This window comes from Streptomyces sp. NPDC085524 (genome assembly GCF_044541755.1).
GTDB lineage: Bacteria > Actinomycetota > Actinomycetes > Streptomycetales > Streptomycetaceae > Streptomyces.
This window is the reverse complement of record NZ_JBITTH010000010.1, coordinates 1-55,248: the sequence shown is the minus strand read 5'-3', so window position 1 is coordinate 55,248 and position 55,248 is coordinate 1. Positions and strand designations below refer to the sequence as shown.

Sequence of the window (55,248 nt, the reverse complement as noted above, 5' to 3'; positions counted from 1 at the left end):
CGCCGGGCAGGCCCTCGGCCACCCCGTGGTGCTGGGCGGCGACACCGAACCCGAGCCGTCCATGCGGCGGTTGCTGCGCAGCCACGGGGCCCGCCTCGAACTCGTCGACCGTCCGGCGGCCGAAGGCGGCTGGCAGGCCGCCCGGATCGCCCGGCTGCACGAGGTGCTGGCCCGGATCCCGGACGCCTACTGGCCCGACTGATGCAGCCCGCGCTGCCGGAGCCGGCGTCCCCCTCGAACCCCCGGCCGGGGGCCCGTTCAGAGCGAGCACGCGTTGACGGCGTCGGTCCCCGGCGCGGGCCTCGGTACCGTACGGCTCGGCGGCGGGAGCGTGCCGCCCGGGCCCGTCCACGCGGTCATCGCGTCGAACGCCGTCCGCAGGCACGGCGACATCGGCCGCACGAGGTCCTTGAACGGCCCGGCGAGCCCGTCGGCGTGCGAACCGCCGGTGATCCGGTAGTAGCGGTGCAGACCGCCGCGCCCGGAGTCCTCGACCATCCTCGCGTAGACGTCACCGCTCCTGCTGATCGGCAGGAGGGCGTCGAGCGTGCCCTGGACGGTGATGAGCGGCCGGCCGATCCGCCCCGTCAGGGACAGCCGTTCGACCGTCCTGTGCACGCGCTGCGGCCGGTCGGCGTAGACGTAGTCGGTGTCGCAGCCCTTTTCCAGGCCCGGCTTGCAGAAAGGGACGCCGGCCTGCCGGTCGCCGTCGTACCCGGGGTCGATCTCCTCGCGCACGGTGCGCTGGAGGGAGTCCCACAGGTTGTCGTAGTGCCACTGCCACATCGGCCTGGACTCGGCCGGGTACCCGGCGGCGTACATCTCGTCGAGAGCGCCCGGCTCGCCGGCCACGACGCGCGGATAGGCGCGCAGCGCGGCGGGGGCGGTGTCCAGGATGTTGGGGCTGTCCGGGGTGAACAGCAGGCCGTGCAGTTCCACGCCGCCCGTGTAGAGCTCCGGCCGGTTCTCCAGCTGCCACCGCACCAGGTAGCCGCCGGCCGAGGCGCCCGCCATGTACGTGCTCACGGGCGCGCGGCCGTAGTGCTGCGCGGCCGTCCGCTTCGCGGCCACCGTCAACTCGGTGACGCGCTGGTGCCATTCGGCGACGGCGTCGCCCGGCCGTCTGCCGTCGGTGTAGATCTGCGGGCCCGTGTTCCCCTTGTCGGTCGCCGCGTAGGCGTACCCCTGCGCGAGCACGTGGTCGGAGATCAGGCGGTCGTTGGCGTACTGCTCGCGCACCCCCGGCGGGCCGGCGACGACCAGACCGCCGTTCCAGTGGTCGGGGAGCCGGATGACGAACTGGCTGTCGTGGTTCCAGCCGTGGGTGGTGTTGGTGGTCGAGGTGTCGGGGAAGTAGCCGTCCAGCTGCACCCCCTTGACCCCCGACGGGTTGACGGCGCCGGGCGCCTCCAGACCGGCCCAGTCCTTCGGGTCGGTGTGTCCACTGAGCGCGGTTCCGGCGGTGGTCAGGTCGGCCAGGCAGGCGCCGGTCACGTACGTGGCGCCGGGTACCCGCGCCGTGCACGCCGGCGGGGCGGCCGGCGTGGGCGCCGCGCTCGCACCGGCGGGGCCGATCAGCACGGCCAGCAGCGTCGCGGCGGTGGCGGCGACCGGTCGGGCGATTCTCATCAGAGGCATCCCTGTGTTCTCGTCTCGGAGGGCGCCGGAGACCCGCTGTCGTCCGGCCCTCCGAGGCTATGAACACCCGGTCGTCGGGCCCCAGATGCCGAGCGGCCACACCGGGCGGCAGGCGCCCGGCCGAACGGCACATGACCTCCGGCCAAGGTTCGTCACGTCCCGTCGCACCGCGATCCGGCCACCCGTGGGCGCACGTATCGTTCGGGGCAGCCGAACCCACGGGAGGGACCCCATGACCGCGCCGCCGCACCCGCCTCCAGGGCCCGCCCGCCCCCTTCCGTGGCTGCCGCCCCTCGTCCACGCGGTCGTCCTCGCCGGGGGCCTCTACGCGGGCATCGTCGGGGCCGGACCGGCGGACCCGCTCGTGCTCGGCGGATTCACCGGCTGCCTGCTGCTCCTGGCGGCCCTCGACCGCGCGGAGCACCGGCGCTACCCGCACCGCACACCGCTGCGTCCGGCCCTCGCCCTGCTCGCCCTGCGCCTCGCGCTGTTCGCCGCCGCGAGCGGCCTGGACCGTTCCGGGGTGTCGCGGGCCCTGTTCGTCCTGCTGCCGCTGACCGCCTACTTCGCCCTCGGCCGCCGGGTGGGGGTCGCGCTGGCGGTGGCCTGCGCCGCGGTGATCCTCACGGCCAACACCCTTTGGGCGCCCGGGTGGTACGCCCGGCCGGCCGAGGTCACCGACGTGCTGATGTCCGGCCTCGCCCTCCTCCTCGCCGTCTCGATGGCCGGCGTCGCCGTGGGCGAACAGGAGGCCCGCCACCGGCTCACGCACACCCTGGACGAACTGCGCGACGCGCACGAGCGGCTGACCGGCTACGCGGCCCGGGTCGCGCGGCTGTCGACCGTACGTGAACGCAACCGGCTCGCCCGGGAGTTCCACGACGGCCGGGGCCACCACCTCACCGCCATCGCCATCCAGCTGGAAAAGGCGGAGGCCTTCCACGAGCGCGACCCCGGCACCGCGCGGCAGGCCCTCGCCTACGCCCGCCGGTCCGCGGACCGTGCACTCGACGACGTCCGCCAGTCGGTCCGCGCCATGCGCGACGAGGACGGGCCCGAACCCTTCTCGCTCTCCGCGGCCCTCGCCGACCTGGTGCGCCACGCCGACGCAGGACCGCCGGCGGTCACGCTCGAACTCTCCGGAGACGAGCAGGGCCACCGCACCGAAGCGCTCACCGCCCTGTACCGCGCGGCGCAGGAGGGGCTCACCAACGTACGCCGCCATGCGGGCGCGACGCAGGTCAGGCTCTCGGCGGAGTACGGGGAGCACGAAGCCCGGCTGGTCGTCGCCGACGACGGCAGAGGCTTCCGCCCGGACGCCCGCCCGGACGCCCGCCCGGACGCCCGCCCGGGCGAAGCGGCCGGTGCGGGCGGATTCGGCCTGCGTGCGATGAGCGAACGCCTGGCCCTGCTGGGCGGCAGGGTCGAAGTCGCCACCGGACCCGGCCGCGGCACCGTCGTCACCGCGTGCGTGCCCCGCGTTCCGGCTCCGGCGGCGGGGGAGGCAGGCCGATGACCGCACCCGCGCGTCCCGACGTACGGGTGCTGGTCGCGGACGACCAGCAGCTCGTCCGCGAGGGGATCGCCTCGCTGCTCGGCATCCAGCCCGGCATCACCGTGACCGGCGCGGTCCCGGACGGACGTCAGGCCGTCGAGGCGGCGCTCGCCGACCGCCCCGACGTGATCCTCATGGACGTGCGGATGCCGGTCATGGACGGCGTCACCGCGGTCGGAGAGATCGGCCGCCGCGCCCCCGACTGCCGGGTGATCATGCTGACGACCTTCGACGACGACGAGTACGTGGTCCAGGCCCTCGCCGCGGGAGCCGTCGGCTACCTCCTCAAGAACCTGCCCTCGGCCGAACTGGCCGCCGCCGTACGGCTGGCACACGCCGGAGTCGCCCAGCTCGACGCGTCGGTGGCCCGCCGCCTGGCCGCCAACTCCGGCCGGCCGGCGCCCGTGGAGCCGCCGGAGCCGGGAGCCGCCCCGGCGGGCCCGCCGGCCCTGACCGAGCGCGAGACGGACGTACTGCGCCTGGTCGCGACGGGTTCCACCAACCGGGAGATCGCGGCCCGGCTCTTCCTCAGCGAGGGCACGGTCAAGAACCACATCTCCCGCGTCCTGTCCCGCCTCGGCCTGCGCGACCGCACGCAGGCCGCCCTCTACGCCCGGGACCACGGCCTCCTCCCGCCGTCGCCCTCCCGGCTCAGCCCGCCCAGCGCCCCGTCAGGAAGGTGACGGCCACCAGCGTGGACAACGGGCCCGCGATGCACACGTACGCGGTCCGCAGGCCCGGACGGCGCAGGCTCCAGCCCGCCAGGGCGATCCACAGCGGCCACCACAGCAGCGTGGAACGGGGGATGGAGGTGTACCAGTACGAGGTCCCCAGGGCCCACAGGGTCAGGGCGACGTAGAGGGCCTCGGGCCACTGGCGGCGCCGCACGAGCGGGACCACGAGCGCGATGCCGACCAGCATCGCCACCAGCTCGGCCTGCCACATCAGCGCGTACCCGGTGGGCTGGACGTGGTGGAACGCGGCGTTCCAGGTGTTGGTCCAGGCCTCCCACGGCGTGTGGAAGTCCCGGTACCAGCCGCGTTCCTGGGCGTGCTTCCAGGCGCTCCAGTCCCCGGTCCGCGCATGCAGGAACCAGCTGTACGCGGCCGGCGCGAGCGCGGGAAGCAGCAGCCAGGGGGCCGACCGCCACTCGCGCCGGCTCCGTGCCGTGGTGGCGAAGAGGAGCACCAGCGCCGCCAGCAGGAACAGCCCCGTGGCGCGCACCGACGACGCCAGGCACGCCAGCGCCGCCGCCGCGGGCCAGTTGCGGCGCTGCGCCGCCAGCCAGGCGGGCAGGGCCAGCGCGAGGAACAGCGCCTCGGTGTATCCGGCGGCGAGGAACACGGCGCAGGGCGAGAGCAGGAGGAACAGGACCGTACGCCGCCCCGCCTCCGCGTCCCGCAGGTGGTGGCGGGCGATGCGCGCCAGCGCCAGGACGGCCACACCGCCCGCGAGGAAGGAGATCAGCGCTCCCGCCGCGGCCCAGTGCGGCACGACGGCGTGGACGGCGCGCAGGGCGAGCGGGAAGCCGGGCAGGAAGGCCTCCCGGTTGTCCCAGCCGGCCGTCCACGGGCCCGCTCCGCCCGGGAAGTAGCCGTCCTGGGCTATGCGGAGGTAGTGCGACCAGTCCCAGCGCTCCCAGGGGGAGAACAGGGAGCCGGGCCGCACCGCCCGGTCCCCGTCGGCGGGGAAGAGCCAGCGGACGGCACCCGCGGTGGTCCAGATCCCCACGCGCGTGAGCACGTACAGCCAGAGCACCTCGCGGTCGTCCGGCCCGGGCCGCCACCTCCGGTACGGGGCTGCCGGCGCGCACGGCGCGGAGGCGGGCGGGCCGGGTGCGACCGCCGGCCGGGGCGGGGCGGAAACGGGCATACGGGATCTCCTGATCGGCTGTGGGGTGTGCGGAACCGCCGGCCGGGGTCGGGGTGCCGAGGTCCGGGCCGGTGGCGGTGCGGTCGCTGCCGCAGGGTTACGGGGGGAAGGGCGTCGAGGTGGCCGTCGACGTGGGCGTCGAGCTGACCGTCGAGGTGGGCGGCGGGGAGGCCGGCGAGGTGTTGGACGCGGGCGGGTACGCCGTCCGGGTGGGCGCGGTGGTCGTCCCCGTCGTGGGCGGAGGGGACTGGTTCGGTGCGGGGGACGGTGCCAGCGGAGGGGGAGTGGTCGCCGGGAGGCCCGGCCCCGCGTCGCGCGGCAGGAACGCGGCGACGGCCGCGCCGGAAGCGCCGAGGACGAGGCAGCAGGCGAGCGCGAAGCCGGCGATCCGGCGCCGCCGGGCCTTCTCCCCGCGCACGGCGATGGCGGACACAGGAGGGAGGGAGGCGCGGGAGCGCCCGGCGGCGGCCGCTTCCCGGAACAGGGAGCGCAGCGGGTCGTGGTCGTACGGGTCAGGCATCGGGAGCCTCCTCCGGGCGCGGGTCCTGGAGCTCGCGGGCTAGGGCGGCCCGGCCCCGGGACAGGTGGGTCTTGACCGTGCTCGCGGACAGCGAGGTCTCGGCGGCGATCTGTTCGACGGTCAGATCGCACAGGTAGTGCAGCGCCATGGTCCGGCGCTGTTTCGGCGGCAACTGCCGCAGTGCCTGCACGAGGGCCACCTCCTCGGGCCCCGGCCCCTCCACGTGGCCCGCGGGCTCGGTGCGCCGCCAGGCGTCGGCGCTGCGGCGCCGCACCCGCCAGCGGCTCACGGCGAGCCGCCACGCGACGGTGCGGATCCATGCCTCGGGCCGGCCGTCGCGCTCCAGCTGGCGCCGTCGGCCCCAGCCCTTGACGAAGGCCTCCTGCACCACGTCCTGCGCCTCGTGGTGATCGCCGAGCATCACGTACAACTGCCCTGTGAGCCGTCCCGCCGCCTGCGCGTAGAACTCCTCGAACTCCTCGACGGTCAAGAAATCGCTCCCGAATCCATGTGTCCCTCTCAACAGGCATACGCCCGGCGCCGGGGATCCGGTCGACACGGTATGCCGGGAAGTTCGTGTGAGTGCGGTCACACGGCGGACGGCCGCTCCGGGAGGGCGCGGAGGAGCCGGATCCGGCCGGATCCGCAACCCGCCGTCAAGGAGCGATCAAACCCCCTGGTGACGGTGCGTGCAGACGTGTACCTTCACGGGTAGCTGTCGTGGTTCCAAGTGCCTTGCCCGCGCCATTCGGTGTGGGCAGTTTTGCTGTGTTGTGCCGTAGGACCAGGGCGATCACCTCCGTTTCCCACGCGGTGTGGGAGACGTACGTCAAATGGAAGGCATGAACATGGCTACGGGAACCGTGAAGTGGTTCAACTCCGAAAAGGGCTTCGGCTTCATCGCTCAGGACGGCGGCGGTCCGGACGTCTTCGCGCACTACTCCGCGATCAACGCCACCGGCTACCGTGAGCTCCAGGAGGGCCAGGCCGTGACGTTCGACATCACGCAGGGCCAGAAGGGCCCGCAGGCGGAGAACATCACCCCCGCCTGAGCATGACGCCCGATCTCCGCCGCCCACCCCGCGTGGGCGAGGAACCGTTTCACCACTGACGTGCCGAAACGGCTGAAGTGCGACACCAGGGCCGTGCGGCGACCGCCGCACGGCCCTGGTGGCATGATGCCCCTGTGAATCGCAGGGCGAATGCGGACGTACAGGGGCGAATCGAGAACATCCTCGCCGACCTGGTGGAGTCGGGGGCGGAAAGCGGCCTCCAGGTCGCGGCCTACCTGGACGGCGAACCGATCGTCGACGCGTACGCCGGCTGGGCCGATCGGGGCGCCGGGCGCCTCCTCGGCCCCGACACGCCGATCCACAGCTTCTCGACCGGCAAGGGCTTCACCGCGACCGTCGTCCACGTCCTCGCCGATCGCGGACTCGTCGACTACGACACCCCGATCGCCCACTACTGGCCGGAATTCGCGGCGCAGGGCAAGGAACGGGCCACCGTACGGCACGCACTGACCCACACCCTCGGCATCCCGCAGCTGCCCCCCGACGTCACCCCGGCCGAGCTGTGCGACTGGGACACCATGTGCGCCCACGTCGCCGGGGCGCGGCCGCTGTGGGAGCCGGGCTCCGCGAGCGGCTACCACGGCTGGACCTTCGGCTGGATCCTCGGCGAGACCGTCCGCCGGATCACCGGACTGACCCCGGCCGAGGCGCTGCGCACGTACGTGAGCGAACCTCTCGGAGTGGGCGACGAGCTCTACTTCGGCCTGCCCGCGAGCGAACTCGCACGTGCCGCAACCCTCGTGGAGGGGAACTGGGCCGCCTGGCTGGCCACCCTCCCGCCCGACGCCCCCTTCCGCCGCCTCGTCGTACCGAACCGCGAGGTGTGGACCACGGCCGAACTCGCCAACCGCCGCACCTACCTCCTCTCCGACCTGCCCGCCTGCGGCACCACCACCGCGCGCGCCGCGGCCCGGATGTACGCGGCGCTGCTCGGCGAGGTGGACGGGGTACGGCTGCTGTCCCCGGAGCGCGTCACCCTCGCCGCGGGGGTCGCCGTCGAAGGGAAGGACCGGATGCTGCTCGGCCGGTACACGAAGGGGCTGGGCTATTTCCTCGGCCTGCCCGAGACGGCCGGGGGAACCGCTGCCTTCGGCCACCACGGCAGCGGCGGCAGCATCGCCTTCGCCGACCGCGAGCGCGGGCTGTCCTTCGGCCTCACCCGCACCCGCCTGGTCGCGGGACCGGCGGCCGGCGCGGCGCGGGTCCTGGCGGACGAGATCCGCTCCGCCGTCTCCTGAAGCCGTTACGGGGTTGTCGTGCGCCCACGTCAACGGGAGTGCCCGGTCTGCCCGGTCTGCCCGGTGGGCTGGGTCGGACCGACTTCGAGATGACCGGCACGAGGACCGGGTCACTCCTGGAGCCTGCGCCGGTCCATGCCCACCCATCCGGTGGCGAAGGTCCGCCGCCGGGGTTTCGGCATGTGGGACCAGCTGCCCGCGGCCCCCACACCGCGCCGGCGGCCGTCGCACGCCTCGCCCGGGACCCGGACCCTTCCGTACGAGCAGCGCTGACCCGCCACCCGAACCTTCCGCAGCAACGGCTGGCCGAACTGCTCGACGAGGGGGAACCGGCCCGCGTGGCCGCGGCGAACCCGGCACTGGATCCCGAACCGATGCACCGGCTGGTGACGATGCGGGGACAGCGGGAGTGAGCGCGGGAGCTGCCGGCCGGTCGGCACGACTCCGGTTCCACGGCAGCGGGCCCCACCGGCAGTTGACCCTCACCCGGCGTCAGGGTTGAAGCTGTCGACGAACGAAAGGCCGCTCCATGGGATATACGGTCGGTCAGGTCTCGGCCTTCGCCGGGGTGACCGTGCGCACGCTGCACCACTACGACAAGGCCGGGCTGCTGTCACCCGGTGACCGCAGCCCGGCCGGGTACCGCCGTTACGACGACGCCGACCTCGCCCGGCTCCAGCAGATCCTCTTCTACCGCGAGCTGGGCTTCCCCCTGGAGGAGATCGCCGAGATCCTCCGGGACCCCCAGGCCAATGCCCTGGCACACCTGAGGGCACGGCAGGGCCAACTCGTCAGGGAGATCGCCCGGCTGCAGCAGCTGACCGAGGTGGCCGAGCGGGCGATCGAGGTCCAGCAGACCGGGGTGTCCCTGACGCCCGGGGAACGCTTCGAGGTCTTCGGTGAGATCGCCTTCGACCTCAGCTACGCCACCGAAGCACAGATGAAATGGCACGACTCGGAAGGCCACCGGGAAGCGATGGCACGGGCCGGTGCCCACAGCAAGGAGGACTGGCGCCGGCTCATGGGCGAAGCCGCCGCCTGGCGCGAAGAGTTCCTCGCCGTCCACGACGACGGCGAACCGGCGGACGGCGAGCGGGCCATGGACGTCGCCGAAGGACACCGGCTGCACATCACCCGCTGGTTCACGCCCTGCCCTGCGCAGATGCACCGGCGGATCGCCGACGACTTCGCCGCCGACCCGCGGGCCTTCGCCCTCGTCGTCCCGCCGTCGCAGTCGCGGCAGCGCCCGGGCCTGGCCGCATACCTGGCCGAGGCGGTGCACGCCAACGCGTCCCGCCGCGTCCACACCGAACAACAGCCACGAACGGGAACCACCGATGAAGATCCTGATCGCCACCGCCGGCTCGCGCGGTGATGTCGCGCCCTACACCGGACTGGGCGCCGCCCTGCGCGCCGCCGGGCACGAGGTCGCACTCGCCGCCACGGAGTCGTTCGCACCCCTGGCCGAGGAGGCCGGTCTGGCCTTCCGGCCGCTGCCGGCGGACCCCCGGGCCCATGGCGACGTACGCGGGCAGCGCGCACTGGTGCGGGCCGCCGCCGCGTTCCTCAGCGACCTGGGCGAGGGCTTCGCCGCCGCCGTGGATCCGGGCACGGACCTGCTCCTGCTGTCCACGACCACCGCCCCGCTGGGCTGGCACGTCACCGAGGCCACCGGGATACCGGGGCTGGGCGTGTACCTGCAGCCCACCGCCCCGACCGGGGACTTCGCCCCGCCCGTCGCCGGCACCCGCTCGCTGGGCCGGACCGGCAACCGCGCCGCCGGGCGGTTCGCCCTGCGCATGACCGACCGCATCTACGCTCCGGCCGTGGCACGGCTGCGCGCACACCTGGACCTGCCGCCGCTCACCCCCGCGCACGCGCGCCGTCGGCAGGAGAAGGCCCGCCGGCCCGTCCTGCACGGCTTCAGCACGGCGCTGCTGCCGCGCCCCTCGGACTGGGCGGACCACCTGTCGGTGGCCGGATCCTGGTGGCCGTACGTCGATCCGGGAAGCCGGCTGCCCGCGGACCTGGAGGCCTTCCTGACGGCCGGTCCGCCGCCCGTCCTCATCGGCTTCGGCAGCATGGCCTCCGGCCACGGGGAACGCCTCGGCGGCATCGCGGTACGGGCCCTGAGGCGGGCCGGTCTGCGCGGCGTCCTCCAGTCCGGCAGCGCCGGACTCGCCGCCGGCGGGGGCGGGGACGACGTACTGACCATCGGCGACGTACCGCACGCCCTGCTGTTCCCGCGGCTCGCCGCCGTCGTCCACCACGCCGGGGCCGGGACCTCCGCGGCGGCACTGCGCGCCGGGGTCCCGTCCGTCACCGTGCCGGTCGCCGCGGACCAGCCGTTCTGGGCCGCACGGCTCACCACGATCGGCGCCGCCCCGGCCGCCCTCCCCTTCGACTCCCTGACCCCCGAGAACCTCGCCGCGGCACTCACCGCCGCCGTGCACGACCGGGCGTACACGACCGCCGCCGCGGCCGCCTCACGGCACATGGCGACGGAGGACGCCGCGAACAGCGTCCTGACGGCGGTACGACGCCTTTGACACCGCTCGCGCCGATCGCACGGGGCACGGCCGGATCCACCCGGCACCGACCGGTCGTGATGTGGCACACGGGCCTGCGGCCTGATGGAGCCGGCCCCCGGTTCAGTGCGGTGGCGGCAGCGGGTCCAGTGCGTTGGCGACGGTGCAGCCGCCTTCTCCGGGCATCCGCTGGATCCGGGACGGCACCCACACCTCGGTGGCTCCGGGGGCCACGCGGGCGAGAAGGCAGTCCTGCGCGTCGAAGTTGTTGCCCTTCACCGACAGGAGAACGCCGACCCGGCCGCCGTCCGCCTTCACTTCGGTGCGGATCGCCGGATCCATGTCCAGGGCGGCGACCGTGCGGCGAACCTCGGCCTCGTCCACCCCACCGCCCGCCGGCACACGGGGGAGATTCGAGCGGAGCTCCTCATACGGGAGCCTGGGCGGTTCGGGAGGCGGGGCGAAGGTGAGAGGAGGACCGTCCGGGCAGTCCACGTCACGGGGATCCTCACGCCACTGCGACTTGGGCGACACGCGGACCACGAAGCAGCGCCGCACGGCGAGTTCCTCGGCGTCGATCCATCCGCTGTACGCCGACCCGGACGTGCGGACGACCACGTGCACACCGTCCCCGTCGCGTGTCGAGGTACCGGTCACTCGCAGCACTTCGACCCCGTCGATACCCGACGCGGACCGCCCGACCTCCTCCGCCGTGCGCGGACGCTGGCTGTAGAGCCGCTCGCCCGCGGTGCGTGCCACCTCCCGTGCGGCGTCCGTCGCCTCGTCATCGGAGGACTGCACCACCCCGCAGGCGGCGGTGAACAGCAACAGCGGGGCGAGCAGGAGCAGTCGGCGCATCCGCCCACCCTTCCGGCGCCGGGCGCGGCCGGCATCCGCTCGCGTACTCGGAGAATGGTGTGATCGTACTCAACGGGTCGCGGCGAGCCTGCGGGAGCGCCTACGCGAGGCCGTGCGCGCCGTCATGGCAACCAGTGCGGCCGCGGCCATGGCGGTGCCCAAGTCCTGCCGGAGCCCGACGCGACGTGGGCGGTCAGGGGCACTCTGACCGTGGTCACCGCCGCCAGGCCGATGCCGCGGCCGTACACGGTGACGACCGTGGGGCTGATCCTGGTGACGTCCGGGAGGCGGGGGCAGTGCGTTGCAGACCTCGTCCTGCGCCGACGTGCCGAGCGTCAGCCGACACACCTCTCGACATGGTTCACGGTTCTGCGCCAGTACGCGCGCAATGTGCCGTCCTGGGCGAACACGGTGCGTAATCCTGATGGCGAGCGATACAGGGGCAAGGCGGCGCGAGTGCCGATCAGCTTCAGAAGTCCAGAGGCTTTCGCCCGCACCGTGGGCTTCGGCCACGGCACACCCGAGGCGAACCACCTCCCGTTCCACCCCGACACCTGCACCATGCTGTCGCAGAGCCCCACTCCGTAGCTGGATGGCGGGCGGCGACCAGGTCTACTGCACCCCGTGGTTGGCGGGCCAGCCGGAAAGCGTGTTCGCGAGCGCGCTTCCGCTCTCGGAGTCGTCCCTACCCGCGTTCGACGAGCCGGTCGCCATCTGGCCCTGCCAGGTCCTGCGCCCGGTGTCCGCGACCCGACTGGCAGACGCCGGACGGCCTCGGTGTCAAGAAGCTGCGGTGGGACGGCCGATTCCACGCTCCACCGGGCGGCCACGCAAAGGGCCTGCGGGCCAGGACCAGATCGGCGCATTCAGCGCTCCATCCCGTGCCGGACCGTGGCGCCGAATGGCCGCCCCGTGGGGTCCTCTGGCTCGAACTGACCAGCGAGAACGCCGCCAACCCGTCATTCGGCGTGTCGTTCGTCGTGACCGAAACCGCCAGGGTCGCCAGGGACGGGGCACCCGGCGACGACGATGAGCTCGTGACCTACACGGCGCAGGGATGTGCATCCGTGGATGCTCAGGTCGCCGTATTCGCTCCGGAATACTTCAAGCAGTACGACGAGGAGCGGGAGGCCTTCTGCGACCGCCTGTCGGGTGTCACTCGGCTCCTCGACGATCCTGTCTCGCCCCGAGCCGTCGTCGACGACATTCGGAGAGCGAGCCGAGACGGCGTTCAGGTCGACGCGACGGCGATCCGCCACGGTATCGCCAAGCTCAACGGCAGCCGGACGAAGAACCTACCGGAATCGCCGCAGATCGGGCAGTGGGCGGTCGGACCGGGTTGAGCCGACCACCGCGGCCTTCTCCCTCTTCCGGGTCGGGTGAGCTCCCTGCGCCCTACGGCTGCGGCATCGGGGAGGCGGAGCGAGCCGCGGACAGCCCTGCTGCGCCTCCGTACGGCCCTGGAGCGGTACGGAGGCGTGGCATCGATCACCGGCAACCCGGTCACCGCGGACACTCGGGGGGAAGACGCGCCCGCCTACGTCCGCGGCAGGTCACAGACGAGGCGCGTGAGCAGGGGCGAAGGGGCAACCTTCAACTCCACTTGCAGCAACCGCCGGTACTCCTGGTACCTCTTGACCGCGCAGGCCACGTTGCCCTCCGCCAGGTGCACCTCGACGGCGATCCGGTGCGGAGTCTCGCGCAGCGGGTCGATGCAGATGGCAGCAAGCGACGTCTGCAGCGCGGACAGGTGACGGCCCTCGCTCTGGAAGCGCTGAGCCAGTGCTTCCAGGGCATACAGCCGTAGCTGGTCCCAGCGCTCGCGCTCGAGGATCAGCCACTCGTCGTCCCAGCCGGGGAGCAGGGCCTGGCTGAGGTCTGCCACCAGCCGGTCCCCGTCCCGGGCGGCGACGTCGCCGGCCACGATGCGGCGGGCCGAGTCGCACCCGTCGTGGAAGTCGACCGAGAGGGAAGGGGCGAGCGCGAGGCTGTGATCGGCGATGTCGATGACAGGAGCCGACCCGATCCTCCTGGCCCGGCAGAGCGCGGAGCGCAGATTGGCGGCTGCCCGGCAGCACGTGCAGTCCGGCCACAACTGCTCAGCGGCTGAGCGTCGGTGCGTGCCCTTGCGGTGCAGAGCCAGAAGGGCCAGCAGCCGCTGAGCCCCAGTGGATATGGCGATGCGCCGCCCTCCGCAGGTGACTTGGAAGGAACCGAGGATTTCGAGACGTGGTCCTTGCGACACGCCTCTCACTGTCGGCGACGCCATATGTGCCTGCAACCGGGGCGACGTCCCGGCACCTTACCGGTGATGCCTCCGCTCAGCACACGCACGTGCCGGATCCATAAGGCAGGAACGTTTCTGCAACGCCTGGCGACGGGTCCCCGAACGTCTCCTTGACGACTGCCGCACACCCTCCGCCACATGGCGGCACAACCCCGGAACGCGCCGGTGGGACACCTCTGGGTGGGCACGTCGTCCGCGGCGTCGACCCGCATCGGAGTACATCGCGATACGTCGCCACACGGAGGTTCCACATGGACATCCGGTCGGTTGTGCGAGGAATGGCCGGGGAACGAGAGCTCCTCGGCAGCCCCGAGGTTCGGGTGGCCGTCCTCGACGGCCCGGTGGACCTGGCACACCCCTGTTTCGCGGGATCGGCCCTCACCCGACTGCCCACTCTGGTGTCGGATCCGGCCGGTCCGGGCCTGATGTCTCTGCACGGCACTCACGTAACGAGCCTGCTCTTCGGGCAGGTCGGGACACCGGCGCCCGGTCTGGTGCCGCACTGCACCGGCCTGCTGCTGCCGGTGTTCCGGGATTCCCCGGACGGCCGAGCGACACGCGTGCCCCAGCTGGACCTGGCGCGGGCCTTGGAGCAGGCCGTGGAGGCGGGGGCCCACGTCATCAACATCAGCGGCGGAGAGCGCACCCCCGATGGCGCGCCGGACAGCATGCTGGCGCGGGCGCTCCGGCTGTGCGAGGAGAACGGGGTGCTGGTGGTCGCGGCCGTCGGGAACGACGGGTGCGACTGCCTGCAAGCCCCCGCCGCCACGCCGTCCGTGCTCGCCGTGGGAGCGGCCGACGCCACCGGCGCGCCGCTGGACATCAACAACTGGGGCGCCGCGCACCGGCTGAACGGAGTACTGGCGCCCGGAGAGAACATCCAGGGCGCCGCCCCCGGCGGCTCACTCGCCTCGCTGACGGGCAGCAGCTTCGCCGCCCCTGCAGTCACCGGGGTCGTGGCGCTGCTGGTGGCACGGCAGTTGGCCGAGGGCCGCAAGGCCGACCCGCTTGCCGCGGGTCGTGCCGTACTCGAGTCCGCGGTCCGTCCGCCCTGTGCCCCGGACGACGCGCCCCAGTGCCGCAGGCTGCTCGGCGGCCGACTGAACGCGGCCGGAGCCTTCGCATTGGTCGGCGGGACGGGAAGGCCGGTATCCGGCGCTCACGGTCCGACGCACACCGAAGAGAAAGAGAGAGCCATCGTCATGGACACGCACGCCGTAAACGCACAGGCCGCGGAACCGTCCGAGGCCGTGCCCGCAGCCACGTCCCAGGCACCCGCGGGCGCCGGAACGCCGGTTCCCGCCGTGCAGACCGCGCCCTCACAGGTCGCGCCCGCGCAGGTCCCCGTTCCCGGTGAGGCGCCGATTCCCGTGCCTCCTACCTCGGACTCGTGGCCCGCGCCGCCTCCCATGCCGCCCGCACCTCCGGCGATGCAGCCTGCAGTGCAGGCAGGAGTGCAACCGGCAGGACCTCCCCCTGACGCGGCATCTCCCGCCCCTCCTGCACCTTCTGCAACTTTCACACCTTCCGCACCTCCTGCACCTCCTGCACCTCCCGCCTACGCCACACCGCCCGTCTACACGGCACCCGTGGCTTATACGTCGCCAGCGGTCTATCCGACGCCCGTGGCCTATACGGCACCTGCCGCCTACCCGGCGAACACCGGCGTCTGCCCGTCCTGCGCCGGATGCGGCGGTACCTGCGGGCATCCGGGCGGGCAGCCCAGCGGGGGCGGTGCCACCCCGTCCGCCCCGGCACCGACCCCCGGGAAGCAGTTGATCTACGCGATCGGCACCATCGGCTTCGACTTCCAGACCGAAGCCCGCAGGGACAGCTTCCGTCAGCAGATGCAGAACATCGTCATTCCCGCGACGGAGGGACATGCCGAAGAGGAGCACCAGGCGAACATCTACGACCCCAAACAACTCCACGCCTACCTGGCCAAGAACCCGTGGGCCTCGGACAAGCTGACCTGGACGCTCAACGCGGACGCGACCCCGCTCTACGCCCTCGAGGCGGAGATGCCGGTGGGCATGGACTGGACCCGGCCGATCATCACGGACCCCAAGGCCTCGGAGGACAAGGTGCAGGAGTTCGCGGCCGAAGCCGCCGGCGATCCCACCCACGAGAAGCTCACCGAACTCCTCACCACGCTCTCGTACCCGCCGGTCTCCGTCATCTACCGGACCTTCCGGGACGCACTCCTCGGACAGGCCAAGGACAGTAAGGACATCGGCTTCATCTCCCGGGTCTCGATCCCCGGAGTCCTCACGGACCGTACTGTCCGGCTGTTCTCCGGCCAGGTCGTCCCCGTGGTCGAGGTCAAGAGCCGCGGCCTGTTCACCTGGAACGAGACAGTGCTGGTCAACGCCGTCTTCGACGCAGTGGTCACCATGAAGGTGGCGGAGGCGCGCAAGAAGGTGGCCGACAAAGGCCAAGCGGCACAGGACGCCGCCGAGAAGAAGGTCCGTGATGAGTTCAAAGGTCCGAAGGGGACGTTCCTCAAGGACACGGTGCGCGCCCTGCTGGACAAGATCTACTGGAAGTTCCGCAATCTCGGCCAGAGTTCCGGCGACCGAGCGCTGAACGCAGCGGGCACCAACGCGTTCCTGGTAGGCGCCGAGATCCAGGGCGGCATCCTCTCCGCGGAGCACGTCCCCGGTCGGAACGACAACTTCTACTCGCTGGACACCGTCTCCGTCTCCAAGAGCCCGTTCTGCCGGCCCGGCTCGGATTGCCAGGACGTCACCTTGACCTTCTTCGACCCGGAGAACGACCAACGGGCGCCGGTGTCGTACCTGTTCACCTACGACGTGAGCGACGAGCTGCCCGTCAGCCTCGCTCCGGTCCACACATTCATCGGCAGCGTCTGACTGCCGGCCGAAGCCAAGGAGCCCCCATGGACACGAACACCAGAACCCCGGCACCTCACGCAGTCCCCCTTCAGGCTCCGCCGGTCTGCCGCGAACCTTCGCAAGAGCCGCAGGAGCGGCACGACGGCAACGGTGTGCAGGCGGCCCGCTCCGGCTGCGCGGAACTCTGGGGACCTGCCCGACAGATGTGCTACGCGCAGCGGTCGTACGCGCTGTGAGATCACCGTTGCGGAATCAGCGCACAAGCCACCGGCGGCAAACCGATCGCCGGCCAGTCACCAGGTGAAAGGTGAGAAAGATGAACGAGCCGATTATCCGGCACGAGGAGAAGCCGGCGCTGCCCGCCGCTCCCCAGATGCCGTTCCAGGCCCCCGCCGTCGTTCGTGACCCGCTCGGGCCCAAGGACACCGGCGAGGGCGCCGACGGCGTCGCGGCCAACATCAACTGGGGCGGGCTCGTGAGGGACCTCTTCTCCTAGAGGCCCCCGTGCACCATTCGACGCAGCAGCGGTGGCGGGGGCCCAGGTCCCGGCCACCGCTGCACGGCCCTGAGAGGACATCGGGATGAACAGCGAAATCCCTCAGAGTGCTACGTCGTCCGTCACCCTGCGGACGCCCTTCCAGGCTCCCGCGGTCGACCGGAGTTCTGCCACCCCGGCACGCACCGGCACCGGCTCAACCGGAGTCGAGGCCAACTGGGATGTGCCCTGGACCCTGATCGGCCATGGAGCCAAGGGAATGCTGGACGCCTGGCTTTCCAGCCGGTCCTAATGCCGCGGCTCCGCAAGGAAAGGACACGGACATGAACAAGGATCCGTCACCCCCGGCCGACGTGTCGGCCCTCCTGCAGGCGCCGTTCCAGGTGCCCGCGGTCGACCGGAGCACCACCGCTCCGGCACGCGCCGACGCCGCGGTGACGGGTGCCGAGGCGAATCTGTTCCCCTGGCACCTGATCCAGCCCTACTCCAAGGGCGGCATGGCCCACATCACCAACTGGTAGGGCCTGGCCGCTGGATGAAAGGAAAGGGACATGTACGAGGAACTCACACAGCGAGCGGCCCCGTCGGCCGTTCTGCGGACGCCGTTCCAGGCACCGGCGGTCGACCGCACGCCCACGGCACCGAAGGCCGCAGGCACCGAGAACGGCGCAGGTGTTGAGGCGGACTTCGCCTGGCTGCTGCCCCTGGTCGCTAGCACGGTCGGCGGCCTCCTCCGCCGGTGAGACCGCGTGTCGGCGGCGGGGTCTTCCGCAGCCGCCGACGCGTTCCTGAAAGGAGGGAGGCATGAACGACAGGTCCGAAGCGAGCGCCGAAGACTCGGGCGCCCGGCTCGAGCTCCCCGTGCTGGGGACGGTGGAGCGCCGCTGGGACACGTACCAGCCTTACATGAAGCGGGTGCGGGTCTACTACTACAAAGAGAAGGAGGATTCCGAAGAGATCCTGGAGGGCTTCCTGGTTGAGGAGCCCCCGCCCAAGTCCACCTTCGGCTACGCCGTTGGGGACCCGCCCGCCCCGGACAGCTGGGACGGCAGGGGCTGGAGCTGCCCGTCCGGCGAGCCGTGCACGTGGCTCGGCCCGGTCTAGGAAACGGTTCTCCCCGGTCGCCGCATTCGGGCGGCCGGGGAGAACCATCCCCTCTGCGCAGCCGACGGGCCCGCGGCGCAACGGGCCGGCCCACGCAAGCAGAGGATCGAACCCCGCCCCGGCGGATGGCGGGCCGCCGGGGGACCACCTGAAGAGGAAAGAATCATGCCCAAGTCGGATGTGGTAACCCCCGTACGAGGGTTCGCGGCCGGCAAGTACGGCTTCGCAGAACTGTTCGCCACCAAGCCGCAGAGTGAGCAGGACGACATCGAGAAGGCTCCTCTCAGCGGAGCCAAGGCCGAGAAGTTCGGCACCATCCACTGCGTGATCACCGTCGTCGGTCACTCCGACCGTGACGACACCGCGGGACTCACCGCCGACCAGCGCCGTGCCAACGAACTGAGCGCCTCCACCAAACGTGCCGAGAGCGCCAAGGACTGGGTCTTCCAGGAAATCCGGCAGCTGCTCATCGATGACGGGCAGACACCACCAGCGACTCCGGCAGACCTCCATCGCACTTCGCTGTTCACCGTGCCCTGCGGCGCAGCGAAGCTGGAGCGGCTCAACCCTGCCTCCGAGAGCGATCGCAAACTCAACCGCCGTGTGGAGTTCCTCGTCACCTTCTTCTCTCCGTGAGACGCGCCGGCGCCTGCGCCGTCGGCGGACGCGGGACCGGCGCCGGATACCCCTGGCGGATCGGCGTCGGCGACGCCGGACAAAGCACCGGTTGCACCTTTGACCGTGGCCCAACTCAACGGCGGACAGGTCGACCGGCTCCGCGATGCCCAGCGCCCCTGACAGCCGACGAGCGGGGGTTTCGTGTGGACCGGGTGCTTCCCGCCGTGGCTCGGACGAGCAGGGGCCCGGGGCCGGGGGAGGGCGTGGTGATCGTCGGCGGTCCCGGACCCGTACAGGACCCGACCCCGCCCGGGCCGGGAGCCGGGACCCCGTTCGGATGCGGCATGATCGGGGGATGTCCGAACGCATCATTGCCGCCTGTGACGGAGCGGCGAAAGGTAATCCCGGCCCCGCCGGATGGGGATGGGTCATCGCCGATCCCCAGGGCCGCCCCGAGCGCTGGGAGGCCGGTCCGCTGGGCCGGGCCACCAACAACGTGGGGGAGCTGACCGCTCTCCAGCGCGTCCTGGAGGCGGTCGCTCCCGGGACGTCGATGCAGGTGCGGATGGACTCGCAGTACGCGATGAAGGCCGTGACGCAGTGGCTCCCGGGCTGGAAGCGCAACGGCTGGAAGACCTCCTCGGGCCAGCCCGTCGCCAACCGCGAACTCGTCGAGAGCATCGACGCACTGCTCGCCGACCGCGACGTCACGTTCCTCTACGTCCCCGCCCACCAGGAGGACGGCGACCACCTGAACGCCATCGCCGACCAGGCCGCCAGCGACGCGGCCGTCAGCCAGCAGGCCGCCGGCACGGCCCACGGGCACGCGGACATGCCGGTACCCGCACCGGTCGCACCCGCGCGCCGCAAGGCGGCCGCACCGAAGAAGCGCACGGCGGCAGGGGGCTCCACGGGCCGCGCGTCCCGGGCGATCAAGGCGAAGTTCCCCGGCAGCTGCCCCTGCGGGAAGCCCTACGCCGCAGGCGACATGATCGCCAAGAACGGCAGCCGCTGGGGACACGAGGCCTGCGCCACCGCCGCCTCCTAGGCCGTCCCTACGGCCGCCGGACGAGCAGGTGCGCCACCTCGAAGGACATGCGCGACACGTCCGGGTCGGGCGCCGGGTGGTAACGCCCGGCGCACACGGAGAGGTTGACGATCAGGTACGCCCGCCAGCTCCGCCCCACGCCCCGGCGGTCGGCGAAGACCCGGGTGCCGTCGACCCACCACACCACCGAGCGCGCACCGAACTCCACCTTCAGGTCCACCCAGCCGCCGGGGGCGACGGCGGGGTCCCGGTGGTAGCGCTGTCCCCCTCGCACGTGGTTGGAGAGTTCGAGCAGGTCGGGGTTGTCGGGGTGGTACTCGAAGACGTCCACCTCGTTGCCGCCGTCCCGCCACGTCCAGACCGCCGGCCAGGCCCCGAGCTCGGCGGGCAGCCGCACCCGGGTCTCCAGCACGTCGCCGGTCCGGACCATGAACCCCTCTTCGCTGCCCTCGGTGGTCAGCAGGCCGGCGTCCCAGTTGCCGTCCGTCCGGCGGGTGGCCAGGAACGTGCCGGTGCGGCTGTACGAGGGGTCCGCGACCAGGTGGTCGAGCTTGTTGTCGCCGGGGTTGGTGGGGCCCCCGTTCGGATAGGCCCAGGAGCGGCCCGCGACCCACTGGGAGGCCGAGCCGAAATCGGCGGTGAAGACGACGGCGCTGCGCCCCCTGCCGGTGCGCCGCTCGAGTTGTCGTACGAGCCGGGCGAGAAGCTGAGTGGCCACGGCAGTCCTTTCGCGCTGGGGATGCCGGCGTCATACCCCGGGCCCGCGGGCGCGCATACCGGCGCACCGGTGCTCGCTTGCAGCACATGGTACGAAATCGTATAGTCCGAAATTATGCATTCCGAATTCGTGGCACCCGACTGGTCGGCCCTCCTCGCGCTCCAGCGGGCCACGCACGCCACCCTCCAGGTGCTCGCCGCGGAGCTCGCCGACCTGGACCTGACCGCGTCCGAGATCAACGCGCTGGCCAACCTGGCGGACGGCCGCAGCCGGACCGTTTCCGAACTCGGCGCCGCCGTCGGCACCCGGCCCACCACGCTGACCAGCGTGCTCGACCGCCTGGAACGGCGCGGGCACATCACCCGCGGCTCCCGGCCGGGAGACCGCCGCGCCGTACTCGTCGAGCTCACCGACTCCGGCCGGGCGGCCTCCGCCACCATCCGGGAGACCATCACGGCCCTGGAACACCGCGCGCTCGACGGCCTGCCCCCCGAAGCACTGGCTGGCCTGCGCGCCGCCCTGCAAGCCCTGACCGAGGTGTCCGCATGACCACCACGACCGCCAAGACCGACGGGACGGACCCGGCCGCCGCGTTCGACGAGCTGCTGGCCGGGGTCACCGCGTCGGCGGGACGCTTCGGCCACCGCGAACACGTCCACCTGACCTGGCTCGCGGTACGCCGCTTCGGGATGCCCGCGGCGCTCGGCCTGCTCGACGAGGGCATCCGGCGCACCGCCACCCGGGCGGGAGCACCGGAGAAGTACCACTGCACGCTCACCCGGGCCTGGACGGAACTGATCGCCCACCACGCGGCCGAGACGGGCGAGGACGACTTCGATGCCTTCGCGGACCGCCACCCCGCCCTCCTCGACAAGCACCTGCCGGAGCGCTTCTACCGCCCCGCGACGCTGGCCGCGCCGCACGCCCGGACCGGCTGGGCCGAGCCCGACCTGACCCCGTTCCCCTGGCAGGCCCGGTAGAGCGGCCTCACGGGGCCTCCGGCCCGTGGGTACGGGCGATGAGCAGGGCCACGTCGTCATGGGTGTCGGGGCGCCGGAGGGCCCCGAGGAGGAGGTCGCAGGTCTCCTCGATCGGGCGGTGCGGGCCCGCGAGCAGGTCCGCGAGGGTCTGGATGCGGGTGTAGATGTCCTGGTCGCGGGTCTCTACGAGCCCGTCGGTGTACAGGACCAGTCCGTCGCCGGGGGCGAGGGTGATGGTGGTCGTGTTGAACGGGACGCCGCCCACGCCCAGCGGCACCGCCGTCTCCAGCTCCACGATCTGCGGCTGCCCCGCACGGAGGTGGACCGGCGGCAGGTGCCCGGCGTTGGAGATGTGGCACAGCCGGGTGTGCGGATCGTAGACGGCGTAGATGCAGGTCGCCATGGCGTCGCCCACGTCGGCGGTGACCTCGTCGAGGTGGCTGAGGACCGTGGCCGGCTCCAGCCCGAGCCGGGCCAGCGTGCGGGCGGCCGTGCGCAGCTGGCCCATGGTGGCCGCCGCGTTGATGCCGCTGCCCATCACGTCCCCGACGACCAGCGCGGTGCGCTCCTCGGCGAGCGGGACGACGTCGAACCAGTCGCCGCCGGTCTCGTCCGCCGCGCCGGCCGGCTGGTAGCGGTAGGCGATGTCCAGCCCCACGGCCGACGGGGGGTGCTGTGGCAGGAGGTGGCGCTGGAGGGCGAGCGCGGTGTGCCGCTGGTGCTGGTACCAGCGGGCGTTGTCCACGGAGACGGCTGCGCGTGCGGCGAGTTCGGAGGCCAGCAGCACGTCGTCCGGGCCGAACGGCTCCGGGTTGCGGGCGCGCTTGAGGTCCAGCGCGCCGAGCACCTGGCCGCGCGCGATCAGCGGCACCGCCAGGTAGGAGTGGACACCCGCCTCGGCGAGCAGCCGCACCGCGTTCTCGTCGCGGGCGATGCGCGGCAGGTCCTCCGGCCGTACGTGCGGGACCAGCACCGGGCGGCCCGTGCTCGCACAGCGCGACACCAGCCGGGTGGGACCGTACAGGGCCACGTCCCCGACGGGGTCGGCCGCCTCCTGGGCCGGGGTCGGGTAGGCCGTCTTCACCGCCAGCGCCCGGAACCGTACGGCCTCCCCGTCCGCGCCCTCGCCCGGACGGGGCCCCGCGAGAACGGTGTCGAGGATGTCCACGGCGGCGACGTCGGCGACCTCGGGGACCGCCACGTCCGCGAGCTCGCGGGCGGTCACGTCCAGGTCGAGGGTGGTGCCGATGCGGACCGACGCGTCCGCGATCAACGACAGACGGCGGCGGGCATGGGCCGCGGACACGGCGGCCATGTGCTGCTCGGTCACGTCCACGACCGAGACGGCGACCCCGATCACCTGGGACGCCTGGTCCTCCAGCCGGTACATCGACGACAGCCAGGCGTGCTCGCCCTCCGCGTCCGGGGAGATCCGCCCGGTGGTGAAGTCGTCGAGCAGGGGCACGCCGGTGCGCATGACCTCGCGCATCGCCGCCTCGAGGCCCTCCCCGTCCAGGAACGGGAGGACCTCAGTGATCCGCCGCCCCAGGTGCTGCTCGGCCGGCACCCCGTTGATGCGCTCCAGCGCCGGGTTGACCAGCACGTACCGCAGGTCGGTGTCCAGGACGGCCAGCCCGATCGGCGACTGGTCGACCAGCCGCAGCGAGAGCGCCAGGTCCCGCTCGACCCGGCGCAGCGTGGCCCGGTCGGAGGCGAGCCCCAGCGCGAAGACGGTGCCGCTGTCGGCCTCCAGCCGCATGTTGCGGAACTCCACCAGGACGCTCGCTCCGTCCTGGCGCCGTACGGGGAAGGCCCCGGCCCACGCACCGTCGCCCGCCATGACGCGGCTGAACAGGTCCAGCACCACGTCCCGGTGCCGCTCGTCGACCAGCAGCTGCGCCGCGTACCGGCCCCAGGCCTCCTGCGCCGTGTAACCGAACAGTTCTTCGGCCTGGGGACTCCACAGAGTGATGCGCCCCTCACTGTCCAGGACGATCGCCGCGACCCCCAGCACGTCCAGCAGGCCGCCCGCCGCGAGTGCCACGTCCCCCGCGCCGGAACCAGCGGCCGACGGAACGGACTGGTCAGCGGCCATCTCCGGCCTCCTCACCCGTACACGCCGGGCAACCCGGACGGACCCGGGCCTCCTTCCATGCTGCGACCGTGAAGAGCGCCACGCGACCTCGGGACGGCGCGCCGGGCCGCCGCGACGGCGCGGCGGTGGAGAAGCGCGACCCGGAGTGCGGGCTGTTCCGCCCCTTTGGGCCGGTCGCCGGCAACGCGGCCGGAACCGCCCCCGAGCGGGAGGTCCTGCCGGCCCTCCGCGGCCCCGCCCCGCCGGGGCGGGCCTGGCGGCCGGACGGGGGCGCAGACAGTAAGGTCCGTTCCGTTCAGTGCCGTTCCGTTCGGCACCGGTCATCCGCACCCATCAGGGGAAGACATGACGATGCGATACCCGAAGCTCAAGGTGGTGCTCGCCACCGCCGCCGTAGGCCTGGCCCTCCTCGCCACGGCAGCGTGCGGGAAGAACGGCCAGGAGGCCGGAGGGGCCGGCCCGAGCCTCGCCACGCAGCCCTCCTCCTCCTCCTCCTCCTCCTCCTCCTCCTCGCCGGCTGCTCCCTCGTCCGCTGTCTCTTCGCCCGCCGCACCGTCCCCGGCCGTCACCCGGACGCCCGCCGCGACGGCGGCCACCCCCAAAGCCCCCAAGGGCGACAGGCCGCAGGTCGCGCTCAGTGACGACCCGACCGTGGCAGGTGATGAGCTGGCCCGGCTCCGGAAGGCCGGCTGGTTCAACCCGAACAAGATCGAGTACGCGGACGATCCGGTCATCGCCCTCCAGCAGTTCAAGCGCTGGCTCGACCTCGGCTACATCGCGGGCGACGGCGGCTGGACCCCCGAGGGCCTGGCCGCGGTCAAGCGCGCCAACGAATCCGGCACGCCGCTGTAGCCGGCGGCCGCGCTATCCGGCTCCGCCGGCCCCGACGGCACCCGTGTACGAGGCCGTGTCACGCACCTCGCCGAACCGCGGGAAGATCCTGCGCACCGCGAACTCGTGCTCGTCGGCGGCGAATGCGGACATCGCGTCCTCGACGAACTCGACCTCGTAGCCGTGGTCGCTCGCCGCGCGTGCGGTGGACTCCACGCCCATCGTCGTCACCAGCCCGGCCAGCACGAGCCGGCCGACGCCGAGCGCCCGGAGCTTCTCGTCCAGGCCGGTGGCGTGGAAGGCGCCGACCGTCCGCTTGACGATCTCGATGTCACCTGGGCGCGCGAGGCCCTCCATCAGACCGCTGCCGGGCGGCTGCTCCGTTACGCCCGGCCGCTCTACGCGCACCAGCACCACCGGGCGCCCCGCGGCGCGGAACGCCCCGGCCAGTCGCGCACAGCGGGCCGCTACCTCCTCGCCGGAATGCGGAGCGACCGGCAGGGCGATGATGCGGGGCATGAGGTCCACGAGGACCAGGGCGGTGGTGCCGGCCGGGGTATGCGTCACGCGGTGATCGTAGTGGGCGCGACCGCGCGGCCGGAACGATTATTCGGCTTCGAACCGGGAGGTGTCGCCCGCCCCGCGGCGCACGATCTCCGCCTCGCCGCCGGAGAAGTCGATGACCGTGGTCGGCCTGGTGCCGCAGTCGCCGGAGTCGACCACCGCGTCCACCACGTGGTCGAGCCGCTCCTTGATCTCCCAGCCCTGGGTCATCGGCTCGTCCTCGTCGGGCAGCAGGAGGGTGCTGGAGAGCAGCGGCTCGCCGAGCTCCGCCAGCAGGGCCTGCGTGACGACGTGGTCGGGGATGCGGACGCCGACGGTCTTCTTCTTCGGGTGCAGCAGCTGGCGCGGCACCTCCGACGTGGCCGGGAGGATGAAGGTGTACGGACCGGGCGTCGCCGCCTTGATCGCGCGGAACACGTTGTTGTCGATCTGCACGAACTGGCCCAGCTGAGCGAAGTTCTGGCACACCAGGGTGAAGTGGTGCTTGTCGTCGAGGTTGCGGATCGAGCGGATCCGGGACACGCCCTCACGGTTGCCGAGCTGGCATCCCAGAGCGAAACAGGAGTCCGTCGGGTACGCGACGAGCGCGCCGGAGCGGATGCTGTCTGCCACGTTGCTGATGGTGCGCGCTTGAGGATTCTCAGGGTGCACGTCGAAGTACTTCGCCATCCGCCGAGACTACGTGATCCGCACCCCGCACCGGGCACTTCGTGTCGCACCGCCCGCGGACGCGGCGCCGGGCCGATAGTGGGCCCGTGAGCGACTCCTCGCAGGGCACGGGACAGGACGGCAGCGGGCAGGGCGCTGGACGGGACGGCACCGAACGGGTCACGGACTGGTCGGGAAGCGAGGGGGCGCGCGCCTTCGCGGCCGTCGAGGGGGCCACCGACCGGCTCCTCGGATATCCCTTCGTCTTCCGGTCGCTGTCGCGGCGCATCGGCCCCGGGTCGGTCCTCGTGGACTACGGCTGCGGACCGGGCAGGGTCGCCGACGAGGCCGCCCGCCGGCTCGGCGCACGCGTGCTGGGCGTCGACACCTCCCCGCAGATGCTGGAGCTCGCGCGCGCCTCGGGGACCGCGGTGGCGGAGTACCACCTCGTCGAGAACGGGCGTACGACCGGCCTGCCGGACGGCTGCGCGGACGCGGTGATGTGCAACCACGTCCTGGCCTCGCTGCCGACCCGGGAGGCCCTGCTCGCGGTGTTCGCGGAGATCCGCCGACTCCTGCGCCCCGGGGCCCCGTTGGTCCTGCTGACCACCGACCCCGCGTGCTCCGGCATCGAGTACGCCTCCCTGCGGATCGCCGAACCCGCACCGGGCACGGCGTACGCGCCGGGAGCCCCGGTCGCCGTGGGGCTGCGGCGGACGGACGGGACCTGGCAGGAGGTGCGCAACCACGCATGGCCGGCCGACCTCTACCCGGCCCTGCTGGCAAGCGCCCGCTTCCGCGACATCGTCCAGCACCGCCCGACGGTGGAGGAGGCCCTCACGGTCGCCGACCCCGAACTCGTCCGCAGCCGCGCCTGGACGGCGGAACGGGCGCGGCCGCCCCTGGTGGTCACCACCGCAACGGCCGCCTGACCTCAACCGGCCTTGGGCTCCGTCGGCTTGTGGCCGGGGTACACGTGGTCGGGGGTCACGATGCTCGTGATCGCCTCGCCGAAGAGCGTGCTGGGCTCCTGGCCGTCGGCCAGGATGTCCGTGTTGAGGAGGACGACCAAGGTCGCCTGGTACTGCGGCAGATACATGGTCAGCGACTCGTACCCGGGCAGCGAGCCGTTGTGGCCGATCCAGCCCTGGACGTCGAAGATGCCCAGCCCGTACCCGGCACCGGGGATGTCCATCGGGGTGGTCTTCAGCCGCTCGGCCTGCGTGGCGGGCGTCAGCAGGGAACCGGTGGCGAGGGTGCGCGCCCAGCTGCGCAGGTCCAGCAGATCGGAGATCATCGCGCCCGCGGCCCAGGCCCAGGAGGGGTTCCAGTCGGTCGAGATCACGACCTTGCCGGTCGCCGACTGGTCGGTGTAGCCCTGCGGGTGGGGGTCGGGGAAGCTCGCGTCGACGGGAAATGCCGTGCGGCGCAGCCCGGCCGGCTCCAGTACCTCCTGCCGGATGAACTCGCTGAGCGGCTTCTTCCCGATCTTCTCCACGACGAGCCCGAGCAGGATCAGATTGGTGTTGCTGTAGTCGAACTGCGCGCCCGGTTCGAACTGCACGGGATGCTTGAAGGAGTAGGCCAGCAACTGCCGCGGCGGGAAGTACTTGTCGGGGCCGGCGGTGAGCTCCTTGTTGAAGGTGGGGTCCTCGCTGTAGTTGTACAGCCCGCTTCGCATGCCTGCGAGTTGGCGCAGGGTGATGCGGGACCCGTTCGGAACGCCCTCTATGTACTTGCCGATCGGGTCGTCCAGGGCGAGCTTGCCCTGGTCGACGAGTTCGAGCAGTGCGGTGACGGTGAACGTCTTCGTCTCGCTGCCGATCCGGAAGTTGAAGTCGGTCTCCATGGGAGCACCGGTGGCCTTGTCCGCGACGCCGAAGGTCCGGACGTAGCTGCCCTTGCCCGGGGCCCACAGGCCGACGACCACACCCGGCACCTGGGTTTCGCGCAGCACCTTCTGCACGGCGGTGTCCAGTTGCGCCGCGACGGCGGGCGTGAGCTGCGGGAACCCGGAGCCGCCGTCCGGCGTGGGCGACGGGGAGGAAGCGGTGGGGGCGGAGGGCGCCGGTGTCGCCGCTCCGTACGCCGATCCCGCGCTGGCGGGGAGGACGAGCAGGCCCGCGGCGGCGGCCGCCACACAGGCCCGGCGAAGTCGTTCGTGCGTCGGCCTCACGGCGTGCCTCCTGTCGTGTAAAGGACAAAGGCAAGGCAGTCTCACCAGCCTAGACCCGGCCGACCGGGCCCGCGATGCGAGGGTTCCGCGCCCGCAGCGCGGAGGGTCCGCGCCCGCGGAAGGCCCGCCCGAGGAGGGCCCGTTCCGAGGACGGCCCGTTCCGCGGAGGCCCCGCCCGCGGAGGGCCCGCGGCTGCGGGCCCCGGTTGCCGCTCCGGCGTCATGGCGCGATGCAGAACACACGTCAGACCGTCAGCTCAGGATCACCCCTCGAACCGGAGATCGGCTTCTCCCGTGCGGTGCGCATCGGGAACCAGGTGGCCGTGGCTGGCGCGGCGCCCGTGACCACGTTCGTGGAGGTGTCCCGCTTCATCGATCCCGCCTGGCTCGTCGAGGTCGACGCCGTGGTCCGTGCGGGTTGAGTTCGGGGTCTCGTTCGGCTGCACATCCGAGTTGGTGATCATCGTTCTGACGTCTTGTCCGTTTTGATGCCGTCTCCGGGCTGAAGCGGTTCAGGGAGGGTTGTGTGGTCATGCGGCGGGCGCGACGGACACGGATGGTGGTGGCGGGTGCAGGCGCGAGCGTGCTGCTGATGATCGGGGCGGCCGCGCCCGGCCAGGGGCCCGGGGCGGACGAAGGGCGCCGCGCGCCCGGGGCCGCTTCGGTCGGCCTGCTGGTGGGCCGGGTCCTGGACGAGGGCCGCGAGGCCGTCCGCCCCGGGGGCGAGCAGTGCGCGGTGGAGGTCTTCCGGCCGGGCATGTGCCGGGGCTGGCGCCAGGAGCGGGTAGTGGCCACCGTCGGCGGGCAGGGGGCCGTGGTGCCCCCGCCGGCCCTCGGCGGAGCGTCCCGCCGGGTCGCGCGCGGGACGCACGCCGGCGGACCGCTGGAGATCTCCGTGGCCGAACCGGGGCAGGGGGTCCTGACCGACGTGTCCGTCACGGACGGGCACGGCCGCCACCTCGCGGGCACCCTGGCCGAGGGCGGCCGGCGCTGGGTGAACATGGAGTCGCTGCGGGCCGGGGAGTCCTACACCGTACGGGTCGGCGCACAGGACCCGGCAGGGACCGCCGTCGGCGTGACCCTGGAGTTCCGGACCGCCCCGCCCGCCGAAGGAGGGCGGCTGACCGCGGAGTTCGGGCCGCGCGAGGGGACCTACGGCGCCGGGGAGATCGTGACGGCGGAACTCAGCCACCCCGTGCCGGCCGCCGACGGCCTGGCCCGCAGCCGGGTCGAGCAGGCACTCCAGGTGACCTCCCACCCCCACGTCGAGGGCGCCTGGCACTGGGTCGACGAGACGACCCTGCACTACCGCCCCCGCAGCTACTGGCCCGCCCACACCACGGTGAGCGTCCGCAGCGGCCTCGACGGGGTCGAGATCGGCGGGGGCCGCTACGGCGGCCCCTCCGACGGCGTGGAGTTCACCGTCGCCGACCGGATCGAGGCGGTCACCGACTCCGCCGCGCACACGATGACGGTGCGCCGCAACGGACGGATCATCAGGACGATCCCGGTCACCACGGGCAAGGCCGGATTCAGGACCCGCGCCGGCGTCAAGGTCGTCCTCGGCAAGGAACCGAAGGTGCGGATGCGCGGGGACTCCGTCGGCATCAAACGCGGCACGAGCGAGTTCTACGACCTGCCCGTCCAGTACGCGACCCGGGTGACCTGGAGCGGCGAGTACGTGCACGCCGCGCCCTGGTCCGTGGAGGCCCAGGGGCAGGAGAACGTCAGCCACGGATGTACGGGCATGAGCACCGAGGACGCCGCCTGGTTCTTCGAGACGGTCCGCGAAGGCGACATCGTCGAGGTGGTCAACAGCGGGGGACCGCGCATGGAGCCCTTCGGCAACGGCATCGGCGACTGGAACCTGGACTGGCAGGCCTGGCGGGCTGGCAGCGCCCTGGCCACCACCTACGGCGCCCCCGCCCCCGGCGACCCGCCGACGCCGTCCCGGCTCTCGCCGACCACCTGACGCACCCCTGAAACCGGGGGAGGGGCGGCGGGCGTCCCCCTGCGGGGGGTGGTGTCCATGTCAGAGCTACAGCCGAAGGAGTGGGGGCCGGTCGCGGCCCTGCCGGGCGCCGCGGCAGCGGCCGTCCTCGCCTGGACCTCCTGGTGCTTCACGGCAGCCTCGGCGCCGTCGGTCACCGTCACGGTGGCGGGCGTCGGGGTCCTGCTCCTCGCCGCGTGCGCGGTGTACTTCGTACGCGTAGGAGGCAGCGGCGGCTTCTTCGGGACCCTGTTCCTCGCGCTGGGGCTGCTGGCGGCGGTGGCGACCGCCGACCAGACGACAGCGCGCGGCGAGGTCGCCACCTGCGTCGTACGGGACGTACAGGCCAGGAACCAGGAGTCCCAGGGCGAAGGTCCTGCCTCGAAGACCGTCTACCGCCTCGCGCTGGACTGCCCCGGCGGCTACCCGGCGGAACTCAAGGACGGGCCCGAGGCCGAGGCGGGCGCGGAGATCCGGGTCTCCTACGACCCCGGGCGCCGGGTGTCCCCGGCGGCGGAGGGCGGGACCTCGCCGTGGACGGCCGGCGTGTGCGCGGTGGTCCTCCTCGCCCTCAGCACCGGCCTCGCAGGACGCAGGAGGCCGGCTGCCTGACCGCGGCCGGACCGGGCTTCAGTGCGCGCAGGCGAAGTCGCCGCCGAAGTCCCAGGCCTCGATGTCGCGGTAGTGGATCGGTCCCGGGCCGCGGCCGATGTTGCTGCCGACCAGGTGCAGCCGCTGCGCCGGCCACGGCCGGCCGGTGAACGCGGCGAGTCCGGCGGCGGCCTCCACCGCATGGAGCGGTTCGTTCCGGCGGGAGCGGGCCAGCGTCAGGTGGGGGCGCAGCGGGCGGCCTTCGAAGGGGATGCCGCACTCCTTGACCAGGGCGCGCACCTCGTCGGAGAGGAGGTGCAGCCCTTCGAGGTCCCCGTCGATGCCGGTCCACAGCACCCGCTCGTCGAAGTGGCCGCCGCCGCGCAGCGCCAGCCGCAGGGGCCGGCGGGCCGCCGCGAGCTCCGCCAGCGGCGGGCGCAGCAGGGACGCGGCCGCCACCGGGAGCTCCCCGAGGAACGCCAGAGTGATGTGCCAGTCCTCGATCCGGTTCCACCGCATGCGCGGGTACGCCTCGTAGGCAGGGCGCAGTGCCTGCTCCAGCTCCTGCTTGGCGTCGTCGGGCGGGGCGAGCGCGATGAATATCCGGACGGTCGGGGCGTGGGACTTTTCCTTCACACTGCACTTAGTACAGGGCCCCGGGCCGTTCGGTCACATCCGGCGGGGATTCAGGCGCGCAGGAACCTGCGCAGCCGGGTCAGCGGCCAGGTGTTGACGACGTCGTCCTTCGTCAGCCAGCCCCGCTGGGCGGTGCCCACCCCGTAGCGCACGTACGGCAGGTGCGTCGGGGAGTGCGCGTCGGAGTCGACCGCGAAGCGCACGCCGAAGCGCTTGGCCCGCAGGATGTCCTCGTCGCACAGGTCGAGCCGCTCGGGGTGCGCGTTGATCTCCAGGGCCGTTCCGGTCCGTGCGCAGGCCCGGAACACCTCGTCGAAGTCGGCCTCGATGCCCGGCCTGCGGCCGATCCGGCGCGTGGTGGGGTGACCGATGACCTGCACGTACGGGTTCTCACAGGCCCGCACCAGCCGGCGGGTCTGCGCCCGCCGGTCCAGCCCGAAGTGCGAGTGCACCGAGGCCACGCACAGGTCGAACCCGGCCAGGAACTCGTCGGGCCAGTCCAGCTCCCCGTCGGGCCCGATGTTGAGCTCCGTGCCGTGCAGCAGCCGCATCCCGCGGTGCGTCCGGTCCAGGGCGCGCACCCGCTCCCGCTGGGCCAGGATCTTCTCGTCGGTCATCCGCTGCATGTACAGGTTCGGGGCATGGTCGGTGACCGCGTAGTACGCGTACCCGCGCGCGGCCGCGGCTGCCACCATCTCCTCCAGCGGGGCCAGCCCGTCGGTGAGGTCGGTGTGCGTGTGCAGGTCGCCCCGCAGGTCCTTCTCCTCCACCAGCTCGGGCAGCTCGTCCCGCAGCCCGGCCGCGATCTCCCCGCGGTCCTCGCGCAGCGGCGGCGGGATCCACGGCAGGCCGAGCCGGGCGTAGACCTCCTCCTCGGTGGCGCCGGCCCGCCGCTCGCCGCTGTCGGCGTCGAAGAGCCCGTACTCGGACAGCTTGAGCCCCTGGCGGACCGCGAGCTCCCGGGTGCGCACGTTGTGCGCCTTGGACCCGGTGAAGTACTGCATGCCCGCGCCCCAGGACGCGGGCGGCAGCACCCGAAGGTCCACCTGGAGGCCCTTCGTCGTGCGCACGGAGGTCTTCTTCGGCCCGTGCGCGATCACCTCGGCCGTGTGCGGAAGACCGACGAGCGCTTCCATGACGGGGGCCGGCCGCTCCGACGCCACCAGTACGTCGATGTCGCCGATGGTCTCGCACATCCGCCGCAGCGACCCGGCGTACGCGCACCGGACGACGCCCGGCACCGACGCCAGCTCGCCGGTGATCTGCTCGGCGATCCCGGTCGCGGCGCCGATCAGGATCCGGCTGCCCGCCTTCTGCATCAGCGCGATGCCGGCGAGGATGTTCTCCTCGCTCTTCTCCCCGAAACCGCGCAGGTCACGCAGCCGCTCCGCGTGGATCGCGTCGAGCAGCTGGTCCACCGTGGAGACCCCGAGGCGCTCGTGGAGCAGCATGGCCCGCTTCGGTCCGAGCCCCGGGATCCGGGTCAGCTCCCGCACCCCCGCCGGAACCGCCGCCCTGACCTCGTCGATCGCCGGGACACGGCCGGTGCGCAGGTAGTCCAGTACCTTCTCGGCGATCGAGGCGCCGACGTTCGGGATCTCCTTGAGCCCCTTCGCGTCGAGCCCGGCGACGTCCAGCGGACTGCCCCCGATGGAACGGGCCGCCTTCTCGTAGGCGCGCACCTTGAAGGCGTCCCCGCCGCTGATCGCGATCAGGTCGGCGTACTCCTGCAGCAGCGCCTCGACCTCGTCATTGACCCGGCCCATGCCTTCAGGGTCCTCCGGGTGCTGCGGTTCCGCCAGAATTCCCCGCCCCGTCGGGTGAACTCGCCCTCGACGTCGCCCTGTCGGTCCATGATGGCCACGGCCGCCGGACGTGCGGCGTCCAGGTGGTCCCGGCCCGGTGCGGTGGCTCCCGTGAGGTTGCGGCGTCAACGCCGCGCCCTTCACATGCGTGCATCTGCAGCGGCGGGCGCCCCGGTTCCGTACGATCCGGGGTCAACACACGGGCGGGTGCGCCTCCGTCGCCGCGAGCACACCGACCGCCGGTCGACAGACCACGAGACCTTCACCGCGGTGACCTGTCGACGGAAGCGGATGGCATGAGGAACGCGGCCCCCGGGCTCGAGCTGGTGCAAGGGGCGGGAACGGCGCCCGGGCGACCTGCCGGCGCGGACGGCGAGCCGGGAAGGGCCACCGGCGGACGGCGGCCCTCCCGGGCCGCAGGGCGCCGGTTACCCGCCTTCGCCGAGGTGGTCGTCAGCGTGGCCGCCGCCCTCGGCTACACGCTCCTCAGCAGGTACGTGGACGTCGACCCGATGAACCGCATCGGCCAGGTCAGCGGCCTCGCCGAACTCCAGCAGTACGTGGCCGTCATCGGCCTGCCGCTGCTCGCGCTCCTGCTGTACACCGCCCACCGCGGCTCGCCGCGCCGTCACCAGCTGGTGAAGCGCCTGGTCTGCGCGGCGCTGGCGGGTCTGGCGACGGGCGTGATCGCGGGCGGCGTCGTCGTCGCGCTCATCGGTACGCCCTCGCCGCTCGGCGGCAAGCACGGCGACGCCGGCGCCCTGACCGCCATGGCCAACTCGTTCCTGCACGGCGAGGGCCCGTCCGGGATGTACCCGCCCGCCTTCCCGCTCCTGGTCGCAGCGTGGGCGAAGGTGCGTCACGGCGGCACGGGCGGGGCCGGCTACTCCCTGCACGACCTGCAGATCCTCTTCAGCGCGCTGGCCGGGCCGATGGCGTACCTCGCCTGGCGGCTGCTGCTGCGCCCCTTCTGGGCGCTGCTCGTCGCCGTCCCGTCGGCCGTGCTCTTCCTCGACCCGATCCGCCCGTACAGCCACATCGTGATGATCGTGCTGCTGCCGCTGCTCGCGCACTGCCTGCGCGAAATACGCAGTGCGGGGGAGCGCAGCCTGAAGTCGGCGCTGCTGCGCGGAGCCGGTCTCGGCGCGGTCCTCGGGGCGCTCTTCCTCTGGTACGCGGGCTGGTTCGTGTGGTCCGTGCCCGGCGTCGCCCTGCTCGCCCTGTTCCTCTTCCCCTGGCGCGAGGGGCCGGTGCAACGGGGGCGCGCCCTGGCCTTCGTCAGTGCCGTCGTGACGACCGCCGCCGTCATCGGGGCCCCGCTGCTCCACCAGATGGTGCGGCTGGGCTCCGGGTATCCCGACCGGTACGCCTACCTCTCGGTGTACGCGGACCCCGCGTACGTCCTGGGCTGGGCGAGCGACCGGTCCGGCTCGCTGACGTACGAGAACTGGCCCGCCCCCGGCGAGATGGCCGGCCAGAGCGGCTTCGCGCTGCTGCTGCTGCTCGGGGTGGGACTCGGACTCGGCCTCGCCCTGCGCAGCATCGTGGCCCGTGCGGCGGCGGTCGTGCTCGCCACCGCCTGGCTGCTCCGGTTCTCGCTGGCCTCGGACATGGAGCGCGCGCAGGCCGTGCAGCTCTACCCGCGGACCACCTGGCTGATCATGTACTGCCTGATGGTCCTGGCCGTGCTGGGCGTGATGGCCCTGGTGCAGCGGGGCTCCGGGTGGGTCGAGCGCGCGCTGCGCCGGAGCGGTCCCGCTCCGGCGCGGGTCATCCCGCGCCGCGTCGTCCAGCAGGTCGCCGCGGGCATGGTGTGCGTCGTCGCGCTGTTCGCGACGATGGGGGCGTCCTGGAGCGTCAACCGGTACATGCCTTCGCCCGGGGAATCGAGCATGGGCATCGACGCCTACCGGGCGCACACCCTGAAGAAGGCGGACGGCAGCTGCCCGCGGTACGCGCCGGTCAGGGAGTGCCTGACGGTCAGCACGAAGAACTGGCGGCCCAATGCCGACGAGGGCCTGTGGTGCGGCGGCGTCCCCGCCGACAAGTGGCCGCTCGTCTGCGGCCGCGAAAGCCCCTTCTGACCGTCCTCCCGCACACGCCCTCCCGCACCCGGCTTCCCGGGGCCGGCTTCCCGGGGCCGGTGCGGACGAGTGGAAGGCGTCGTCCGCACCGGCCCCGCAGCCGGGGTCAGGGGGAAGGGCTGACCTGGAGGGTGGTGAGGAAGCCGCCCGAGGCCTCCTTCTCGACCGTGATCCGGGTACCGGTGTCCGGGACCCGGACCCCGAGCTGCGGCAGCTCGGGGTTCCAGTACGAGCCGTGGCGGTCGTCGAACACCGCGACTCCCGGCCGCGACGGGATCACCACCGGGGCACCCGCCCGGTGCAGCACGATCCGCTCACTCGGCCGGAGGGAGAACGGCGCGTCGAAGGTCTGGGCCCGCGCGTTCAGCAGGGTGCCGTCCGTGAACCGCAGCGGCTCCGGACGGGCGTCGACCGGCAGCAGCAGACCGCCGCCCGGGTGGGCCTTGGTGGTGTTGTCGCTGTAGGCGGTGTCCCAGAGCCAGACCAGCACGCCCTGCTGGTACGGGTAGAACTCCACCTTGTCGCCGGTGAAGCCGAAGTTGTACGGCCCGGACTTCAGCAGGCTGCCGTAGCCCGTGTAGCGGCGGTTCTCCGCGAAGTACGCGCGCGGGTGCTGGGCGATGCCCGTGCGGCCCTCCGTGATCGACCACTTCTGGGCCGTCCAGCCGTTCGCGCCCCGTTCCGCGCCGTCGCGGAGCAGCTCCCGGCCGTCCGCCGTGATCCGCAGGTCGTCGAAGGTGACGCCCTTGCCGTGCGTGTTGCCGTCCGAGGTCACGCGCAGCCGCACCTGGACGTTCCGTCCGGCGAACCGGTCCAGCGGGACGCTCAGTTCCCGCCAGCCGGACGAGGTTCCGGAGACGCCGTTCGCCGGGACGGCGGCCCCGTCGACGGTGCCGGGCAGCGGAGCCCAGTTCACCCCGCCGTCCGTGGAGGCCTCCACCGTCAGGAAGTCGAAGTCCTGCTCGATGTCGTACCAGACCCGGGCGTCCAGCCGGGCCGAGCCGGCCCCCGTGAGGTCCACCGGGCGCCCGAGGGTGTTGTCCATGAAGTCGCCCGTGCCGCTCCACCACTGGGCGGCGCCCTCGTAGGGATCGGTGAGCTCGGTACGGGTCACCGAGGGCGGCAGGTGCACCAGCAGGGCCTGCGGATCCTCGGTGTTGTAGCCCGACACGCCCAGCACGGCGCGCGTCTTGCGGCCCGCGTCGGCCTCCGTGTACTCCAGCCAGCCGAGCTGGAGCTTGCTCCACGGGTCGAGGTCGCCGGGGAACTCACCCGTCGTGCCCGGGCCCTTGCCGAGGTAGGAGGCCGAGGACATCAGGGACCAGAAGTTGACGCTGTTGTCCCCGTCCGAGCTGTACAGGTCGGGCAGGCCCAGGTCGTGGCCGAACTCGTGCGAGAACAGCCCGGCGCCGCTGTTCTCGCCGCCCGTGAGGTAGTCGCCGGCCCAGATGCCGGTGTCGCCGACGGGGGTGCCGCCCGCCTTGTTGCCCTCCGGGCCCGCGCTGCCGGCCTGGTTCCAGTACGCGAACCAGCGGTGCGCCCACACGGCGTCCTTGCCCTGGGCCCCGCCGCCCCAGGTCTGGTCCTTGCCCGCGTGCACGACGACCAGGTGGTCGAGGTAGCCGTCGGGCTCGTCGAAGTTCCCGTCGTGGTCGGCGTCGTAGCGGTCCCACACGTCGTACTCGGCGAGCTGCGCCTTGATCTGCTCGGGCGTACGGCCCTTCGCGCGCTCGGAGTCGTACCAGGCGGCGGTGGCGTCGCGGATCATGTCCCAGTTGGTGCGGCACTGGCCGGACTCGGTGCAGTTGTCGGTGCCGTAACGGGCCTCGTTGTAGGGGAGCTTGACCCAGTCGGAGACCGTGCCGTCCATGTCGTAGCGGCCGGAGGACTGGAGCCGGTAGTAGGCGCGCATGGACGCCGAACCGGGCTCGGTGGAGAAGAACTGCCGCTGGTAGTAGTCCCGTCCGAAGTCCTTGCGCCACAGGGTGTGGTTGTCGTCCCGGGCGGGCTTGCCGATGGTGTTGTGCAGGGGGCCGGGGGTGCCGCCGAAGCGGGGGTCCGTCCGGTCGCCGAACTCGGCGAGGATGACGAAGACCTTGTCCTTGCGTTCCTGGGCGAGTTCGACGTACCGCTTGCCGATCTTCGCGGTGCGGGGGAGGGTGCCGTCCGCCTCCGCGCGCAGGGCGCTGCCCGGGCCGCCGCCCGCCGCGACGTCTTCGAGGGCCTGGCGGCGCAGGGCCTGGCGCTGGAGTTCGAGCGGGGCGGGCGGTGGAGAGGCGGCGTGTTCGGCCCGGGGGCCGCCGAGGGGCGGGGCCGGCGGCGGGGTGGCCGCGAGGGCGGGTGTGGAGAGGAGGGTGAGGGCGGCGAGGGATATCGCCGCTCCCACCGCAGCGAGTCTGCGCAACGTGGGGCGCCTTTCGGTGGATTGAGCCCGGCGGTGAGCCGCAGCGCGGGTAATATTTCACATGTCACAGGTGATGGATAGATGTGGGGAGGCGCCCACCCGGAACGACCGGAACCGGCCGGCTGCTAGAATCAACGCGTCGGCCTTCGCCACCACCTCAACAAGGTGCGTGCGGAGGCTTTTTTCATGCCTACCGACACCTCCACGACCACCCCGCCTCCCACCACCGGCTACCGCGCCCTGCTCCGCAACCGTGAATTCGCCGGCCTGTACGCCGGCTTCACGCTGACGGTCGCCGCGAGCACCCTGTCGGGCTTCGCGCTCGGCACACTGGTCAACGACCAGACCCGGTCCCCCTTCCTGACGGCCGTGAGCATGTACGGCGCCACCTTCGCGACGGTCCTCGGCGCCCTGACGCTGATGTCCGTCGCCGACGGCAGCCGCCCCCGCCGGACCCTCGTCGTGCTCCAGTGCATCTCGCTGGCAGGCGTCGCGGCGCAGGCGATCCCCGGGCTGCCACTGGCCGCCCGCTTCGCCCTCCTGCTGCTGCTGGGGTTCTTCCAGTCCCTCGGGACCGGCACCCGCATGGGGCTGCTCGCCGAGATCCTGCCCGCCACCGCGTACGCCCCGGCACGCTCGCTGATGAACATCACCTCGGGCGGAACGGCCGTACTCGGCTACGCCATGGGCGCCGCACTGCTCCGCTGGCTGACCCCGCAAGGCCTCTTCGCCACCGCGGCCGCCCTGACCGGAATCGGCCTGGCCGTCGTCGCGACGACCGTCCGGGAACGCTCCGTCCGGCTGACCCGCCGCCCCGGGCTGCGCCGGACCTGGCGGACGAACGCCGAACTCTTCTCCCACCCCGGCGGCCGGGCACTCCTGCTGAACCTCTGGGTCCCCAACGGCCTGATCGTCGGCTGCGAAGCCCTGTTCATCTCCTACGCCCCGGAACACGCGGGCGTCTTCCTGGCCGCCGGATCGGCCGGCATGCTCCTCGGCGACCTCGCCGTAGGGCGGTTCCTCAGCGCCGCCCAGCGCCGCCGCCACGCCTTCGCCCTGCGCCTGCTGCTCGCCGTCCCGTACCTGCTGTTCGCCTTCCACCCCCACGTACTGGTGGCGGCCGCAGCGGTGTTCGTCTCCGGCGCCGGGTTCGCCGCCACCCTCCCGCTCCAGGAACAGCTCCTCGAGCTGACCCCCGACCCGGTGCGCGGCCAGGTCCAGGGCGTCGAGTCCGCGGGCCGCATGACCTGGCAGGGCATCGGAGCCGCCATCGCCGGAGGCCTCGCGGGACACCTCACCCCCGCCATCGCGATCACCGCGCTGGCAGCGGTGTCCGTCGTCGTCACCGTCGTCTCCCGGCCGTTCGTGCTCAGGGCCCGCAGCGTGCGGACCGAGTAGCGGAGCCCGAGCACCGGGCCGTTGTCAGACCCATGGGTGAAGATCACGCCCATGAACAACACCACCGCCGCTGAGGCGCTGTCCGTCATGTCCGGCCGCGGCGCGTACGAGGCCGCCCTCGTCCGCCTGCGCGAGGCCTCCGGGGCCTACTACGGCGACGGTGACAGCCCCCTGGACGACGCGACCTACGACCGGCTCCGGCTGACCGTGCTGTCCTGGGAGGAGGCCCACCCGGAGGAGGCCGCCCAGGACTCCCCGACCGGTCTGGTCGGGGACGGCGCCGCCCCGGCGGGCGACGTCGAGCACACCACCCGCCTGCTCAGCCTCGACAACGTCTTCGACCCGGCCGGCCTCGTCGCCTGGGGGGCCTCCCTCCAGCGCCGCCTGGGCCACGAGCCCGCCGGCGGGTTCACCGTCGAGCCGAAGATGGACGGCGCGGCCGTCGCCGCCCGCTACCGGGCCGGCCGGCTGGAGCGGATCGTCACCCGGGGCGACGGCGCCAGCGGCGAGGACGTCAGCCACGTCATGGGCACCATCGACGGCCTGCCCGAGCAGCTGCCCGTCCCGGCCACCTTCGAGGTCCGCGGCGAAGTCCTCTTCACCCGCGAGCAGTTCGAGACCGCGAACGAGGTCCGCGCCGCACACGGCGCGCAGATCTTCGCCAACCCCCGCAACGGCACGGCCGGAACCCTGCGCGCCAAGGACCGCCCCTACCGGCTCGCGATGACCTTCTGGGCGTACGGAGCGGTCGAGCTCGACGGCACCGCCTTCGCACCCGCCGGGGCCACCCACGCCGAACTCCTCGCCGCCGTGGCGGAGGCGGGCGTACGGACCACGGCCGCCACACCGGCGGGACTCCACGTGGTCGCGACCCTCGCCGAGGCGCAGCAGAAGGTCGACGAGATCGCCGCACTGCGCCCGAGCCTGCCGTTCGGCATCGACGGCGTGGTGATCAAGGCGAACGACGCGGCGGAGCAGGCCGCGGCCGGCTCCGGCAGCCGGTTCCCGCACTGGGCCATCGCCTTCAAACTGCCCGCCGTCGAGCGCCGGACCGTGCTGACGGACGTCATCTGGGAAGTGGGACGGACCGGAGTCCTCGCCCCCACGGCCGTCCTGGAACCCGTGGACCTCGACGGATCCACCGTCACCCGTGCCACCCTCCACAATCCCGCCGACATACGCCGCCGCGACCTCCACCTCGGGGACACCGTGACGGTCTACAAGGCGGGCGACATCATCCCCCGCGTCCAGGCAGCCGTCACCGCACTGCGCCCGGCCGGTGCCCAGGAGGTGCCGCTGCCCACGGCCTGTCCCAACTGCGCGGGGGAGATAGACAAGAGCCAGGAGCGCTGGCGCTGCGCCCGCGGTACCGCCTGCGCGCTCCCCGCACTGATCGAGTACGCCGCCGGCCGCGACATGCTCGACATCGACGGCCTCGGCAGGACGTACGTCAACGCGCTCATCGAGGCCGGCGCCGTCACGGACGTCGCCGACCTGTTCACCCTCACCGAGGAGCAGCTCACCACGGCCTCCGGCAGCGCCAAGCGGGGGGCGAAGCTGGCGGAGCAGATCGAGGCCGCCAAGTCCCGCCCGCTCAGCCGCGTCTTCTGCGCCCTGGGCGTGCTCGGAACCGGGCGCAGCATGTCCCGCCGGATCGCCGCGCACTTCGGCACGATGGACGCCATCCGGCAGGCCGACGCCGTCCTGATGCAGGAAGTCGAAGGCATCGGCGGGGAGAAGGCTCCGGTCATCGTCGAGCAGGTGGCCGCCCTGGCCCCCGTCATGGACAAGCTGGCGGCGGCCGGGGTCAACATGACGGAACCCCAGCAGCCGGCGGCCGCGGGCGACGGCCCGCTCGCGGCCGCGACCGTCGTCGTCACCGGGAAGATGAGCGGGCCCCTGGAGAAGCTGGGCCGCTCCGAGATGAACGCCCTGATCGAGAAGGCCGGGGGCAAGGCGGGCAGCAGCGTCAACTCCAGGACCACCTACCTGGTCTGCGCGCCGTCCCCGACCGGCAAGCCGAGCTCCAAGGCCGTCAAGGCCGCGGAGCTGGGCGTCACGGTCCTCGCCCCCGAGGCCTTCGCCGAACTCGTCACGGACTTCCTCGGCTGATCCGGGCGGGGCAGCGGCGGGTCACCGCCGCCGCGGGACCCGCACGGTCACGGTCTTCGGCCGCTGGTACTCGTGCAGTGCCAGGATGCTCAGGTCGGTGCCGTGGCCCGACGTTCCCCGGCCCCCGTGCGGGAGTTCGGCCGTCTGCACCAGGTGGCAGTTGAGCCATGCCTCGCCCGCGTTCAGCCGGGCCACCAGGTCGAGTCCCGTTTCCAGATCGGCGGTCCACACGCTCGCCCCGAGGGCCTGCGGGACCCCGTTCGCCAGGGCCAGGGCCGCCTCCACGTCCGGGGCCTGCTGCACGGTGAGGAGCGGGCCGAACACCTCCTCGGTGACGGCCGGGTCGTCGTTCGGGAGGTCCGCCAGCAGCCGGGCAGGGCGCCAGTGGCCCCGCTCCTCGCCGACGCCGGGGGAGACGTCGGCCGCGACGTTCCGCTTGGCGGCGGAGGAGGCGACCAGGGCGTCGTAACGGGCCGTCTGGTCCGCATTGTTCAGCGGACCGAAGTCGCGGCCGGCCAGCCGTGATCCCATGGCCGCCGCAAGTCCGGCGACAGTGGCCTCGTAGTTCTCCGCGAGGGTGATCACCCGGGCCGGGGCCGCACAGCTCTGTCCCGCGTTGTACGTGGCCGCCTCCGCCAGCGAGGCACAGGTGTCGGCGGGGGCGTCCGGGAGGACGATCGCCGGTGCGTTGCCGCCCAGTTCCAGACTGACGCGGCGGCTCCCCGCCCGGGCCGCGACATCGGCTCCGGCCCGGCCGCTGCCGGTGAACGCGACCATGTCCACGCCGGACTCCACGAGGAGCCGGCCCGTCTTCCGGTCGCCCGGGAGGTACCGCAGCACGTCCGCGCCCAGTGCCAGGGACGCGTGCTCCGCCAGGAGCTCCAGGCTGTCGGGGGTCGTCTCGGCGGGCTTCGCCACCACCGTGTTGCCCGCCGCGAGGGCCGGAGCGCAGCGCCAGGCGGCCATCAGCAGCGGGTAGTTCCACGGCACGATCACCCCGACCACGCCCATCGGCTCCCAGCGGACCCAGCTCTCGTGCCCCTCGACCAGATGACCCGCGGCCGGGGCGGTCCGGGTGCGCGCGGCCGACGCGTAGAACCGGAACAGGTCCGCGACCTGCTCGATCTCCCCCGCCGTCTCCGCCGCGGGCTTGCCCGTGCCCGCCTGCTCGGCGGCCGCGTAACGGTCCGCGTGCTCCTCGACGAGGGCGGCGAGGCGGTCCAGCCGGCGCGCGCGGTCCTTCGGGGTCAGCGCGCTCCAGCCGGGGAGGGCGCCCCGGGCCGCCGCGACGGCGGCCGCCACCTCCGCCTCCCGGGAGGGCACGGCCGTACCGCGCGCCCGCCCGGTGCGGGGGTCGGTCAGTTCGGACGGTGCGGTGGGTGCGGCGGTCATGGGTGCCTTTCGCGGATCGGGGGTTTGCTCGGAACTCATATGTCGTACGACCTCAGCCACAGCTCCAGGGTCAGCACCAGCCACAGCTTGCCGCCCTGCCGGGGCAGCAGCGTGCCCTCGCCCTTCAGCCAGGTGCGGATGGTCTCCGGCCGGAACAGGCCCCGCTGCCGGGACCGGCTGCCGAGGAGCAGCTCGTGGCCCAGATCGCGCAGCGGGCCGGTCAGCCACTGCTGGACCGGGACCCGCATGCCGCTCTTCGGACGGTCGATGACGGTGGCCGGGAGCAGGTCCCGTACGGCCTCCTTGAGGATCCACTTCTCCGCCGTGCCACGGAGCTTGAACCCCGGCGGCGTCGCGAAGGCGTGGTCGATCACCGTCCGGTCGAAGAGCGGGGAGCGGCCCTCCACGCCCTGGGAGGAGGTCAGGCGCTCCACCTTCGTCAGGATGTGGTGCGCCCCCTTGGTCCGCAGGTTGCAGTGGAGCAGCCGGTTGAGCAGGTGCTCCATCGCGTGCGGGCCGGGGCCCTGCGGGGTCAGGTACGGCTCCACGTGCCGCTCCAGGCGCGGGGCGTCCTCCAGCGCTTCGAGGACGGGCGCGGTCAGCAGGACCGGGAGGTCCGTCCAGCACTTGCGGTACGAGCGCAGGTATGCGGTCGCCCGGTCCTCGTCCCAGGGCGCGCCCGATGTCCGGTGCATCTCCTGCACCAGCATGGGAAGGTTCTTCGGACCGCCGAAAACGGGGTCGCCGCCCTCGCCGTTGAGCACCACGGAGGCGCCGTCCGCGGCCACGGCCTCGGCCAGCATCAGGTTCGGCACCGTGAGCGGATCCCCGACCGGGCTGTCCAGCAGCGCCGCGGCCTCGGCGAGCCGCGCCGCCACCGCCGCGCCCGACACGTTCAGGATCCGGTGCCGGGTGCGGCAGTGGGAGGCGACGAGGCCCGAATAGCCCAGCTCGTTCGGCAGGTCGTCGCCGAAGCTGATCGAGTACGTGTGGACGGGGTGGCTGTGGAGCTTCGACGCCAGGGCCGTGACGAGGGAGCTGTCGATGCCCCCGGAGAGCAGCACCGCGGCGGGCTCCGCCGCGGGCAGCCGGATCGCCGTGGCCTGCTCCAACAGGGCGCGGAGGCCCAGGACATGGCCGGTCGGGTCGGCGGGGCCCGGGTCCTCGAGGTGCTCCCGGGGCTCCCAGTGGACCGTTTCCGCGACGCTGCCGTCGCGGGCCAGCCGCAGGATCCTGCCGGGCAGCACCTCGCGGACCCCGGTCAGCAGGGTCTCCTCGCCCGGCAGGTACGCGAAGGTGAGGAAGGAGCGGACGGCCGAGAGGTTCATGGAGGTACCGAGCGACGGCCAGCGGCGCAGCGCCCGCAGCGAGGTCGAGGCGGCCCAGGCGCCGTCCGCCCGCGCGTAGAAGAGGGTCCGGGCACCGACGTGGTCGCGGATCAGGACCAGGTCGGGGCCGTCGAGCACGGCCAGGACGAACATGCCCTCGGCGAGCGCCACCCCCGCCTCGCCGAGCAGCGCCCAGCAGTGGAGCAGGAGTTCGCCGTCGGAGCAGTCGGCCGGCGGCGGGGGTGCCGAGGCGCGGGCGGCGAGCGCCGCGAACAGCACGGACCGGTTGTGGAGGGTGACCTCGCCGGCCGCGGTGCGTCCGTGCGCCGTGAACGGGCCCGCGGCGCGGCCCGGTTCGCCGGTGACGAGGCCCAGCGCCGCGCCCGGTACGCCGACCGGGGCGGGGTTCTGCCCGGCGGCGCCCATCGCGTCGAGATGGGCCAAGGCCTGCCCCGTGGTCTCGGCCAGACAGGCGCAGAGACGTGCCACGGACGGCTCCTTTCCTTCGTGCTGTTCTTCGTGCTCTGAACGTGGTGTCCCGGGATCCGGATCAGCCGAAGTCGTCGTCGCTCCAGGCGTCCCCGTCGCCGTCCCAGCCGTCCTCCCAGCTGTCGTCGCCGGAGTCCCCGCCGACATCACCGCCTCCGTCGCCGCCGGAGGACGAGGACGCGGCCTGGGTCTGCTCCTGCTGGCGGCGCAGCGCCTCTTCCTCCTCCGGCGTCATGTCCAGCGGGGGCAGGTGGGCGGCCGTGACCGCGAGGGCCGCCACTCCCAGCCCGGCGAGCAGCACCCCCATCCGGCCCCCGAAGGAGCTGCGGTTGACGGTGACGCGCTCGCCGCGCGGCCACACCGTCCGGCCGTAGCCGATGTCCCGGGCATAGAGGACGGTGCCGTCGGCGAGGGTGCGCTTGATGACCCGGTTGCCGAGCAGTTCGTCGGTCCCCGAGCCGCCCCGGTTGTCGTGCCAGCTCACCAGGTGGGGGCGGCCGGCGGTGCGGCTGCGCCATTCCTCCAGGCCGTCTTCGTACCGGCGGTGGACGGTGCCGTCGGCGAGGAGTTCGTCCGCGTAGCCGATCTCTTGGGGCCGGATCATCGTATGCGTACCTCGGGTCGGTGGAAGGGGTGACGGGGGCCGTTCACGCGGTGGGCCAGGTCATGAAGCCGGCGGCGCGCAGACCGCTCAGCTCGCCCCACATGGAGTCGCGGGGCGGCCGTGGGCCCCGGGTCAGGCGCAGTACCGTCCGCACGAGCCTGGCCGGCGGAACCGCGGCCACCTCGGCGAACCGGCCCCGGGCCAGCCATGCCGCCTCGCGCGGCCGCAGTGCGGCCGGCCAGCGGGCGCCCGCCTCCGGCGCGAGGGCCGGGCCGCGCCCCGTGGGCAGCCGCAGGGCGGAGACGTGCCGCGGCACGAGGCCCAGGGAGCTGACCCGCACCCCGGCCACCGGGCCGAGCGCGGCCCGTACCCGGGCCGGGAGCGCCACGCCCTCGGGGCTCGCGTCGTGCAGGACGTGCACCGTGGCGCCCTCCGCCCGCTCCAGGGCCGCGACGAGGCTCGGAGCCAGCGGCAGCGCGTCGGCCGCCGCGAGGACCGGGCAGGCCGCCTCCAGGTGGACGTGGTTGGCGAGCAGCATCGCGGCGATCGAGCGGTCCTGGCACAGCAGCAGCCGGGGCAGCCCGTAGTCGTACAGGTCGGGTTCGGACCGCCGGGCCCCCGGACCTCCCGCCGGGGGAACCGGGGCCGGCAGCAGGCCCGGCACGGTGTCCCGCCCGCGCGCGTCGAGGGCGCGGGTGAAGGAGGGCAGCCGCAGCACGGGCGCCGGGGTGCCGGGGATGCGGCGCAGGAGCCGGGGGGCCCGGCTGAGGACCCGGCAGGTCTCGTAGTAGAGCTGACGCTCGGTGAACCGGAGCCCGCCCGGGTCGGCCGCGCGGGCGGCGGCCCTCCCGATGGCCAGGTCCAGGAGCCTGGCCCCGAATCCGGGCGTGCCGGGGCGTGCGGCGTACGCGGGGCCGGGAAGGCCCGTACCCGCGCCCCCATCCGTACGCGGGGTCGTGCTCGTGCTCATGCGGTGGACGTACCTTTCGTCGCGGGGGCGTCCGGCCAGGTCAGGAAGCCGTGCTCAGGGGCGGGACCGGGCGGGGCCGATTCGGCGGCCACGGCCTGTTCCACCGCCTTCTCGACGACGGTGAGGAGCCGCGCCGGGGGCACGGCGGCGACCGGGCTCCAGAACCCCGCGGCCAGCCAGGCGGCGTCCGCCTCGGACAGGCCCGCCACCGCCCGCAGTTCGTCCGCGTCCACGGCCGTGGCCTCGGAGAAGCGGTGGACGGCGCCACGCCGGCTCCGGACCGCGGCCACCGGCAGTCCGGCGTCCACCACGGTCCTGTCCGGATGGGCGATGCGCAGCAGCGGAGCCAGCAGCGCCCCCATGGCACTCGCGTCGTGGACCACCACGACCGGGAGCCGGCCCGGGAGGTCGACGAGGGCCTCGTGGGCGACGTCCGGGTCCGCCTCCAGCAGTACCGCCTGCAGCCGCGCGGGCACGCCGTTCGCCGCCAGGAAGACCGCGACGGGGTGGTCGGTGCACAGGATCACGGCCCGGGGCCGACGTGGCTGCTGCGCGGCATGCCTGGGGTTGCGGTCCTCGTCGTTCACCACACCCGGCGGCAGCCCTCCGTACGTCGTGGTCCACTCGCCGGTCATCAGCCGCCGGAACCCGTACTCGGCAGGGCGGATGAACGAGCCCGCGGACCGGGCCCGCTCGTAGGGGACAAGCTTGGGCACCACGAGGACCAGGACGGCGCCGACCCCGCACCAGAAGGCGGGGGCACCGCCGGTGCGGGCCGCGAGGGCGATCAGCCCGGCGCTGACCGCCAGGGCCAGGGACCAGCTGATCCCGCGGTGGATCCCCCGTGCCTCCTGCGCGGGCCAGGACGAGCTCTGCGTACGCGCGCGGTACCAGAGCTGGGTGATCGTCACCTTGAGCCGGCCGTCATCGGTCAGGGTCTCGGCGCAGCGACGGATCCGCAGGTCGTGCATCCCGGTGCCGTGCAGCCGGGGGTCCAGGGCGAAGCCGCGGTCGCAGTGCGGGCACACCCGGCCCGTGCGCTCCTTGTACTTCAGGTCGGTGAAGCAGTTCGGGCAGATCACCGCGACGCGTCCTCCGGGTCCGTGCCGTCCGGGGCGGCCCCGGGCCAGGTCATGAAGCCGACTTCCGTGGCCCGGCGCCGCTCGGCGTCGCCGCCGCGGGCGGCCTGTCCGGCGAGGCGGTCCACCACGGCGAGCAGCTTGACCGGGGGAACGCCGACGAGCGGGAACCGCCAGCCCCGCGCCAGCCACTTCAGCTCCTCCGGGGTGAACGTGCCGAGGGCGCCGAGCTGTCGCATCTCCTCGGGCGAGGGTTTGTGCAGGGGATCGCGGTACGCCACCGCCTTCGGCTGCGCCCGGACCGTACGCAGCGACAGACCCGCGTCGACCACCGGGCGGCCGGGGAGGTTGGCGCGGAGGTGCTGCACCAGCAGCTCACCGCGCGCGTCGGCGTCATGGAGCACCAGGACCGGGCCGCGCGGCGGCAGCGCGGAGAGCAGGGACGACCGGACGTGCTCGGGGCCCTCCACCATGGCGATGCCGTGGCGTTCGGGCAGCCCGTCGGCGGTGAGGAAGGCGGTGATGGAGGGGTCGGGGCAGACCAGCACGGCGTTCGGCGGCGGTGCGTCCGCCGGCCGCTGGGGCCAGGGGTCGCCGATGTCGTCGACCACGCCGGGCGGCAGGGTCCCGTACACCCTCACCCACGGGACGAGCGCCGCGTCACGGAAGAGCGAGCGGGGCAGGGGCGCGCGGCCCCGGCCGGCTCCCATCGCGTGGGCGATCAGGTTGCCGAATCCGATGGCCAGCAGGACTCCGGAGACGTACCACCAGAACGGCAGCCCGCCGAATCCGGCCACGAAAGCGGAGATCACGGCGAAGACGATGGCGCCGCCCGCGCAGCCGGGGTCGTAGTCGCCGTCCCGGATCCGCTTGCGCGACAGCGCGTACCACAGCTGGCCCGGGGTGACGTGGATCCGTCCGTCGTCCGTCAGCCCTGTCGCGATCCGGCGTACCCGGAGGTCGTTGAGGCGCAGGCTGTTGGTCTTGGGGTCCAGCGCATAGGCGCGCCGGCAGTGGCTGCAGATGTTGCCGGTGCGTTCCTTGCGGAGCAGGTTGCGTTCACAGTGCGGGCACGTCACCGGCGGACCTCCAGCGCCGTCGCCACCCGGCGCAGCCGCGCGGCCAGCCGCTCGCGGACGCCGGTGCCGGGTATGCCGTCGATCTGCTGGGCGCGCTCGATGTCGCGCAGCGCGGCCGCCAGGGCCCGGTAGTCGGTGGCGGTGGCGAGCGCCGTCGTGGCCGGCCCCGCCGCGGGGCCGGACCGCCGGGAGCCCGCGGAAGCCCGGTCCTCGGCTTCCGCCGCGGTGATCGCGTAGTCCTCGTGGTCGATCCCGTACCCCGTGTTGGCGGCGAGGATGGTCAGCGGGGCGTCACCGCGGTTCGCGAAGGAGTGCGGCATCATCTCCGGGATGCGGATCAGCATGCCCGGCGCGAGCGGTACCTGGGACACGCGACCGCGGTCCGCGTCGTAGAGCCCGCACGCGGCGTGGCCCAGGCTGAGGACGAAGTGCTCACCCCCGTGCGCGTGCGGGGTGAACGCACTGCGGGGCCCCACGACCCCCAGCTTCACGGTGGCGTTGGAGGGCCGCTCCGGCGAGGTCGCGGCATCGCCCACGAGGTAGTGCGCGAACTGCCCGTCGTCGATGAACCGGAGGAACTCCCGCTCGGGCCCGAGCTCCCGGGACCCCTCGCGGTCGGCGAGCACGATGCCGCCGTCCGGCCTGAGGTGGTACAGCTCCACCCCGCCCGGCAGGTCGTGCCCGTCCGTCCCGTGCGGTCCGCCCGTGCGGTCGTACGGTCGTGCAGCCATCGCGCCTCCCCCTGACGCCCGCGGTGCGCTCCACGCGCCTGGCACGCGCATGGTACGGCCCGAATGATAGACAGTGCGCGAACTGGGAACATACCCAGAGGAACGGGCGGATGTCCGCCGGGGGACCGGGCATCCGGAAGCGCCCGCCCGTCCGCGGCCCCGAAGGGTCCTGTTCTGCGAGACCGGCTCGTGGGCGGGAACTCCACGTGCGGCGGACAGCCGAGCAGCCGCACGCCTTCCACGCCGTGTCGGAAGCCACCCTTCCGCAGGTGGGGCGTCAGGACACCGGCCCGCTCGCATCCCGCAGCCGCTCCGCGAACGCCCTCGCGGCGGCGAGGTCCCCGAGGCCGGGCCGCTGCTTGTTGATGCCGCCTACGAGCTTGAAGGGGGCCCAGGTGTCGAACCCCCGGCACGAGAAGCTGTCCGTCACCCCGTAGCCCTTCCTCTCGAGCTCCCGGACCACGGGGCGGGTAAAGGGAACCAGCCGCGTCTCGGGCAGCCCACTGGTGGCGAACACGAACGCCCGGGCCCGCCCGGCGGGAAGCGCCTCGACGAAGCCGGTCAGCCGGGGGTGGAGCCTGCCGTTGAAGACGCCCGAACCGAACCCCACCAGATCGGCGCCGGCCAGCTCCCGCGGGTCGGCCTCCTCGGGAGCGACGACCTGCGCGTCCCACACCCGGGCCATGGTGTCGGCGATACGACGCGTGTTGCCGTGCGACACGGAGACGCACACGATGACGGCCTTCATCCCGTCTGTTCCTTCCCTCGGTCCGTTTCTGCTTCCGTAGCCGGGACTGAACGGCGGCGACGGATGTGACACCGCGTCGATGGGACGGCGGCCACGCACGGTCCGCTGCCGGGGTTTCGGGAACCGAAGGCCGAGGCCGCCCGGAGGATGCGGGCGGCCTCGGTGTTCACGCGGTCCTCAGCGCAGGGCGGGGATCACGTCGCGGGTCTCGTCGACCTCCGGGGCCGGGGTCCGCAGGCCCGGCGGGAGCGGGGGAGTCTCGTCCGCGCAGACGGTGCCCCGCGCGGGCAGGGCCAGGGTGGCGAGGTACTCCGTGACGAGGGTGCTGACGCACGCACTGCGGTTGTAGGCGGTGTGTCCTTCGGCGGCGAAGGTCAGCAGCCGTCCGTTGTCCAGGGTCCGGGCGAGGGCCACGGCGTCCTGGTACGGGGTGTCGGGGTCCCCGGTCGTGCCGAGCACGAGGATCGGGGCGGAGCCCGCCGCCCGGTAGGAGCCCTCGTACCGGCTCGGGCGCTCCGCCTGCCACTGGGCGCAGGCGGGGGCGTGGTTGTGGTCGTAGGTGGGCGGACCGAGGCCGATCGGGGGCCCCAGCAGCGGCGCGGCGGCGGCCTCGGCGCCGACCAGCGCGGCCAGGAGTCGGGGGTTCGCCGGATAGACGCGGTCGGCGCACTCGACGGCCAGGTTGACGTTCAGGAAGTCGAAGGACGCAGGCGACGGCGGGGACAGCAGGAACGTCCGCTGGCGCGCCTGGGCCGCCCGCAGCGACTGTCCCAGTTCGGGCCAGATCTCCTTGCCCGCGTTGATGTTGAACATCAGGCGGTAGGCGAGGGTGTAGCCGGTGGCCGGGCGCCCGCTCGCCGTGATGACGGGGTCGGCGTCCAGATCCCGCTTGAGCTGCTCGAAGGCCTGCCGCGGGCGGCCCTCGCCGAACCCGCAGGCGGTGGCGTTCTGCGCGCACCAGTCCAGGAACCGGCCGACCGCCGCGTCCAGGGCGACGAACTGCCCGGCGTCGTAGGCGTACGGCACGTCCGCGTAGTGCTGCGGATCGTAGGCCCCGTCCAGGACCATGGCGCGGACGTGCCGGGGGAACTGCGCGGCGTAGACGGTGCCGACGAAGCTGCCGAAGGAACGGCCGTAGAAGGTGAGGGTCTCCTCGCCGAGGGCCTGGCGCAGCAGGTCGATGTCCTTGGCGTTCGACCCGGTGCCGATGAACGGCACCAGGTCCCCGGCGCGTTCCTTGCAGGCGGTGGCGAAGTCGAGGCCCTGGCGGACGGCGCTGTTCAGCGCTCCGGGGCCGGGCACGCCGGGCGCGGAGTCGACGGCCGCGGAGTACTCCTGGTCGTTCCAGCACTCCACCTGTCCGCTGCGGGCCACGCCCCGCATGTCGTACCCGACGACGTCGAAGGAGTCACGGAGGGAGGCGGGCAGCGCGTCGTAGCTGTTGCGGGCGAAGCCGACTCCGGAATTGCCGGGACCGCCGGGGTGCAGCAGCAGGACGCCGGTGCGGTGGGCCCTGTCCGACGCGAGCCGCCGGGTGACCGCGAGCGCGATGGTGCGTCCGCCGGGCTCGCGGTAGTCCAGCGGCACCCGGGCCGTGGCGCACTCGAAGCCGTCTCCGGGGTCGTCGCAGGGCCCCCAGGACAGGACGGGCACGGGCGGAGCGGGCGGGGCGCCGAGGGACCTCGCCGTCGCGGCCCCGGGCGAGGCCCCGAGGAGCGCGGTGACGGCGATCAGGACGAGGGATATCCCCCATGCCACTCGTCTGCGGGGGTCATCGGCTGAACGCGTCTGCATGAGGCGGGCCTCCGTCATGGGTGTCGCGGAACGGGCGAACAACGTAGTCGTCGGCTGCTGCCCCCGTCTGCCCACCAGGAGTTGATTCCCCGCTACCACCAGGAGGTGACTCCTCCTCCAACCGGCGTTGTACGTGCCGCCGGTTCCGGGTCAGCGCGAGCGCCCGACGCGTGCGAGCCACTCGCCGAGCAGGGCGCGCAGGAGTTCCGGCTGTTCGTGGGGCAGGGCGTGTCCCGCTTCGTCGAGCACGGCGAGGGAGGCGCGGGGGTAGTGGCCGGCGAGGTCGGTGGCGGCGGCGTACCCGACCGTCGAGTCCAGCCGCCCGGCCACGATCACCGTCGGACCCGCGTAGTCCGCCGCCGGAGCGGGGGCGAGTGCCCACCGTTCGCCGATGCGCTCGAGCGCCGCCCGGTCGACGAGCGCGGCGGCCGGGGCGACGTGGCGTTCGTACCGGTCGAGCATCTCCGGGGTCTGGACGACGAAGTAGCTCCGGAAGACGTCGTCGCCGATCCCGCCCGAACCGGCGACGACGCGGTGCTCCGGTACGTCGCGCAGCCCCGGCAGCAGCGGACAGACGAGCGCCAGACCGGCGACCCGCGCCGGGTGCCGCTCCGCCATCGCCCGGGCGAAGTACGCGCCCGCCGAGTGCCCGACGAGGAGGTACGGAGTCCCGCCGGAGGCCGCGTCGGCGAAGTCGAGCAGGGTGTCGAGGACGTCGTCGGCGCTGCGCAGGCTTTCGGGGGCGGCGGTCCGGCCCATTCCGGGGAGGTCGGGGTAGATCCGCCGCAGTCCCGCGACACCGGCGAAGACCGGCTCGAAGCAGGCCTCGGTCTCGCGGTGGTCGACACCGGCGCCGTGGAGCACCAGCACGGGCCGTCCGGTCCCGTGCTCCGCGTAGTGGACGACCACCTGGCCCGCTCGGAGATCCATTCCCGCATGCTAACCACGGGCGGGCGCCGCGACATCCGACGGCGCGGCACGCCGCGCACTCCCGTCCGGCGGCGGTCACAGGCTCGCGAGGAGTCCCTCCAGGGGAGCCGGCACCTCGCCGGGGTCGAGGGCCTCGACGAGGAGGTGACCGTAGCGGATCTTGCGGCCCTTCTTCGTCCCCAGGAAGCGCCTCAGCTGCTGCTGCCCGGAGCGGCCGTGCTGTGCGGGCTGGCGCACGAACGTCTGCCAGGCACGGAAGTCGCCCTCGGCCTCGAGGATCTCCTCCACCGCGGCCGTGCCCAGCGTGCGGATGAGCTCTTCCTCAAGGTCCGCCACGCACACGAAGATCCCGTCGCGCGGCGCCCGTGCCCGCTCCAGGCCGCGCTCGTAGAAGCCCTGCTCGCGCTCGTCGCACAGTCCCACCAGGCGCAGCCCGAGGCCGGTCGGCCCGAGGAGGCCGGCGTACCGGCCGACGTTCATGGCCCCTCCCATCGACACGACGCACACCCCCTCGGCTGCCAGGGCGCGTCCGCGCCGCGCGGTGAGGGTCTCCACGGCCGCGAGGTCACTGGGCCCTTCCAGCAGCACCGCCGTACGCAACCCCAGGTGCACGGCCAGCTCGCCCGCCCGGCCGCCGGAGCCGCCCCCCGCCCAGCTGCTGACCTCATCCCGGAATACGCGCATGTCCATGTCCATGACCATGAGGTGAGTCTGCTGCTTCGGGCGACGGCGCGGTACGGAATATCCGCCGTCGTGTCAGACCGCGGCCCGCTGCGCGTCGTCGTGCACGTCCCGGACACCGCGCGAGAGCCGCTCGGCGATCGCCGCGACCATCGTGCGGGGCCGCCGGGGCGCCAGGTGGGCGGTCACCGCGTTGCTCAGACCCGGTGCGATGTAGGCGCGGTCGGCGTCGAGGGCGCGCAGCGCGGACCGGACCACCGGCTCGGGCAGGCTGAACGACCCGGTCACCGCAGCCTTGCGGGTCCCGATGACGTCGAAGAACCCGGTCTCCACCGGCCCCGGGCAGAGCGCGAGCACGCGGATGCCGCGCCGCCGGTACTCCTGGCGGAGTGCGATGCTGAAGTCGAGCACGAAGGTCTTGGAGGCGCCGTAGACGGCGAAGTACGGCGTCGGCTGGAAGGCGGCGGTGGACGCCACGTTGATCACCGAGCCGCGGCCGCGCGCGAGCATGCCGGGCAGGAGCTCGTGGGTGAGGTCGACGAGCGAGACGACGTTGACCATCAGCTGGTCGTGGTCGCGCTGCCCGTCGATGTGCTCGAACCGGCCGCAGGTGCCGAATCCGGCGTTGTTGACCAGCAGGTCCACGCTCAGGCCGCGTTCGGCGAGTTCGGCTCCGATGCTGCGGGCGGCGTCCGGCCGGGCGAGGTCCTGGACCAGGACGTGGGCCTGCACTCCGTGGGCGTCGCCGAGCCGGTCGGCGAGGGCGGCCAGGCGGTCGGCCGAGCGGGCGACCAGGACCAGGTCGTGGCCGCGTGCGGCGAGTTGCGCGGCGAATTCGGCACCGAGGCCCGAGGAAGCGCCGGTGATCAGAGCCGTTGTACGCACAGGGGGTGCTCCTTCACTCATGTTCTCGTGGGAACGCGGGACGAGCGGGCCGGCATCGGTCAACAATGCGCCCCTCATCTGTGACACGAGAGTATCCGATTCTTCAGTAACTGCAACATTGCTGTGTCAGTTAATGAGCGACTCGCGCCCCGGCTGTAACGTCTTCCTGTACGACAGGGCTGGAGGTACGAGATGAGCAAGACGGCGGGCCGTCCGCTGCGGGCCGACGCCGAACGCAGCGTCCGGGCGATCCTGGCGGCTGCGGAGCGGGTCCTGGCCGAGAACCCGGCCGCGTCCATGGAGCAGGTCGCGGAGGCGGCCGGGGTCACCCGGACCACCGTCCACCGGCGGTTCGCCAACCGGCAGGCCCTGATCGACGCGCTGGCGGCGGAGGCGGTGTCGAAACTCGCGGAGGCCATCGAGGACGGTCACCCCGAGACCGCCCCGCCCCTGGTCGCGCTGCACCGGGCCACTGCCAACGTGCTCCGGGTCAAGGGGGCCTGGGGCTTCGCCCTCGGGCCGGGCCTGGCCCAGAGCGAGCAGGCCGCGCGCACGCACGAGGAAATCGCCCTGCGCTGCACCGAATTGCTCGGCCGGCTCCAGCGGCAGGGCGTGATCGCGGCGGACGCCGACCTGGAGTGGGTGCGCCGCGTCTTCTACGCCCTGATCAGCGAGGCCCTGCACGGCGGGGGCCACGCCCCGCGCGGCGGTCGCGAGTACGACCCCGACGCACTCGCGACCGGCATCATCGACACCCTCCTCCACGGTGTCGGCCCGCGCGCTTCCTGACGGGGGAGGAGGGCGGGAAGGCGGAGGGCGGGAGCGGGGAGCGGGGAGAGCGGAGGGCCGGGTGCCGCGGCCGGTGCCCGGCCGGACGGCCCTTCCCCCCTACTTCGGGTCGCGGTCGAACAGTGACTTCGACCAGAGGTAGCCGAGCACGGTCAGGCCCGCGCACCAGCCGACGGCGAGCCAGCCGTTGTTGCCGATCTCGCTGCCGAGCAGCAGGCCGCGCAGGGTTTCGATGGCCGGGGTGAAGGGCTGGTACTCGGCGATCGGGCGGAACCAGCCCGGCATCGCGTCGACGGGCACGAAGGCGCTGGAGAGGAGCGGCAGGATCATCAGGGGCATCGCGTTGTTGCTGGCGGCCTCGGCGTTCGGACTCGACAGGCCCATGCCGACCGCGATCCAGGTGAGCGCCAGGGCGACGAGCGTCAGCAGTCCCACCGCCGCGAGCCATTCCAAGGCGGTTGCGTCCGTGGAGCGGAATCCGATGGCCACCGCGACGGCGCCGACGAGGACCACGCTCATCACGCATTGCAGGACACTGCCGATGACGTGCCCGATGAGCACCGACCCGCGATGGATCGCCATGGTGCGGAAGCGGGCGATGACGCCCTCGGTCATGTCGTTCGAGACCGAGACCGCGCTGCCGATCGTGGTGCCGCCGATGGTCAGCATCAGGATGCCCGGAACGAGATAGGCCAGGTACTCGGCCCGGTCCGCCCCGCCGTCCCCGATGCCGGCGCTCATCACGTCGCCGAAGACGTAGACGAACAGCAGGAGCAGCATGACCGGCGTGAGCAGCAGGTTCAGCGTGAGGGACGGGTAGCGCCGCGCGTGCAGCAGGTTCCGCCTCAGCATCGTGGACGAGTCGCGCAGGGCCAGGGTGAGAGAGCTCATCGGACGTCCTCCTTGGGCTGGTCGGGCACGCCCGCACCGCCCGTGAGGGCGAAGAAGACGTCGTCGAGGTCGGGGGTGTGGACGGTGAGCTCGTCGGCTTCGATGCCGGCCGAGTCGAGCCGGTCGAGGATGGTGCG

General features: G+C 73.0%; 54 protein-coding genes and 2 pseudogenes (1 of these 56 only partly in view). 28 read left to right on the top strand and 28 right to left on the bottom strand.

Features of this window, described 5'->3' with window-relative positions; all coding sequences use genetic code 11:
* A pseudogene (locus ACIGFK_RS17195) lies at positions 1–199 on the top strand (pyridoxal-phosphate dependent enzyme); its annotated part reaches 221 nt to the left of the window's first position; the annotation flags it as partial.
* Between the two features lie 59 nt (positions 200–258).
* Here ACIGFK_RS17195 and ACIGFK_RS17190 read toward each other — a convergent pair.
* Positions 259–1,629 carry a tannase/feruloyl esterase family alpha/beta hydrolase gene (locus tag ACIGFK_RS17190; RefSeq protein ID WP_376659253.1) on the bottom strand — a complete coding sequence of 457 codons (1,371 nt, stop codon included), beginning with the start codon at positions 1,627–1,629 and terminating at the stop codon, positions 259–261.
* A 241-nt stretch (positions 1,630–1,870) separates the two neighbouring features.
* On the opposite strand from ACIGFK_RS17190, the gene ACIGFK_RS17185 reads away from it, so the two are divergent.
* Both ACIGFK_RS17185 and ACIGFK_RS17180 read left to right on the top strand, forming a co-directional pair.
* The gene (locus ACIGFK_RS17185) at positions 1,871–3,154 is read left to right on the top strand and encodes a sensor histidine kinase (RefSeq protein WP_400052426.1); all 1,284 of its coding nucleotides are present in this window, start codon (positions 1,871–1,873) and stop codon (positions 3,152–3,154) included.
* Complete coding sequence (locus ACIGFK_RS17180; RefSeq protein ID WP_376659251.1) at positions 3,151–3,876, top strand: response regulator; 726 nt, start codon at positions 3,151–3,153, stop codon at positions 3,874–3,876. Before ACIGFK_RS17185 ends, ACIGFK_RS17180 begins: the two co-directional genes overlap by 4 nt.
* On the opposite strand, the gene ACIGFK_RS17175 is transcribed toward ACIGFK_RS17180, so the two are convergent.
* The 3 genes from ACIGFK_RS17175 to ACIGFK_RS17165 form a co-directional block, all read right to left on the bottom strand.
* Positions 3,845–5,065, bottom strand: a complete 1,221-nt coding sequence (locus ACIGFK_RS17175) for a mannosyltransferase family protein (protein WP_400052424.1) — start codon at positions 5,063–5,065, stop codon at positions 3,845–3,847. The genes ACIGFK_RS17180 and ACIGFK_RS17175 overlap by 32 nt on opposite strands.
* A 97-nt stretch (positions 5,066–5,162) precedes the next feature.
* Positions 5,163–5,585, bottom strand: coding sequence for a hypothetical protein (locus tag ACIGFK_RS17170; RefSeq protein ID WP_376659249.1), 423 nt, complete (start codon positions 5,583–5,585; stop codon positions 5,163–5,165).
* Positions 5,578–6,075: a SigE family RNA polymerase sigma factor gene (locus ACIGFK_RS17165; RefSeq protein WP_376659248.1), complete on the bottom strand. Its 498-nt coding sequence runs from the start codon at positions 6,073–6,075 to the stop codon at positions 5,578–5,580. Before ACIGFK_RS17165 ends, ACIGFK_RS17170 begins: the two co-directional genes overlap by 8 nt.
* A 358-nt stretch (positions 6,076–6,433) precedes the next feature.
* Here ACIGFK_RS17165 and ACIGFK_RS17160 point away from each other — a divergent pair, with 358 nt between their 5' ends.
* From ACIGFK_RS17160 to ACIGFK_RS17140, 5 genes are all read left to right on the top strand, one after another.
* Entirely contained in the window at positions 6,434–6,637 is a 204-nt protein-coding gene (locus ACIGFK_RS17160) for a cold-shock protein (RefSeq protein WP_030036890.1), read from the top strand.
* 134 nt (positions 6,638–6,771) lie between these two features.
* Entirely contained in the window at positions 6,772–7,896 is a 1,125-nt protein-coding gene (locus ACIGFK_RS17155) for a serine hydrolase domain-containing protein (RefSeq protein WP_400052422.1), read from the top strand.
* 182 nt (positions 7,897–8,078) lie between these two features.
* The gene (locus ACIGFK_RS17150; RefSeq protein ID WP_400052420.1) at positions 8,079–8,309 is read left to right on the top strand and encodes a hypothetical protein; all 231 of its coding nucleotides are present in this window, start codon (positions 8,079–8,081) and stop codon (positions 8,307–8,309) included.
* A gap of 116 nt (positions 8,310–8,425) precedes the next feature.
* Complete coding sequence (locus ACIGFK_RS17145) at positions 8,426–9,271, top strand: MerR family transcriptional regulator (protein WP_376658979.1); 846 nt, start codon at positions 8,426–8,428, stop codon at positions 9,269–9,271.
* Complete coding sequence (locus ACIGFK_RS17140; RefSeq protein ID WP_376658978.1) at positions 9,234–10,445, top strand: glycosyltransferase; 1,212 nt, start codon at positions 9,234–9,236, stop codon at positions 10,443–10,445. The genes ACIGFK_RS17145 and ACIGFK_RS17140 overlap by 38 nt, the downstream gene beginning before the upstream one ends.
* 102 nt (positions 10,446–10,547) lie before the next feature.
* Here ACIGFK_RS17140 and ACIGFK_RS17135 read toward each other — a convergent pair whose 3' ends face one another.
* A complete protein-coding gene (locus ACIGFK_RS17135; protein ID WP_400052418.1) occupies positions 10,548–11,282 on the bottom strand; it encodes a translation initiation factor IF-2 in 735 nt (244 codons plus the stop codon).
* Positions 11,283–11,492: 210 nt separating this feature from the next.
* On the opposite strand from ACIGFK_RS17135, the gene ACIGFK_RS17130 reads away from it, so the two are divergent.
* Complete coding sequence (locus ACIGFK_RS17130) at positions 11,493–11,870, top strand: hypothetical protein (protein WP_400052416.1); 378 nt, start codon at positions 11,493–11,495, stop codon at positions 11,868–11,870.
* A 293-nt stretch (positions 11,871–12,163) separates the two neighbouring features.
* Positions 12,164–12,625, top strand: a complete 462-nt coding sequence (locus ACIGFK_RS17125; protein ID WP_400052414.1) for a hypothetical protein — start codon at positions 12,164–12,166, stop codon at positions 12,623–12,625.
* Between the two features lie 194 nt (positions 12,626–12,819).
* On the opposite strand, the gene ACIGFK_RS17120 is transcribed toward ACIGFK_RS17125, so the two are convergent.
* Entirely contained in the window at positions 12,820–13,527 is a 708-nt protein-coding gene (locus ACIGFK_RS17120; RefSeq protein WP_386469327.1) for a BTAD domain-containing putative transcriptional regulator, read from the bottom strand.
* Between the two features lie 320 nt (positions 13,528–13,847).
* Here ACIGFK_RS17120 and ACIGFK_RS17115 point away from each other — a divergent pair, with 320 nt between their 5' ends.
* From ACIGFK_RS17115 to ACIGFK_RS17085, 7 genes are all read left to right on the top strand, one after another.
* Positions 13,848–16,442: a S8 family serine peptidase gene (locus ACIGFK_RS17115; protein WP_400052412.1), complete on the top strand. Its 2,595-nt coding sequence runs from the start codon at positions 13,848–13,850 to the stop codon at positions 16,440–16,442.
* Between the two features lie 298 nt (positions 16,443–16,740).
* Complete coding sequence (locus tag ACIGFK_RS17110; RefSeq protein ID WP_376658973.1) at positions 16,741–16,920, top strand: hypothetical protein; 180 nt, start codon at positions 16,741–16,743, stop codon at positions 16,918–16,920.
* A 323-nt stretch (positions 16,921–17,243) separates the two neighbouring features.
* A complete protein-coding gene (locus ACIGFK_RS17105) occupies positions 17,244–17,441 on the top strand; it encodes a hypothetical protein (RefSeq protein WP_376658972.1) in 198 nt (65 codons plus the stop codon).
* A 30-nt stretch (positions 17,442–17,471) separates the two neighbouring features.
* Positions 17,472–17,663: a hypothetical protein gene (locus ACIGFK_RS17100; protein WP_376658971.1), complete on the top strand. Its 192-nt coding sequence runs from the start codon at positions 17,472–17,474 to the stop codon at positions 17,661–17,663.
* A gap of 61 nt (positions 17,664–17,724) precedes the next feature.
* Positions 17,725–18,024 (top strand): hypothetical protein, encoded by a 300-nt coding sequence (locus ACIGFK_RS17095; RefSeq protein WP_376658970.1) that lies wholly within the window; start codon positions 17,725–17,727, stop codon positions 18,022–18,024.
* Between the two features lie 165 nt (positions 18,025–18,189).
* A complete protein-coding gene (locus ACIGFK_RS17090) occupies positions 18,190–18,660 on the top strand; it encodes a hypothetical protein (RefSeq protein WP_376658969.1) in 471 nt (156 codons plus the stop codon).
* A gap of 337 nt (positions 18,661–18,997) precedes the next feature.
* Complete coding sequence (locus ACIGFK_RS17085) at positions 18,998–19,690, top strand: ribonuclease H (protein ID WP_376658968.1); 693 nt, start codon at positions 18,998–19,000, stop codon at positions 19,688–19,690.
* A 7-nt stretch (positions 19,691–19,697) separates the two neighbouring features.
* Here the strand turns inward: ACIGFK_RS17085 and ACIGFK_RS17080 are convergent, their stop codons facing one another.
* Entirely contained in the window at positions 19,698–20,408 is a 711-nt protein-coding gene (locus tag ACIGFK_RS17080; protein WP_376658967.1) for a beta-glucanase, read from the bottom strand.
* A 114-nt stretch (positions 20,409–20,522) separates the two neighbouring features.
* On the opposite strand from ACIGFK_RS17080, the gene ACIGFK_RS17075 reads away from it, so the two are divergent.
* The gene (locus ACIGFK_RS17075) at positions 20,523–20,957 is read left to right on the top strand and encodes a MarR family winged helix-turn-helix transcriptional regulator (RefSeq protein WP_376658966.1); all 435 of its coding nucleotides are present in this window, start codon (positions 20,523–20,525) and stop codon (positions 20,955–20,957) included.
* A complete protein-coding gene (locus ACIGFK_RS17070) occupies positions 20,954–21,388 on the top strand; it encodes a hypothetical protein (protein WP_400052407.1) in 435 nt (144 codons plus the stop codon). Before ACIGFK_RS17075 ends, ACIGFK_RS17070 begins: the two co-directional genes overlap by 4 nt.
* A gap of 7 nt (positions 21,389–21,395) precedes the next feature.
* Here ACIGFK_RS17070 and ACIGFK_RS17065 read toward each other — a convergent pair whose 3' ends face one another.
* Positions 21,396–23,483, bottom strand: coding sequence for a SpoIIE family protein phosphatase (locus ACIGFK_RS17065; RefSeq protein WP_376658964.1), 2,088 nt, complete (start codon positions 23,481–23,483; stop codon positions 21,396–21,398).
* Positions 23,484–23,828: 345 nt separating this feature from the next.
* On the opposite strand from ACIGFK_RS17065, the gene ACIGFK_RS17060 reads away from it, so the two are divergent.
* Entirely contained in the window at positions 23,829–24,335 is a 507-nt protein-coding gene (locus tag ACIGFK_RS17060) for a hypothetical protein (RefSeq protein ID WP_400052405.1), read from the top strand.
* Between the two features lie 12 nt (positions 24,336–24,347).
* Here the strand turns inward: ACIGFK_RS17060 and ACIGFK_RS17055 are convergent, their stop codons facing one another.
* Together ACIGFK_RS17055 and ACIGFK_RS17050 are read right to left on the bottom strand one after the other, a co-directional pair.
* Positions 24,348–24,881, bottom strand: a complete 534-nt coding sequence (locus ACIGFK_RS17055; protein WP_376658962.1) for an isochorismatase family protein — start codon at positions 24,879–24,881, stop codon at positions 24,348–24,350.
* 39 nt (positions 24,882–24,920) lie between these two features.
* Positions 24,921–25,547, bottom strand: a complete 627-nt coding sequence (locus ACIGFK_RS17050; RefSeq protein WP_376658961.1) for an L-threonylcarbamoyladenylate synthase — start codon at positions 25,545–25,547, stop codon at positions 24,921–24,923.
* 86 nt (positions 25,548–25,633) lie between these two features.
* Here ACIGFK_RS17050 and ACIGFK_RS17045 point away from each other — a divergent pair, with 86 nt between their 5' ends.
* On the top strand, positions 25,634–26,458 hold the full coding sequence (locus tag ACIGFK_RS17045) for a class I SAM-dependent methyltransferase (RefSeq protein ID WP_376658960.1): 825 nt from the start codon (positions 25,634–25,636) through the stop codon (positions 26,456–26,458).
* Positions 26,459–26,460: 2 nt separating this feature from the next.
* Here ACIGFK_RS17045 and ACIGFK_RS17040 read toward each other — a convergent pair whose 3' ends face one another.
* On the bottom strand, positions 26,461–27,702 hold the full coding sequence (locus tag ACIGFK_RS17040; protein ID WP_376658959.1) for a serine hydrolase domain-containing protein: 1,242 nt from the start codon (positions 27,700–27,702) through the stop codon (positions 26,461–26,463).
* 229 nt (positions 27,703–27,931) lie between these two features.
* Between ACIGFK_RS17040 and ACIGFK_RS17035 the strand changes: the two genes are divergently transcribed.
* The 3 genes from ACIGFK_RS17035 to ACIGFK_RS17025 all read left to right on the top strand — a co-directional run bounded on the left by ACIGFK_RS17035 (position 27,932) and on the right by ACIGFK_RS17025 (position 30,303).
* Positions 27,932–28,123 carry a hypothetical protein gene (locus ACIGFK_RS17035; protein WP_376658958.1) on the top strand — a complete coding sequence of 64 codons (192 nt, stop codon included), beginning with the start codon at positions 27,932–27,934 and terminating at the stop codon, positions 28,121–28,123.
* Between the two features lie 140 nt (positions 28,124–28,263).
* Entirely contained in the window at positions 28,264–29,673 is a 1,410-nt protein-coding gene (locus ACIGFK_RS17030) for an Ig-like domain-containing protein (RefSeq protein WP_386469359.1), read from the top strand.
* Positions 29,674–29,730: 57 nt separating this feature from the next.
* The gene (locus tag ACIGFK_RS17025) at positions 29,731–30,303 is read left to right on the top strand and encodes a hypothetical protein (protein WP_376658956.1); all 573 of its coding nucleotides are present in this window, start codon (positions 29,731–29,733) and stop codon (positions 30,301–30,303) included.
* A gap of 18 nt (positions 30,304–30,321) precedes the next feature.
* Here the strand turns inward: ACIGFK_RS17025 and thpR are convergent, their stop codons facing one another.
* The gene (gene thpR, locus ACIGFK_RS17020; RefSeq protein ID WP_376658955.1) at positions 30,322–30,918 is read right to left on the bottom strand and encodes an RNA 2',3'-cyclic phosphodiesterase; all 597 of its coding nucleotides are present in this window, start codon (positions 30,916–30,918) and stop codon (positions 30,322–30,324) included.
* 50 nt (positions 30,919–30,968) lie between these two features.
* Positions 30,969–32,684 (bottom strand): DNA polymerase/3'-5' exonuclease PolX, encoded by a 1,716-nt coding sequence (gene polX / locus ACIGFK_RS17015; protein ID WP_376658954.1) that lies wholly within the window; start codon positions 32,682–32,684, stop codon positions 30,969–30,971.
* Positions 32,685–33,019: 335 nt separating this feature from the next.
* On the opposite strand from polX, the gene ACIGFK_RS17010 reads away from it, so the two are divergent.
* Positions 33,020–34,807, top strand: a complete 1,788-nt coding sequence (locus ACIGFK_RS17010; RefSeq protein WP_400052400.1) for a hypothetical protein — start codon at positions 33,020–33,022, stop codon at positions 34,805–34,807.
* A 106-nt stretch (positions 34,808–34,913) separates the two neighbouring features.
* On the opposite strand, the gene ACIGFK_RS17005 is transcribed toward ACIGFK_RS17010, so the two are convergent.
* Entirely contained in the window at positions 34,914–37,211 is a 2,298-nt protein-coding gene (locus ACIGFK_RS17005; RefSeq protein ID WP_400052397.1) for an immune inhibitor A domain-containing protein, read from the bottom strand.
* A gap of 186 nt (positions 37,212–37,397) precedes the next feature.
* Here ACIGFK_RS17005 and ACIGFK_RS17000 point away from each other — a divergent pair, with 186 nt between their 5' ends.
* Together ACIGFK_RS17000 and ligA are read left to right on the top strand one after the other, a co-directional pair.
* Positions 37,398–38,609, top strand: coding sequence for a hypothetical protein (locus ACIGFK_RS17000; protein WP_386469377.1), 1,212 nt, complete (start codon positions 37,398–37,400; stop codon positions 38,607–38,609).
* Between the two features lie 51 nt (positions 38,610–38,660).
* The gene (ligA, locus tag ACIGFK_RS16995) at positions 38,661–40,721 is read left to right on the top strand and encodes an NAD-dependent DNA ligase LigA (protein ID WP_376659987.1); all 2,061 of its coding nucleotides are present in this window, start codon (positions 38,661–38,663) and stop codon (positions 40,719–40,721) included.
* 21 nt (positions 40,722–40,742) lie between these two features.
* On the opposite strand, the gene ACIGFK_RS16990 is transcribed toward ligA, so the two are convergent.
* The 12 genes from ACIGFK_RS16990 to ACIGFK_RS16935 form a co-directional block, all read right to left on the bottom strand.
* On the bottom strand, positions 40,743–42,113 hold the full coding sequence (locus ACIGFK_RS16990) for an aldehyde dehydrogenase family protein (RefSeq protein ID WP_376659986.1): 1,371 nt from the start codon (positions 42,111–42,113) through the stop codon (positions 40,743–40,745).
* Positions 42,114–42,148: 35 nt separating this feature from the next.
* A complete protein-coding gene (locus ACIGFK_RS16985; protein ID WP_386469381.1) occupies positions 42,149–43,930 on the bottom strand; it encodes an asparagine synthetase B family protein in 1,782 nt (593 codons plus the stop codon).
* Between the two features lie 61 nt (positions 43,931–43,991).
* Entirely contained in the window at positions 43,992–44,534 is a 543-nt protein-coding gene (locus tag ACIGFK_RS16980) for a hypothetical protein (RefSeq protein WP_376659984.1), read from the bottom strand.
* A 43-nt stretch (positions 44,535–44,577) separates the two neighbouring features.
* Positions 44,578–45,504 (bottom strand): hypothetical protein, encoded by a 927-nt coding sequence (locus ACIGFK_RS16975; RefSeq protein ID WP_376659983.1) that lies wholly within the window; start codon positions 45,502–45,504, stop codon positions 44,578–44,580.
* Positions 45,501–46,586, bottom strand: a complete 1,086-nt coding sequence (locus tag ACIGFK_RS16970) for a hypothetical protein (RefSeq protein ID WP_400052393.1) — start codon at positions 46,584–46,586, stop codon at positions 45,501–45,503. Before ACIGFK_RS16970 ends, ACIGFK_RS16975 begins: the two co-directional genes overlap by 4 nt.
* Positions 46,583–47,662, bottom strand: coding sequence for a hypothetical protein (locus tag ACIGFK_RS16965; protein WP_400052391.1), 1,080 nt, complete (start codon positions 47,660–47,662; stop codon positions 46,583–46,585). Before ACIGFK_RS16965 ends, ACIGFK_RS16970 begins: the two co-directional genes overlap by 4 nt.
* The gene (locus ACIGFK_RS16960; protein WP_376659980.1) at positions 47,659–48,393 is read right to left on the bottom strand and encodes a cupin domain-containing protein; all 735 of its coding nucleotides are present in this window, start codon (positions 48,391–48,393) and stop codon (positions 47,659–47,661) included. Before ACIGFK_RS16960 ends, ACIGFK_RS16965 begins: the two co-directional genes overlap by 4 nt.
* Before the next feature lie 277 nt (positions 48,394–48,670).
* Positions 48,671–49,141, bottom strand: coding sequence for a flavodoxin family protein (locus tag ACIGFK_RS16955; RefSeq protein ID WP_386469388.1), 471 nt, complete (start codon positions 49,139–49,141; stop codon positions 48,671–48,673).
* A 177-nt stretch (positions 49,142–49,318) separates the two neighbouring features.
* Positions 49,319–50,935: an alpha/beta hydrolase gene (locus ACIGFK_RS16950; protein ID WP_400052389.1), complete on the bottom strand. Its 1,617-nt coding sequence runs from the start codon at positions 50,933–50,935 to the stop codon at positions 49,319–49,321.
* Positions 50,936–51,085: 150 nt separating this feature from the next.
* Entirely contained in the window at positions 51,086–51,865 is a 780-nt protein-coding gene (locus ACIGFK_RS16945) for an alpha/beta fold hydrolase (RefSeq protein WP_400052387.1), read from the bottom strand.
* A gap of 75 nt (positions 51,866–51,940) precedes the next feature.
* Positions 51,941–52,549, bottom strand: a complete 609-nt coding sequence (locus ACIGFK_RS16940; protein WP_376659990.1) for a TOPRIM nucleotidyl transferase/hydrolase domain-containing protein — start codon at positions 52,547–52,549, stop codon at positions 51,941–51,943.
* A 72-nt stretch (positions 52,550–52,621) separates the two neighbouring features.
* The gene (locus tag ACIGFK_RS16935; protein WP_376659976.1) at positions 52,622–53,431 is read right to left on the bottom strand and encodes an SDR family NAD(P)-dependent oxidoreductase; all 810 of its coding nucleotides are present in this window, start codon (positions 53,429–53,431) and stop codon (positions 52,622–52,624) included.
* Positions 53,432–53,623: 192 nt separating this feature from the next.
* Here ACIGFK_RS16935 and ACIGFK_RS16930 point away from each other — a divergent pair, with 192 nt between their 5' ends.
* Positions 53,624–54,220, top strand: coding sequence for a TetR/AcrR family transcriptional regulator (locus ACIGFK_RS16930; protein ID WP_400052385.1), 597 nt, complete (start codon positions 53,624–53,626; stop codon positions 54,218–54,220).
* A 99-nt stretch (positions 54,221–54,319) separates the two neighbouring features.
* On the opposite strand, the gene ACIGFK_RS16925 is transcribed toward ACIGFK_RS16930, so the two are convergent.
* A complete protein-coding gene (locus ACIGFK_RS16925; RefSeq protein ID WP_400052383.1) occupies positions 54,320–55,111 on the bottom strand; it encodes an ABC transporter permease in 792 nt (263 codons plus the stop codon).
* A pseudogene (locus tag ACIGFK_RS16920) lies at positions 55,108–55,248 on the bottom strand (ABC transporter); the annotation flags it as partial. The gene ACIGFK_RS16925 and the pseudogene ACIGFK_RS16920, both read right to left, overlap by 4 nt.

Coding starts and splice junctions, on each gene's coding strand:
- ACIGFK_RS17190 (WP_376659253.1), bottom strand. CDS start 1,629: ATGAGAATCGCCCGACCGGTCGCCGCCACCGCCGCGACGCTGCTGGCC.
- ACIGFK_RS17185 (WP_400052426.1), top strand. CDS start 1,871: ATGACCGCGCCGCCGCACCCGCCTCCAGGGCCCGCCCGCCCCCTTCCG.
- ACIGFK_RS17180 (WP_376659251.1), top strand. CDS start 3,151: ATGACCGCACCCGCGCGTCCCGACGTACGGGTGCTGGTCGCGGACGAC.
- ACIGFK_RS17175 (WP_400052424.1), bottom strand. CDS start 5,065: ATGCCCGTTTCCGCCCCGCCCCGGCCGGCGGTCGCACCCGGCCCGCCC.
- ACIGFK_RS17170 (WP_376659249.1), bottom strand. CDS start 5,585: ATGCCTGACCCGTACGACCACGACCCGCTGCGCTCCCTGTTCCGGGAA.
- ACIGFK_RS17160 (WP_030036890.1), top strand. CDS start 6,434: ATGGCTACGGGAACCGTGAAGTGGTTCAACTCCGAAAAGGGCTTCGGC.
- ACIGFK_RS17145 (WP_376658979.1), top strand. CDS start 8,426: ATGGGATATACGGTCGGTCAGGTCTCGGCCTTCGCCGGGGTGACCGTG.
- ACIGFK_RS17140 (WP_376658978.1), top strand. CDS start 9,234: ATGAAGATCCTGATCGCCACCGCCGGCTCGCGCGGTGATGTCGCGCCC.
- ACIGFK_RS17135 (WP_400052418.1), bottom strand. CDS start 11,282: ATGCGCCGACTGCTCCTGCTCGCCCCGCTGTTGCTGTTCACCGCCGCC.
- ACIGFK_RS17115 (WP_400052412.1), top strand. CDS start 13,848: ATGGCCGGGGAACGAGAGCTCCTCGGCAGCCCCGAGGTTCGGGTGGCC.
- ACIGFK_RS17110 (WP_376658973.1), top strand. CDS start 16,741: ATGAACGAGCCGATTATCCGGCACGAGGAGAAGCCGGCGCTGCCCGCC.
- ACIGFK_RS17105 (WP_376658972.1), top strand. CDS start 17,244: ATGAACAAGGATCCGTCACCCCCGGCCGACGTGTCGGCCCTCCTGCAG.
- ACIGFK_RS17100 (WP_376658971.1), top strand. CDS start 17,472: ATGTACGAGGAACTCACACAGCGAGCGGCCCCGTCGGCCGTTCTGCGG.
- ACIGFK_RS17095 (WP_376658970.1), top strand. CDS start 17,725: ATGAACGACAGGTCCGAAGCGAGCGCCGAAGACTCGGGCGCCCGGCTC.
- ACIGFK_RS17090 (WP_376658969.1), top strand. CDS start 18,190: ATGCCCAAGTCGGATGTGGTAACCCCCGTACGAGGGTTCGCGGCCGGC.
- ACIGFK_RS17085 (WP_376658968.1), top strand. CDS start 18,998: ATGTCCGAACGCATCATTGCCGCCTGTGACGGAGCGGCGAAAGGTAAT.
- ACIGFK_RS17075 (WP_376658966.1), top strand. CDS start 20,523: ATGCATTCCGAATTCGTGGCACCCGACTGGTCGGCCCTCCTCGCGCTC.
- ACIGFK_RS17070 (WP_400052407.1), top strand. CDS start 20,954: ATGACCACCACGACCGCCAAGACCGACGGGACGGACCCGGCCGCCGCG.
- ACIGFK_RS17065 (WP_376658964.1), bottom strand. CDS start 23,483: ATGGCCGCTGACCAGTCCGTTCCGTCGGCCGCTGGTTCCGGCGCGGGG.
- ACIGFK_RS17060 (WP_400052405.1), top strand. CDS start 23,829: ATGACGATGCGATACCCGAAGCTCAAGGTGGTGCTCGCCACCGCCGCC.
- ACIGFK_RS17050 (WP_376658961.1), bottom strand. CDS start 25,547: ATGGCGAAGTACTTCGACGTGCACCCTGAGAATCCTCAAGCGCGCACC.
- ACIGFK_RS17035 (WP_376658958.1), top strand. CDS start 27,932: ATGCAGAACACACGTCAGACCGTCAGCTCAGGATCACCCCTCGAACCG.
- ACIGFK_RS17025 (WP_376658956.1), top strand. CDS start 29,731: ATGTCAGAGCTACAGCCGAAGGAGTGGGGGCCGGTCGCGGCCCTGCCG.
- polX (WP_376658954.1), bottom strand. CDS start 32,684: ATGGGCCGGGTCAATGACGAGGTCGAGGCGCTGCTGCAGGAGTACGCC.
- ACIGFK_RS17010 (WP_400052400.1), top strand. CDS start 33,020: ATGAGGAACGCGGCCCCCGGGCTCGAGCTGGTGCAAGGGGCGGGAACG.
- ACIGFK_RS17000 (WP_386469377.1), top strand. CDS start 37,398: ATGCCTACCGACACCTCCACGACCACCCCGCCTCCCACCACCGGCTAC.
- ligA (WP_376659987.1), top strand. CDS start 38,661: ATGAACAACACCACCGCCGCTGAGGCGCTGTCCGTCATGTCCGGCCGC.
- ACIGFK_RS16990 (WP_376659986.1), bottom strand. CDS start 42,113: ATGACCGCCGCACCCACCGCACCGTCCGAACTGACCGACCCCCGCACC.
- ACIGFK_RS16980 (WP_376659984.1), bottom strand. CDS start 44,534: ATGATCCGGCCCCAAGAGATCGGCTACGCGGACGAACTCCTCGCCGAC.
- ACIGFK_RS16975 (WP_376659983.1), bottom strand. CDS start 45,504: ATGAGCACGAGCACGACCCCGCGTACGGATGGGGGCGCGGGTACGGGC.
- ACIGFK_RS16960 (WP_376659980.1), bottom strand. CDS start 48,393: ATGGCTGCACGACCGTACGACCGCACGGGCGGACCGCACGGGACGGAC.
- ACIGFK_RS16955 (WP_386469388.1), bottom strand. CDS start 49,141: ATGAAGGCCGTCATCGTGTGCGTCTCCGTGTCGCACGGCAACACGCGT.
- ACIGFK_RS16950 (WP_400052389.1), bottom strand. CDS start 50,935: ATGCAGACGCGTTCAGCCGATGACCCCCGCAGACGAGTGGCATGGGGG.
- ACIGFK_RS16945 (WP_400052387.1), bottom strand. CDS start 51,865: ATGGATCTCCGAGCGGGCCAGGTGGTCGTCCACTACGCGGAGCACGGG.
- ACIGFK_RS16940 (WP_376659990.1), bottom strand. CDS start 52,549: ATGCGCGTATTCCGGGATGAGGTCAGCAGCTGGGCGGGGGGCGGCTCC.
- ACIGFK_RS16930 (WP_400052385.1), top strand. CDS start 53,624: ATGAGCAAGACGGCGGGCCGTCCGCTGCGGGCCGACGCCGAACGCAGC.
- ACIGFK_RS16925 (WP_400052383.1), bottom strand. CDS start 55,111: ATGAGCTCTCTCACCCTGGCCCTGCGCGACTCGTCCACGATGCTGAGG.